Below are 57,671 nucleotides of genomic sequence, written 5' to 3'. Positions count from 1 at the left end.
TTTGAGTTTATCCAACTCAGCATTGGCTGACGCTTTAACACTGTCTTTAACAATATTGTCCAGCGCAGAATTAATCTTCCAACTAGAAGAGGTCGCTTTACCAGATAATAAAATTTCCGCTGGGATCTTCTGTTGCTGATTTAACGCCTCGACAACCTGTTTCATCCAACGAGATGACGACGTAGAGCTAAACATAGGTTTAACCAAATCTAACGCTGTGTTGGCGTCTAACATACCTTGTTGGTAAGAAAGTTCACCCGTTCCCGTCAACTGAGTTTGTTGTAAACTAAATTTAGCTTTCGAACTTTTATCTTTCGCCACTTTTAAATCATTAAACTGCCAGTTTGCTTGGCTTTTAATATTCGAATCTTGATCGACCCAATAATCTAACTGGCCTTTTAAATCACCTTGAGCAAACGCGTTGGAAAATACATCCACTCGGCTTGCGGTTGTTTTTTTCCAATGCTGTACATGAATATCTTTAAGCTCAATCCAAATTGTACCTTTTGGATTAACTAGTTCAATTTTGCCTTGGGCTACCATCCAATCTGGAATTGGATTTTCTTCATCAAAGTGGACAAAACGACCGACGCTTTGCTCTACTTCATCAGCTTGTCCATCATTACCCTTTTTAATAAAAGGTTTTAACAACTTATAGGCTTTTTCTGCGTATTGGTAATAGCTGCGCGCTTCTTCGCCAAACAAGATATGCGCTAAATCTTCCGCTTCAAAGGTCTCAAGTTGGTAAGTTTGTTTAACTTGTTGCCAGTCTTGCTCTGGAGCCTCTTTCAGCTCTTTAGTTGCAAGTTTTAATTTCGCATTGCTGTCGCTTAATTGCTCTTTAGCTTGCTTAAATTTAGCTTTATCTTGTTTGATATCTGCTTTTAATTCATCCAACTGCTCTTTCAACTTAGCCAGATCTTCTAAGCTATCCACTTCGGTATCCGTGAGCTGCTTAATTTTTGCCTCGTATTCTTTTAATTTACTTTTGTCTGGTAGCTCAGCTTTTAGCTGTTTGATTTTCGCTCTTTCTTCTGTAAGCGTCGTTTGTAATGCTTGCGCTTTTTCCACAGTAATTAAGTTACTGTCGTTTAATAATGTTTTTACATCCGGTATTTCAGCTTTAATTTCATCTATTTTTGATGTTTTTTGGCTAGATTCCTCGGCTGCTTCAACAACGTCATACACTTTGCCTGGTTCAGCTCTTTGCTTATCCAATTGCAATTTGGCCACTTGTAGATCCGTGATTAAAGTTTTACCTAACAGATATTGCCACAGATCTATCGCCGCAACAGCTGTATTAAACTCAACCAGGTTGTTGGCTGGATTTTGTTTATCTGTTACTTGAAGGTGAACCAACTCAACACTAACCGGCGACCAATTTACATTAACCTTTTCAACATTGATTTCGGCACCATAAACACGCTCACCAAGCTGCTCAATCGCCAATTTAATTAAACTACCAGCAAATAAATAAACGCTCGCAGCAAGCAGCGCGATAACAGCAACAAAACCCGCAAACCCTTGCCATCTCAAATACTTCTTCATGCGCCACCTCCTTGTACTTTTAAATAAAATTGATAAAAACGCGAACCTTTGAGCATTTGCACTATTTTCATTTTCATCACAAAAGCCATTACATGATCTCTATATTTAACCACTAAATACTGTGCCAACAATACAAACGGCACAAATAGAACTAAAGTGACCACTAACGCGCCGAGCGTTAGCGTATGATGCAAATGAGCCAATTTGAATAATGTGCTTTGATATAAAGCGTGCCAAATAGGTTCAAGCACTGCCGAAGTTAATAAAACATCACCTAAACTAGCAAACACAGGGGCAAACAATAAACCCAACAAAGCAAAGACACTCCAACTGACAAAAAAACTCCCTAGGTGTACACGGATTAAAAAAGCCAATAATAAAATGAGTAGATTATGCAAGCTAAACAGAGGGGTTAACCCTATGACCATACCAAGTGCCATTGCATAAGCTATTTGCCGCGGTGAGTTTTCTGAATTAAGTGCAATAAACACTTTGATGATTTGCGTAAGCATGATTCATTTTTCCCTGAAATGTCAGATTTTACTTAAGAAATATTATAGCTAAATTACTTTCAAACCGAATTGGCCGCAGGATCTGAAAAATTTGGTATATAGGTTTGTGGTGCTAAGCAGACTTGATTACGACCATTTATCTTGGCATCGTACAAAGCTTGGTCGGCAATATCAATCCATTGTGAAAAATCTTTAATTTCTTTAGTTAACAATGCAATACCAGCACTGACGCTGAGCTTAATATTAAGTTGATTGCATGTTTCTAAGCTTTCTTTTTCTAAATAAATTCGAAATGCATTAGCAATATGCTCTGCAGAATGTGGATCTGAATGTGGGATTAATACACCAAACTCTTCACCACCATAACGCCCGAGAGTTGCATTGCTACCTTGGAAAAACTTTTTAAGAGCATCGGCAAAAGCTATCAAGACTTTGTCACCAACCAAGTGGCCATGAGTATCATTAATTTTTTTAAAGTGGTCTATATCTATCATAACCAAAGCTGGTGTTTCGTTATGTGTTTTGGCGTGCTGAAAAATATCTTGTACTCTAGCTTCCCAATAGCCTCTGTTAGGCAGTTGGGATAACGAGTCTGTGCGGCTCAATTCAAGTGCCATTTTGCGTTCTTCAGAAAGCTTTTTTGATAACCTAAAGGTCACAAAACCAACTAATAGCGGATAAAATAGCGCTAAAGGTGCACATATCAGCATAATTAATTCGCTGCTGGCAAAATTGACGTGTGGCGCAACGATTAAAAAATTGGCGAATATACCTGCTAGCACAGCTAACCAGCCGGTAAGGTAAAAACGCACTCCACCAGCTGAAATATTGTTTAAACCGCTAGCTGATAACAATAGGATACTGGGCATAATATTAAAGCCCATAGCCGCGACCCAGAACCCCACTATGCTAGAGTCGAAAAACAGGCTTCTAAATTCAGATTTAAAATGATCTTTGGCACACATGCCAAGAAGAAAAGCGAGGTGAGGCCAAACAAATGCCGAAAGAAACACACCATACCAGTACCAGCCGGGCAAATCATTTTGATACACCACCAAACCAACAGGTAGTGAGCCCAAACCGAAGCCGATAACCCTAGGTAAGTAAACTCGTTTTACAAAACTTTTGCCGCGGCCAGCTTGTTGTATTGCCTTCAAATTACTTCCCTATAGTAGTTAGGAAATATATGCAAATAACTATGAGTTTAGATTAAGCCAAGTTATTTGCAATAGGCCATTATTGCGTTAATGATGCTTTTGTTTGCTTCTGGAAAGGTATATTGATTAAGCGAATTTACGTCGACCCAGCGAATTTCTTGCCCTTCATTGCCATTAGCTTCGCCTGTATGCTGCTCAATCACATATGTGTCTAACACAACCTTTTTGTCGCCATAATCATGTTCAATCTTAATCAATGGTGCACTGCTTATCACTTGAACATTGCATTCTTCAAGCATTTCGCGAGCAAGTGCGTCGGTTACCAGCTCTCCTTGCTCAACTTTACCACCCGGAAATTCCCATTTGCCGCCTTGGTGTTGGTGTTGATTGCGCTTGGCAATCAACACTTCTTTTTGTCCATTATTTTGCTGCATAACCACAGCAACTGCGACATGAACAAGCTTGGCCATTAGTTTAACTTACCATGGCAGTTTTTGTATTTTTCACCTGATCCACAAGGGCAAGGGTCATTACGGCCAACTTTAGCACCTTCGCGAATAAAAGCTTTTGGCTTTTTGCCATCCGCTAATGCTTCATCGTTATCGTGTTGGTATTGTTTTGGCGCGGCCTCAGCTTGACGACGTTTTGCTTCTACCGCTTCAACGTCTGACTCTTCACGCACTTTTACTTTAGACAATACGCCAACCACTTCAACTTTAAGCGCTTCTAACATTTGTGAGAACAACTCAAATGACTCACGCTTGTATTCTTGCTTAGGATTTTTCTGTGCATAACCACGTAAATGAATACCTTGGCGCAAGTGATCCATTGCCGCTAAATGCTCTTTCCAATGCGAATCTAAGCTTTGTAACATAATCGCTTTTTCGAAGTGACGTAAAACAGGCGCACCCACTTGTTTTTCTTTTTCAGCATAAGCTTCGTCTAATGCTGCTGCAATGCGTTCGCGTAACTTCTCTTCATCTAGTTTGTTATCTTCATCCAACCATTGTTGAATTGGCACATCTAGTGTGAAGTCTGCTTTTAAACGTTCAGTTAAACCAGCAACATCCCACATTTCTTCAACGGACTGCGGTGGTATATATGCATCAATAGTAGAACTTAAAACATCAGCACGGATCACACTAATAGTCTCGCTGATATCACTTTCATTCATCAATTCGTTGCGCTGCTGGTAAACCACTTTACGCTGATCGTTTGCAACGTCATCGTATTCAAGCAATTGTTTACGAATATCAAAGTTACGTGCTTCTACTTTGCGTTGGGCATTTTCAATCGCTTTGGTCACCCATGGATGTTCAATAGCTTCGCCGCGTTCCATACCCAGTTTTTTCATTAAACCAGATACTCGGTCGCTGGCGAATATGCGCATTAACGCATCTTCCATTGATAAGTAAAAACGTGAAGAGCCTGGATCACCTTGACGACCAGCACGGCCACGTAACTGGTTATCAATACGGCGAGATTCGTGACGCTCAGTACCAATAATGTGTAAACCACCAGCAGCAACCACTGCATCGTGACGCGACTGCCAATCTGCTTTAATTTTAGCGATTTGCTCTTCAGTTGGATTAGTTAATTGGTCGATTTCAATCTCTGAATTACCGCCCAATACGATATCCGTACCACGACCCGCCATATTAGTTGCGATAGTAACAGCACCTGGACGACCGGCTAATGCGACAATTTCAGCTTCTTTCGCGTGATACTTAGCATTTAACACTTGGTGTTTAATTTTTGCTTTTTTCAGTACACGAGATAATAACTCAGAGTTTTCAATTGAAATGGTACCCACTAGTACAGGACGGCCATCTTCAACACATTGTTTAATATCTTCAACAATGGCTTCGTATTTTTCTTCTGCAGTTAAATAAACCAAATCAGCGTGATCTTTACGGATCATAGGGCGATTGGTTGGCAAGATAATGGTTTCTAAACCATAGATATAGTTAAACTCGAAGGCTTCAGTATCCGCTGTACCTGTCATACCCGCTAACTTGTTGTATAAGCGGAAATAGTTCTGGAAGGTAATAGATGCCAAAGTTTGGTTTTCGTTTTGAATTTGCACACCTTCTTTAGCTTCAATCGCTTGGTGTAAACCTTCAGACCAACGACGGCCTTCCATAGTACGGCCAGTATGTTCGTCAACAATTACAATTTGCTGGTCTTTAACTAGGTAATCAACATCTTTGTGGTAAAGCTTATGCGCACGCAAAGCCGCGTTAACATGCGCTAATAAACCTATGTTGGCTGCGCTATATAACGAATCACCTTCTTGTAAAACTTTATTCTCAATCAGAATCTCTTCAACTGCAATTTGACCTTTTTCAGTCAAGTGCACTTGTTTAGATTTTTCATCAATGGTGAAGTGACCTTCACTCTCTTCCTCTTCAGAATCTTCTTTATCAGCTTGAATTAAATTCGGCACAACTTGATTAATTTGTTGATATAAAACCGAACTGTCTTCTGCTGGACCTGAAATCACTAACGGCGTACGCGCTTCGTCGATTAAAATTGAGTCAACTTCATCCACAACAGCAAATTTTAATTCACTTTGCACACGCTCTTCGGCGCTAAACGCCATGTTGTCACGTAGGTAGTCAAAACCAAATTCGTTGTTTGTACCATAGGTCACATCAGCTTCGTACGCTTGGCGCTTTTCAACTGGGCCCATACCTGGAATGTTACAACCAACTGTCATGCCTAAAAATTCAAATAACGGACGGCTCCAGTTTGAGTCACGATAAGCTAAGTAGTCATTTACCGTAACTACGTGTACATGCCCTGCTAAACCATTTAAATAGGTAGGCAAAGTTGCGGTTAAAGTTTTACCTTCACCTGTGCGCATTTCGGCAATTTTACCTTGGTGTAACACCATGCCACCTAATAACTGCACATCAAAGTGGCGCATGCCTAATACACGTTTTGATGCTTCACGACAAACGGCAAATGCTTCTGGCAATAAGCTATCAACAGTCGCGCCGTCAGCAAGGCGTTTACGAAACTCTTCTGTTTTCGCTTTTAACTCTTCGTCACTCAAGCCTTCTAATTCAGCTTCTAAACCATTTATCTGCGTAACAACTTTATTTAATTTTTTAATAAAACGATCGTTTCTGCTACCAAATATCGATGTCAGTATTTTTGTAATCATTAATCTATCCTGACCAGCTGCTTCCAGCTAAGTGCTCTCTATTTATTAAAAGGTAAGTTCCCATTTTGGGATGTGTGCTTTATTTTAAGCGCTATTTTGCACGACGATAAACGTATTTTAAAGGGTCTATCTGTTTGCCGTTTCTTAAGATTTCATAATGAACATGTGGACCTGTAGAGCGACCTGTTGAGCCCATAACGGCTATTTGAGCGCCCTTGCTCACTACATCTCCAACTGAAACCAGTAATTCTTTATTATGACCATATCGAGTTTTTAAACCTTGTCCATGATCAATCTCAATCAACCTGCCATAACCGTATCTTTCATCCGCCCAAGTTACAACCCCTGCACCTGTAGCAATAACTGAGTTACCTTCTTTTCCAGCAAAATCTATCCCTTTATGCATAGCGGGCAAACCACTAAAAGGATCTTTACGCATGCCATAATACGAAGATAACCAACCAGCTTCAATTGGTCGACCTGAAACATACACTTGGTCACTGATATGGTGATTCATGATGACAGATTCAAGTAGGCTAAGTTGTTGTTCTTGTTGATTGTAAAAATCGAGTAGTTGAGACATTTCTGTAAGTAACTCATGCTCAACCACTACATTTTGCAAAATATCAGCTTGTTCATCTGCTGGGCCACCAGTTGCTGGCATATCAGCAAAATTAAATTCATCCATGTGCAAACTGGCGTTTTCAGCTAAACGAGCGCCGAGTGCATTCATACGCAATGCGTAACTTTGTAATTCAGATAATTTGAGCTTTATCGCTGCAAGTTCAACCTCAGTTCTCGATTTTAGTGAATAAAGTGCTTCTTTTTGTTCTGCAAGTGCGAGACGAGATTGATTAACAGGTGCGATTGGTTGTTCGGTTTGTGCTGATTTTGGGTATATACTACTTAGAATTAAAACGGCTAAACAAATGATAAGCACGCAAAATGCAGCGGCATGGGTAAATCCCAAGTGCCATTCTAATTGGCGACCGTTTTTTGTGTACTGTATTGATAGCGACATAGTGATTAGTTAATGCGACCTAGACCGAAAAATTTATCGCAGATCATGGCTAAAAAATGGCCAGATCGGCAGCAAAAAAATGTTAAGCCCGAGTATACCAGCGAGATTTCAAAGGAGCTAGCGCTTAATTTGCCCAATTCGCTGCGAAAATGCATAAAAGTAGTGCAATTTGAGCGTGGTATTTTAACTTTGAGCCTGCCAAATGCGAGTTATCAAATGCAATTTAACGCTTGTCGTAGTCAGTTATTGAGCCAACTTAGAGTAACTCACCCTGATTTATTCAGTATTAAGTGCCAAGTTGACCCGAACATGTCGACATCTTCCAACTTAGTTAGGGAAACCTCAGCCTCATATGCAACTTCAACTAAGAAAGCAGCAAAAACTTTGTCAGATAAAACTAAGCAAGATTTAACCGCGACTATGCAGGATTTACCGGAGAATATTCAAGCTGCATTGTCACGGCTGATAAATTTGAAGTAGTCCGCTGAGTAGGTGCAATATAGCCATAAAGTAAATGGGGAATTTATTTCGTCTGACTACAAACAACATTAATTGGTGATTCATCCTTGAAGCTCCAGCCCTGTCGCCGTCCATGGCTCTACCTCATTCAGCTGCGAAGCGGAGCTTCGGTCTTCATTCGCCCCACTCTTGTGAAGTTTTGCTCGCAACACGCCCATACACCTCATGCACACTGGAGTCGCTGCTAGTTCATGCAGCAACACAATAGCCTGATATGAGTGTATTCGAACGCTAATTTTATAAAACCTCAAAAGGCATGGATGCCTTTTGGGAGCGGCCTGGGACTGGCGAACAGCGTTTTTATAAAATTATGCTTCGAATGGACTCAAATGCCACAGTTCAGGCAGCGATCTGCCCCCAAGCTAACCGTTGTTCACGGAATAAAATCAAACAGCAATACAACAGCTAGATATGAGTGTATTCGAATGCTAATTTTATAAAACTTCAAAAGGCATGGATGCCTTTTGCGAGCGGCCAGGGACTGGCGTACAGCGTTTTTAGAAAATTATGCTTCGAATGGACTCAAATGCCACAGATCAAGCAGCGCTCTACACAAGCACTAAAAACTCACCTTTCCCCGTAAGTTTTTCACCGAACCTTTTTTCTTCTTCGCATCAACACGCTTTCGCTGCGAACTCTTAGTCGGCTTGGTTGCTTTCCGTACCTTACGCACAACAGTTGCAGCTTTAATTAACTGCAACAAACGCTCCAATGCATCTTGTTTATTTTGCTCTTGAGTCCGAAAAGACTGCGCTTTAATAATAATCACACCATCTTTATTAATGCGGCTGTCAGCAAAACACAACAAACGTTGCTTATAAAAATCAGGTAACGACGATTGATGAATATCAAAACGTAAATGAATGGCACTCGAAACCTTGTTAACGTTTTGCCCACCCGCGCCCATAGCACGAATAGCAGAAAACTCGATTTCAGACTCAAAGATAGTAACTGTATTGGAAATCTTTAACATATATCTTCAAGTGAACTGGATAAGTTAAACAGCCACCTCAAATGGCAGCTGTTTAATATCAAAACTATGCAGGAGACGCCGCCATAAACTGTAATGGCGAGGTTTGAGTTTGATTAAATTCAACTAAAGTCCAACTATCAGTTTGCTTTAGTATTTCACGCAACAAAATATTATTTAACGCATGACCTGTTTTAAATGAACGGAAGTGACCCAACAATGGCAAACCAGCCATGTACAAATCACCAATCGCATCCAAAATTTTATGCATCACAAACTCATCGTCATAACGTAAGCCGTTTGCATTTAAAACTTGGAACTCATCTAATACCACAGCATTGTCAAAATTAGCACCTAACGCCAAGTTGTTCGCACGTAAATATTCAAAGTCTTTCATAAAACCAAAAGTACGTGCGCGTGACACTTCAGTGATAAAAGTTTGGCTTGAAAAATCCATAGTCACATGTTGTTTGGTTGACGAAATGGCCGGGTGTGGAAACTCAATTGCAAAATCAAGTTTAAAACCATTGTGCGGCAAAATTTCTGCCCACTTATCGTCAACTTCAACACGGATAGGTTTATCAATACGGATAAACTTTTTCGCCGCTTTTAACTCTTCAATGCCAGCCTCTTCTATCAACATAATAAAAGGGCTAGCACTGCCATCAACAATAGGCACTTCGTTGGCATCTAATTCAACAATAACATTGTCGATACCAAGGCCAGCTAAAGCTGACATTAAATGCTCTACCGTAGAAACAGTTACACCGTCTGCATTGGTCATACAGGTACACATAGTGGTATCTGTGACGGCTTCTGGAGATATTGGCATATCCACCACAGGATCTAAGTCAACACGGCGAAATACTATCCCTGTATTAGCAGGTGCAGGGCGCAGTGTTATTCTGACTTTTTCTCCTCGGTGCAAACCAACCCCAAGCGTAGTCACACTCGTTTTTAGTGTACGTTGTTTTACCATATGGCTATTTTGTCTCCAAATGTATGTGTTACAGGCAACTTAACTAATTTAAGTTGCAGCACATGTCTGTTTGCAACAGCACAATTAATAAGCTGTTGCGCACATGTAAACTATGCGTCCATTATAACACATTAGACCAGTGCAAACGATAAAGCGTTACTGACAAACTGTATATTTGTTAAACAATACACAGTTTTCCTTAAATAAGGAAATTAGTCTGCTTGCTTACGTAAAAACGCTGGAATATCCAAATAATCTAAGTTTTGCGCTGCATTTGAATCACTTGCAGGTACATGCGCTGGCGCAGCTGTACGCTCTTCAATTGCAACAGCTGCAGAGCCTGCAGCAACTTCTGAGCTGCGGAAGTTACCAACCGGACGCTCATTTAAACTTACTTTATTGTTTGGTACTAAAGAGATATCAGGACGCGTGTCACCAATACCTGTTGCAACAACAGTTACACGTAATTCGTCAGTCATGTCCGCGTCAATTACCGCACCAACAACTACAGTCGCGTTTTCAGATGCAAAACCTTTAACCGCGTTACCAACAGTTTCAAACTCGTCAATGCTGATATCCATACCCGCAGTAATGTTAACTAAGATACCGCGTGCACCTGCTAAATCCACGTCTTCTAATAATGGGCTAGAAATTGCAGCTTCTGCTGCTTCTTCAGCACGGTCTTCACCAGAAGCCACACCTGTCCCCATCATAGCTGTACCCATTTCAGACATAACTGTTTTAACGTCTGCAAAGTCAACGTTAATTAAACCTGGACGGGTAATTAACTCAGCAATACCTTGTACTGCACCTTGTAATACATTGTTAGCTGCTTTAAATGCATCTAACAAACTAGTGCCTTTACCTAGTACTTTTAATAATTTGTCGTTTGGAATTGTGATTAATGAATCAACATGTTTAGCTAATTCTTCAATACCAATATCCGCGTATTGCATACGCTTTTTGCCTTCAAATGGGAATGGTTTAGTCACAACAGCAACAGTTAAAATACCCATTTCACGTGCAATTTCAGCCACAACTGGCGCAGCACCTGTACCTGTACCACCGCCCATACCAGCAGCAATAAACACCATATCCGCACCACGAATGGCTTCTTGGATAACTTGGCGATCTTCTTCTGCCGACTTACGACCAATTTCAGGGTTAGCACCTGCACCTAAACCTTTAGTTACGTCACGACCCAACTGAATGGTAGTTTCCGCAGACGAGTTGCGTAGCGCTTGCGCATCTGTATTTGCGGTAATAAATTCAACACCCTCAATTGTGTGTTTTACCATGTGCTCAACAGCGTTGCCGCCGCCACCACCAACACCAATCACTTTAATGATTGCTTCGTCGTTATGTTCACTCATCAAATCAAACATAGTTATTTTCTCCTACACACCTGCTTTTAAAATTAAAACTCACCCTTAAACCAGCTCTGAATACGCTGCCACCAGTTACTTACACCTTGATTTTCATCATGGTTTGCATACTTCTCTTGTAAGTCTTCTTTGCCATAATGTAATAAACCAATGGCGGTGGCGTAGACAGGATCGTCTACATATTCAGTTAAACCTTTCAATTTGACTGGATAACCCAGTCGGACGGGCATTTGAAAAACTTCTTCGGCTAATTCAACTGCCCCTTCCATCTTGCCTGTGCCACCAGTTAATACAATACCGGCAGCCATTTGTTCTTCCCAACCACTCTTGCGAATGTCTTCCATTACTAAGTCGTAAAGCTCTTGATATCTTGGCTCAACAACTTCCGCTAAAGTGTGGCGCGACATAGAGCGTGCGGGTCTACCACCTACACTAGGCACCTCTATGCTCTCTTCCAAACTCACCATATGCCTTTGTGCACATGCATACTTAATTTTTATTTGTTCTGCATGACTCAACGGCGTTCTAAAAATTTGTGCTATGTCTTTGGTCACTTGATTACCAGCGACAGCAATAACAGAGGTATGACGAATTGCGCTGTTGGCATAGACCACTAAGTCCATAGTGCCAGCACCAACATCAACCACACCGACACCTAATTCTTTTTCATCGTCAGTTAATACTGCGTAGCTAGACGCTAAAGATGATGCAACTAAGGCTTCTACTTTTAAGCCACAGCGTTCAACACATTTAACAATGTTTTTCGCCATATCGTTGGCACAGGTAATTAAATGCACTTGCGCTTCTAAACGCACACCTGACATGCCAACTGGGCTTTTAATGCCTTCTTGCACATCCACACTGAATTCTTGCGGCAACACATGCAGCACCATGCGCTCTGCAGGCAATGGCACTGACTTCGCAGTATGAATAACATTGTCAACATCATCATTGGTGACTTCTTTTTCATGAATTGTCACCATGCCATTTTCGTTTTGGCATTTAATATGACGACCAGAGATCGCCAAATACACAGACGAAATTTGGCAGTCTGACATCATTTCTGCTTCGTGCACCGCACGTTTTATCGACTTGATCACAAGTTCAATATTGTTAACCCCACCTTTGTCCATACCTTCAGACGCGTGCGAGCCAACACCAACAACACTGACTGTATTGTCGGGCAATATTTCACCTACCACAGCAACCACTTTTGCGGTACCTATATCTAAGCCAACGATTAAATTTCTTTCTAATGTTTTTGACATATCTACTCTGCCAATTAACCAGCCGTTTCCGGCTGCTTTATTTGTTCCCCAACCGCAAATCCCGTGTCGTAGCGTAAATCGACATATTCTACTTGATGTTGTTCCACCAAGGCAGGATAAAACTCTAAAAATCTTTTTATCCGTGCAACGCCATTTTCTCGTCCAAGATTTAGTTTTATGCCGTTGTTTAATGCCATATCAACCGCATAGCGTTCTGACATGGTCATTTCAACCGCGCTTATTCCGTGTAATGCAAGTAACTCTGAATAATCAGTAAAAAGCTTTAACGCTTTTAGTTCCTCGCCTTCAGGGCCAAACAAGTTTGGTAAACTTATTTGCAACCTGTTTTGCCTTGCTTGGTAAACCTCACCTTTGTGATTGAGCAAAAAATCGCTATTCCAAATCACCACAGGTTTTTGTTCCACCAAATTTACTTTCAGCGTATCTGGCCACTCTTTTCGTATTGCCGCCCAATACACCCAATCAATTTTTTCTACTGCTTGTTGTGCTTTGTTTACGTCTAATGCGTAAAAACTCTGCTGCAACATAGGCAATAAAGCCTTATAAACATCCTGTTTACTTACATATTGGTTGTTGCCTTCAACCACCAAACGTTTTACCGGTAGCTGACTGCCATCTTCCAACCATTGTTGTGTTTTAAAAGCTAAACGCACACAACTGACCAACACAGCAATAAAAAATATAACGCCAATCCAAAACGGCCACTCTGCGCGTTTAAAAAACTCCACTACAGCCGTTTTCATCTTTACTTAGCCAACGACAATATTTTTAAAACCAAAGACTCAAAGTCTAAACCTGTCGCTCGCGCTGCCATTGGCACCAAACTTTTTTCCGTCATGCCTGGCACAGTATTTACTTCTAATAAATAAAACTGACCATCCGCATCACGCATCATATCCACTCGACCCCAACCGTCAGCTTGCACTGCAGCAAACGCTTGTTGCGCCAATTGTTTCGCATAGGCTTCATCTTCAGCGTTCAAACCACATGGGCAATGATATTGCGTAGTATTAGATAAATACTTAGCTTCGTAATCATAAAATCCGCGATCCGTTTGTGTGCGAATAGCAGGTAAAGCTTTGCCATCAACCACAGCTATTGTGTATTCTGGGCCATTGATAAATTGTTCAATTAATACATCTGAATCAAATTCAAACGCATTGCTAACAGCATCTGTCAGCTCAGTTACTGATTGTGCTCGGCTCATGCCAATACTGCTGCCTTCACGCGCTGGTTTAACAAATACACAACCACCGAGTGACTCGAGTATTTGGGCAAAATCCAACTGCATATTTGGATTGACTCGCAGGTATTTGGCCGTTGGTAAACCACAACTTTGCCATACTTGTTTAGTGCGCACTTTATCCATAGCCAAGGCAGAGCCTAATACTCGACTGCCGGTGTAAGGCAAGTCTAAATATTCAAGTACACCTTGAATCACACCGTCTTCACCACCGCGACCATGCAAAGCAATAAATACGTGTGAAAAGCCCATTTGTTTAAGCAACAAAGGTGAAGTCACTTTGGTGTCAATTAGCTCAGCGTTTATACCTTGCTTAACCAAAGCTTGAAAAACCGCTTTACCTGATTTAAGTGATATTTCACGCTCAGCAGATGTGCCACCATGCAGTACAGCGACCTTTTGATATTGTGTGTTCATATCACTCATTTGCCATCTTCCAGTTGCTGCGCACTGTAGGCTTGCATTTTTTCTTTATCAAAAGCGAGCGTTTCTAATAACTTAGCCACAGCGCCTATATTGCCGGCACCTTGAGTAATGACAATGTCGCCCGCTTGTAAAATGTTCGACAACTCGGCTGGCAACTGCTCTGGCGTTGCTACATATACAGGATCTATCACCCCTCGTTGGCGAATTGAGCGACATAAACTGCGGCTATCTGCGCCCACTATGCTGGCTTCACCTGCGCTATATACTTCTAATAACAGCAATAAATCGACTTGTGATAATACTTGGACAAAGTCATCATATAAATCACGGGTACGCGTATATCTATGTGGCTGATACGCCATGACTAAACGACGTTCAGGATATGCTGCGCGAATTGCTTTAATGGTCGCTAAAACTTCAGTTGGGTGATGACCATAATCGTCAATAAACTCGATTTCACCATCAGCCACTGGGTATTGACCCAGTTGTTCAAAGCGTCGGCCTATGCCTGCAAACGCATCTAATGCAGCTAAAATTTGAGCATCCGCTATACCTTCATCAGTAGCAACAGCGATTGCCGCGGTCGCATTTAACGCATTGTGATAACCAGGTAAATTGAGCTTAACCTGTAAATCCGGCAAGTTTTTGTGCAAATTGCGTTTCACCACAAAGTGAGTTTGTTTGCCAATTTGTTTAAAGTCGCTGATTTGGAAATCAGCACTTTCACTAAAACCATAAGTAATATAGTTACGACCAATTTGTTCGGCTAACTTAGCGACATTTTCATCATCAATGCACAACACAGCCAAACCATAAAATGGTAGGTTGTGGAGAAATTCTTTGTAAGTTGCAAGCATTTTGTCGAAATCACCATCATAGGTATCCATATGATCGGCTTCGATATTGGTCACCACAGAAACCATAGGCTGTAGATGTAAAAAAGATGCATCACTTTCATCTGCTTCAGCAACTAAATAGCGGCTGCGACCTAATCTTGCATTGGTTTGTGCACTGTTTAAGCGCCCACCAATAATAAAAGTGGGATCAAGCTCAGCTTGGCCAAACACACTTGCAATTAGACTGGTGGTGGTGGTTTTACCATGTGTGCCCGCAACCGCAATGCCATGGCGGTAACGCATAATTTCCGCAAGCATTTCTGCACGGCGGATCACTGGAATACGAGCATTAGTTGCAGCAACCACTTCAGGGTTATCTTGTTTAACCGCGCTAGAGATCACCACAACATCAGCGCCAGCGACATTTTGCTCGCGATGACCAATCATAATTTCAGCGCCAAGCTCTGTTAGTCTTTGTGTATTGGCACTTTCGGCGATATCTGAGCCAGATACTCGATAACCATCTGTCAACAATACTTCAGCGATACCACACATACCAGCACCACCAATGCCAACCATATGAATCAGGTTGACGCGGCGCATTTCTGGTATTTTAAATTCGCTATTGTTGGTTAATTTCATTTTTGTCCTACTGCTAATAATTCTATTTCTGTGGCGACAATTTTTTGCGCATCTAGTTTTGCAACCTGAGCGCAAGCTTGTGCCATTTGTTGTAACTTGTTTTGCCCATCGGCAAATATTTCTTCTAACACTGGTTTTAACAAACCTTGCGTTAACTGCGATTGGGCTAATATTTTAGCTGCGCCAACTTTTTCTAATGCCTGTGCATTCTTGGTTTGGTGATCATCTACTGCGTGTGGCAATGGCACAAAAATACTCGCAACGCCAATGGCGGCTATTTCCGATACAGTTAACGCACCCGCTCGGCATATGACTAAATCAGCTTCGGCATATGCACTAGCCATGTCACCAATAAATTCAACTACCTGAGCTGAAATTTGCTTATTACCAGCAAGTTGTTGATAAGCTTGCTCTGTACCCTGCAAGTTGCCTTTGCCGCACTGATGGACAATGTTAATTTGCACCTTTGCATCTAACTGTGCGATAGCCTGCGGCACATAAGTATTTAACGCTTGTGCACCTAAACTACCACCCACCACTAAAATTTTAACCGCCGCTTGTTCACCTACAGCTACATCTTGGTTTTGCTGACGTTTAGCTAAAATATCTGCACGAATTGGGTTACCGACGACAGCATAATTGCTTAAACCCGCCACCGGTTCAAACGCACAAAATACTTTGTTTGCCCACTTGGCTAATATTTTATTAGTCATACCAGCAACTGCATTTTGCTCATGTATCACTAAAGGCGTGCCAGTAAGCTTAGCTGCAATTCCACCAGGTAAAGCGACATATCCACCAAAACCTGCAATAACATTTGGTTTAAATGTTTTGATAACTTTACGCGCCGCAACTACAGCTGCTAACAACTTAAATGGTGTCAGCAACTTAGTGATAAAACCTTTGCCACGCACACCTTTTATTTTGATAAATTCAATATCGTAACCAGACTGTGGTACGAGGTCTGCTTCCATGCGGTCAGCTGTGCCTAACCACAATATTTGCCAACCTTTTGCAGCCAATTCATCTGCAACCGCTAACCCAGGAAAAATATGCCCGCCTGTACCACCAGCCATAATCAAAAGACGTTTATTCATTTAATAACGCCTCCTGAGTTGTGATAACAGGTGCTGTCGGCTCGTCTGATTTAGCTTTTTTATTCGATTTATTTTTCGCTTTAACCAAAGTATTCACAGACTTTCGTGTGGCTTGGGTTTTCATTAACCTTAATTCGTGATCGATGCGGACAATTAATGCAATCGCAATACTCATAACAATTAAGCTACTACCACCATAACTAACCAAAGGTAGAGTCAAACCTTTAGTTGGCAATAAACCTGCACTTGCGCCAATATTGACAGCAGATTGAAAACTCATCCAAATTGCAATTGCATACGCAACATAACCAGCAAATGGACGTTCAGCCGCCATTGCTCGATTACCTAAAGTCAAAGTTTTGCCAACCAAACAAAATAGCGCGATAACCACAACAGCCACACCAAAATAACCAAATTCTTCTGCCAAAATGGCAAAAACAAAATCTGTATGTGCTTCGGGTAAATAATCTAGTTTTTGAATACTGTTACCTAACCCCATGCCAAACCAATCACCACGTCCATAGGCCATTAAACTTTGAGTCAGCTGATAGCCATTGCCAAAAGGATCTGCCCATGGATCCATAAACGACAAGATGCGGCGCATACGATACGGCTCAACCACTATTAGCAACACAATGGCAAAAATACCGGTTAAAAATAGCGAGAAAAACTGAATTAACTTGGAGCCTGCCAAAAACAATAAACCAACTGTAGTGGCAAACATCACAATCACAGTGCCCAAATCTGGCTGCATTAATAACAAAAGTGCCAATACAAAAAACACAGCTAGCGGCTTTAAAAAGCCTTTTAAATTCTGCTTAATCTCTTGCTCACGTCTAACTAAATAACCAGCCAAATAAGCAAAGAAAAATAACTTTGCAGGTTCTGCTGCTTGAATATTAATTGGGCCAATCGCCAACCAACGAGTTGCACCATTAACAGTGCGGCCAACTATGAGCACAGCAACCAACAACAACAGAGCTGCCATCAATAAATATGGGTTATATTTTTCCCACCAACTAAGTGGTAGTTGCACAACAAATAAAGCGATGCCAGCAGCTAACACCAAATATATGCCATGGCGAATAACAAAATGTAGCGGATTATCAAACTCTCGCATTGCATAAGGCAATGATGCAGAAGCAACCATAATCAAACCTAACATAGCCAAAGCTAACGCCAGCAATACAATGCTGCGATCGTATAAATCATGCGCGTCAGAAACACCAAAAGCGCTTTGCCAAAAGCGCTTCAAATGTTCATTCAATGTTGGTTTTGCTTGCTCTGTTTGCATTTTATCTTAACTTGAGTGTTGCTAATCCAATCAAAACTAATACCAAACTAATAATCCAAAAACGGACTATTACCCTAGGCTCAGGCCAGCCTTTTAATTCGTAATGGTGATGTATAGGTGCCATTCTAAATATGCGTTGACCGCGTAACTTATAGCTGCCGACTTGTAAAATCACCGACACAGTTTCCATTACAAACACACCGCCCATAATCACTAAAACAATTTCTTGTCGTACCAATACAGCTATTACACCTAAAGTTGCGCCTAGTGCTAACGAGCCAACATCACCCATAAATACTTGTGCTGGATAGGTGTTGAACCATAAAAAGCCTAAACCGGCACCAAATATGGCGGTACAAACAATCACTAATTCACTGGTTTCTGGAATGTACGGAATATTTAGATAGGATGAGAAATTCACATTGCCGGTTACGTAAGCAATAATGGCAAATGCACAAGCAACCATAATGGTTGGTACTATAGCTAAACCATCTAAACCATCGGTTAAATTAACAGCGTTACTGGTGCCAACAATCACGAAATAAGTCGTAACAATAAAAAACAGTCCAAGTTGCGGCATCACTTCTTTAAAAAATGGAATCAGCAACTGAGTTTCAGCTGCTTGCTGTTGTGTCATATACAAAACAACCGCAACTATAGTCGCTGTGACTGACTGCCAAAAATACTTCCAACGCGCGATTAATCCTTTGCTGTCTTTGCGGATCACTTTGCGATAGTCATCAACAAAACCAATGGCTCCAAATGCCAACACCACAAATAAAGTAACTAATACATATCTATTGGTTAAATCAGCCCACAATAAAACCGAAGTTGCTATTGCGCCTAAAATCAACAAACCGCCCATAGTTGGCGTGCCAGATTTGGATAAATGTGATTCTGGGCCATCATCACGCACAGTTTGACCAATCTGCATACGTTGCAAATAACGGATGAGCTTAGGCCCTAGATAAAGAGACAAACCTAAACCAGTTAAAATGCTTAATATCGAACGGAAAGTTAGATAAGAAAAAACATTAAAACCGGGATCAACATTTTCAGTTAACCATTGTGCTAACCAAACTAACATGCGCTATCCTCCACAGCATTAGTGGACTGATAGTGTACAACTAACATATTCACTAGCTTGTCCATGCCAGAACTACGAGACCCTTTAATCAAAACAACTACCTTCTGACTCTGTTGTGGATCAGCAATAAACTGATCTATTTGTTGTATCAGTGTTTGATTTAACTTATCAAATGAATCAAATTGGCAATTAGTATCAGGTTGTGCAAACTTGACCCAATCGCCTTTAACATAAAAACCGTCTAACCCTGCGTTAAGTGCGTATTCACCCACTTGTTGATGAATATCTTGCGCATATTTGCCCATTTCCCCCATATCACCCATTACAAACAGGCGTTTTGCATTGGCGTGTTTGAGCAAATCAATCGCAGCTTGCATCGAACCTTGATTCGCGTTGTAACTGTCATCAATAACGGTAAGCTGACCTAATTGAATAGGTTTAACTCGGCCTGCAACAGTTTGCGCTTGACTCAACCCAGTGCAAATATGCTCAGGTTTAATACCTATAGCTAACGCACAACTGATTGCAGCAAGTGCATTGTTAGCATTGTGAATACCTGGAATATTTAGAGTGACTGGATATTCAGTACCACGATAAACCCAGCTAAACTCAGCACACAAACTTTCATTTAGCTGCAAATCAACTAAATAAACATCAGCAAAAGGTTCAGTGGAAAAACGGATTTGTGGACGAGCTCCGATAACAGGCAACCAATCATCCGCACAAGCTAAATCAGCATTAACAATCGCAATACCTTGCTCAGTTAAACCACTGTATATTTCACCTTTGGCTTGCACTACACCAGCAATTGAACCAAAACCTTCTAAATGTGCAGCACTTACGTTATTCACTAAAGCAACATCAGGTTTGACCAAATTCACTGTGTAGGCAATTTCGCCTATGTGGTTTGCGCCTAACTCTATAACTGCGTATTCATCTGACTCAGATAATTCCAACAAGGTCAGTGGCGCACCAATATCATTATTAAAATTGCCTTTAGTCGCTAAAGTTTTACCTGCTTGGCTACAAATCGCCGACAACATTTCTTTGACTGTGGTTTTACCCGCACTGCCCGTTGCTGCAATGGTTTTAACCTTAGCCTGTTGTTTGTTGTACGCAGCAATGACACCAAGTGCGATACGTGTATCTGCTACTACTAGCTGAGGCACATCAATATTTTGTTGCTGGCTAACCAATAAAAATTCAGCACCTGCATCAACAGCTTGTTGGCAAAAATCATGACCGTCAAAACGCTCACCTTTAAGCGCTAAATAACAGTCACCTTTGGTTATTTTTCTTGTGTCGGTTGAAATATGAGTCACGGCCAACAACTGCGTTTGCTCTAGCGAATATTGGCTAGATGCAATCAGTTGGCCTTGGGTTACTTGTTGTAATACAGCTAATGTTTGGCTGATCATGCTTGCGCCTCCATTAACTGTTTAACAAATGCGCGCTCATCGTATTCAACAGCACCATCGGCTAAAATTTGTTTCGTTTCATGGCCTTTACCAGCGACTAAAATTAAGTCGTCGCTTGCAGCATTTTCAAGTGTTTGGATAATGGCTTTTTTTCTGTCTTGTTCAACAGAAACTTTATGTTTCGCCGAAATGCCAGCTAAGATATCAGCAACAATTTTTTCTGGCGATTCACTACGCGGATTATCATTGGTGATGACCAGATAGTCCGCCAAGTCTGCGGCAATTTTGCCCATTAACGGACGTTTTTGTGCGTCTCTGTCACCACCACAACCAAACACAACCCAAAGTTTTCCTTGGCAATGTTGTCGACTTGCGTGCAAAGCTTGTGCAAGCGCATCAGGCGTGTGGGCAAAATCAACAACGATCTTGGCTTTGTTGCTTGAGCTAAATACTTCCATACGACCCGCACAGGCAGTTAATTTAGCAAGCGGCTGATGATTATCGGTTATACAGCTCGCTAATACACTTGGGTCTAAATGCTGCAACATTGCCAAAGCAGTTAATGCATTATTGATATTAAATTCACCAATCAAAGGCAGATGCCAGTCAACTTGCTGTGGATTTGGCTTATCAGCGGAAGTCAGTGCAACCTTGATATCAAAACCCTGTTCGGTAGCTTGTACTGAATCAACTTGCCAAGCGTTTGTATGCAATTTAGCTGCATTGCGGCCAATAGCTAAAACATTGTGATCCGCATCTTCGCCACGCTGTTTGATAACCGACTGCAACAAACTTTGTCCGTACTCATTGTCGGTACAGATAACTGCAAAAGTATTTGGATTTTGTAAAAACAAACTTTGTTTACATGCAAAATAACTCTGCATGTCTTGGTGATAGTCTAAATGGTCGTGGGTTAAATTGGTGAAAGCAACGGCTGCGAATTCACAACCAGATACTCTATTTTGCGCCAACGCGTGTGAAGATACTTCTATCGCGACTTGTGTTACATCGGCTTTTACCATTTGCGCTAATAACTGCTGTAAAGTAAAAGCATCAGGCGTCGTTAAACCCTGTTTGGCTGTATGTTTATTCTTGTCAGCATCCCACCAATAACAGCCTAAAGTGCCGATATAGCCTGAGCTTGCTTGGTTGTTCATACTTAACTGCGCAAACATATCAGAAACTGTGGTTTTGCCGTTGGTACCTGTTGTGCCAACCAATGCAAGCTTGTGGCTTGGATGGCCAAACTGTACAGATGCCAATATACCGCTTAAACGAGAGAGCTGGTAAACAGATAAACAAGGGGTGTCTGCGACAATAGTTAAGTTGCCGTGTTCGGCATCATCTAAAGTTTCGGCCAAAATGAATGTCGCGCCACGCACTATCGCTTGTTCAGCATAAGCTAAACCATGTTGTTGATGACCTTGTAAAGCAACAAAGCAGTAACCCGTTTTAATTTGACGGCTATCTATCGCTAAACCAGCCACAGTTTGTGCCGGTAGCGTTAATTGAATAATTTGTTCGATACTATGTTTCAAGTCTAAATCAGGCATCGTTTTGTGCCTCCTTGACTTGAGCTAGCTGCAAATCATCATTTTTGTCGGTTGGCACATTAAGTATTTGTAATGCGCCGCCCATCACTTTACTAAAGACAGGTGCGGCAACTTCACCACCGTGATATTTATCACCTTTTGGATTATTAATCAGTACAACCAAAGCAAGCTTAGGATTAGAGATAGGTGCTAGGCCGGCAAACAAACCAACATAATCATTGCCATAACCACCTGCAACAGCTTTACGGCTGGTGCCTGTTTTACCAGCAACTCGGTAACCTTCCACTGCAGCTCTATGACCTGAACCATCTTCGTCTAATACAGCTTCCATCATCTTCAATAGTTGACGGCTCGAACTATGCGAAAAAACCCGTTCGCCGGGTAATGGTTGTTCTAATTTTAAAATGCTTAAGGGGCGGCGTATACCGCCATTACCAATCGTTGCGTACGCTTGTGCAAGCTGTGTGGCGGTAACAGATAAACCATATCCAAAAGATAAAGTTGCCCGTTCAAAATCCGACCATCTTCGACGGTCATAAAAAATGCCGGAGCTTTCACCTAATAAACCCGTGCCCGTATCTGAACCAAAACCCGCATTATAAAAAACATCTAAAAACTGTTCGGTTGGCAATTCAAGCGCAAGTTTAGTTGTGCCAACATTACTTGATTTTTTCAGTACACCGTCCAAAGTTAACTTTCCGTGGTTTTGACCACTATCACTCACTCGACGACCACCAATCTGCAACCAACCAGGTGCAGTGTTGACTATAGTATTGGCATTAACGCTGCCAAATTCTAACGCGGCTAACACTGTTAGCGGTTTAACTGATGACCCTGGCTCAAAAGTATCGGTAATTGCACGATTGCGCATAGCTGCGGCAGTAATGGTTTTACGATTATTTGGGTTGTATGAAGGGCTATTGACCATAGCGAGTAATTCGCCCGACTCAATATCAACAGCAACCACTGAGCCAGAGTCAGCTTCGTAATACTGCACAGCTTTTTTCAATTCTTGGTAGGCTAAAGTTTGAATGCGTTGGTCAATAGACAAAACCACGTCTTTTGCTTGCTGTGATTCTTCTTCAGCTAACACTTCAATAATGCGACCTTTCGCATCACGTAAAATGCTCTTTTTGCCTTCTTCACCAGTCAAGGCGTCGTTATAAAGTTTTTCAATACCGTCTATACCAATATCATCAATATTGGTAATACCAACTAGGTGGGCGTTGACCTCAGCAGCTGGATAATAACGTTTAGATTCAGGACGCAAATGCACACCTGGCAATTTTAAATGGCGGACATAATCAGCCATTGCAGGCGATACTTGGCGAGCTAAATAGACAAAACGGCCATTTGGATTACTGGCGACTCGTTCAGTTAATTCGTTCAAATCAACACGTAAAATATCTGCCAATGCACGCCACTCTCGTGTTTTTTCGAGTGATTTACTTTGAGCAATTTGTTTAGGATCAGCCCAAACTGTATTCACCGGCACACTAATGGCTAGCTCTAAACCATTACGATCCGTGATCATGCCACGCAACACAGTATCAGATAAGGTTCTGTGGGTGCGCATGTCGCCTTGTTCACGCAACATGTCAGGCGAAATAACTTGGATATAAGCCGCACGAGCCAGCAAAGCACAAAATACCAGCGAGATCACGCCAAAAACGGTATAAAACCGCCAGCGTGCTGTACCTGCTTGTAGTTGAACTTTACGTTTATTCATGGTTGTTTAATAACTTTCTCTTGTTGACCTTGCGGTCTGACCATATTGAGTTTTTCTCGTGCTATTTGTTCAATGCGGCTATGCTCGGATAACGCATTGTGCTCAAGCAACATATGTCGCCAATCTATATCTAATTTGTCTTTGTCTTCTAACAACTGCTGAACTTCAGCATTAAGCTGTCGATTGCCCCATGCGTAATAAATCACTGCGTAAGCAGAAATCAACACAGCAACAATTAAAATAATCATCCAAATATGCGCAAACCAGTCGGTTAACAACACCTTTGCCAAATTTGGCTGGCGCGCCTTAACGTCCGACACGCTCTGCTATCCTCAATACCGAGCTGCGTGCTCTCGGGTTGAGTTCCAACTCAGCTTTAGTTGGTTTTATCGCTTTGCCAATTGGCTTTAAGCTAATGTCTTTATTCAATTCAGCATCAGTTACAGGTAAACCTCTAGGTACAGGTTTAGCTTTACTTTGCTGACTGATAAAACGTTTTACTATGCGATCTTCTAGCGAATGAAAGCTAATAACCGACAAACGTCCGCCGTTAGCCAAAATATTGGTTGCCGCTGTCAAAGCCACTTTGATCGCGTCTAATTCGCCATTCACTTGAATTCTTAATGCTTGAAACGTACGAGTTGCAGGGTGTTTACCCGGTTCCCGCTTCTTTATTATTCGTTCCAATAAACTAGATAAATCACTAGTTCGCTTAAAAGGTTTTTCGTCTCTGTCGTGAACAATCACCCGCGCTATGTGGCGCGCAAACCTTTCTTCACCATATTCTTTTAATACAAACGCAATATCATCTTCGTCGGCATGCTGTAACCACTCAGCAGCACTGACACCAAATGTTGGATTCATGCGCATATCTAACGGCCCATCACGCATAAAACTGAATCCGCGCTCTGCTTCATCAAGTTGTGGTGAACTAACACCTAAATCGGCTAATACACCATCCACTTTGCCAACTAAACCACGTTGGTTCATTTCATGCTCTAATTGACTGAAATTAGCATGAATAATTTCAAATCTTGGGTCGTCAAAATGTTCTTTTGCCCATGCGATTGCGGTTGGGTCTTGATCAAACGAGTACAATCGACCGTTTTCACCTAACTGCTCTAATACAGCTCGGCTGTGACCACCACGACCAAAAGTGCAATCTACATAAACACCGTCTGGTTTAATGGCTAATCCATCAATTGATTCGGCTAACAGCACACTTATATGTCCAGACGCTTGCATAATCTTTCTTAGTTATTTGTTGTTATAAATTAAAGTCTTGTAAGTTATCGGTTAATTCAAAATCACCGGACTCAATAATTGCCATGTCTTCAGCTTGGCGAGCTTCCCACGCGGCTAAATCCCATATTTCGAATTTGTTTAATTGGCCGACTAACATCAACTGCTTTTCTAATCCTGCATGAGCACGCAAATTTGCGCTGATATTAAAACGACCATTTTTATCAATTTCGTTATCAACCGCATTACCCAGCATTAAACGTTTATATCTGCGCTCGCTGGGGTTGTTATCGCGTAATCCGCGCAAGCGTTTTTCAACTTGCTCCCACTCAGCCATGGGATACAAGAGCAAACAAGGTGAATATATGTCAATTGTGCATACGATTTGGCCGTTGCTATCTTCTAGCAACTCATCACGATAACGAGCCGGAATTGCGATCCGACCTTTGTCATCCATTGTGATGGGATTGGCCCCTCTAAACACTTGAATTCACCTGTTTCAATTAACTGTTGTTGTTTGCTCTATGGGTGAGTTTATTCAAATTAATAAAATTTGATCCACTTTACCCCACTTTACACCACGTTTGCACAGTTTGGGTTTGAGATAAAGTTTTGTCAAGGCAAAATTTGGGCGATTGATCCCATTAAATACCCTGTATTTAAAGGTAAAAACGACAAGTGGCTGAAAAGTGGTGAAAAATGGATCGAGGTGGAAGATTGGTGGTAAAAGCTCACATTTAGAACAAAAAATTACTGCATAATTACCTTTTGTTCTAAATTTATTTGCTATTGATAATTATTTTCATTTGCATTCATAAAAATAATCAGTAATATCGTCCACAGAGTTAATGATTAACCCACAGTTATTAACTCTTCTCCGTGGCTTGAAAGCGGTAAACGGTTTGTTAGCTCATTGCACGCCGTCTACCGCTTCTTTTTTATCTCCAACTTTTACGCTAACTCAATATGTGCAGTTGCACTGGCGATACATGTCGCTGGGTGAGCCTGTGCCAAAGTGTAATCTTTAGATATTAAAATTCGCTTTGGTACACCAGCACTTTCTGCCGCTTGCATGTCTGAAATTCGGTCACCTATCATAATCGAACGCGATAAATCTAACTGCAGTTCACGCGCTGCACGTTTTAACATGCCAGGTTGAGGTTTGCGGCACAAACAGTTGTGCTGATATTGGATGTCACCATAATCCGCATGGTGTGGGCAATAATAGAAGTTATCTATTGTAACTCCATGTTCGGCAAATTGATTCTGCATCCAAGCATGCAATGTTTTTACATCTTCTTCTGTATATAAACCGCGCGCGACCCCAGCTTGATTAGTCACGACAACAATTGCGTATCCCAATGCCTTAGCTTGTTGGCACAATTCAAATATGCCAGCGCAAAATTCTATTTCGCTAATCTGATGAGCGTAGCCAGTATCAACATTGATTACACCATCTCTATCTAAAAATAACGCAGGTTTTAGCGACAATTTGAAAGTTCCTGTAAAAAATTGCACATATTTTGTTATCGCTTTTTATCCGTGTATACTGACAAAAACAATAATAAGAGCAGTGAATTTTGCCATATTTAGCGACTATCTCAAATTTTAGCGACAATTCCGGCTATTTAATAGCGCCACCCGATAGCCAACTGACAATAACGTCAGAGTGGTTTGATGTTGAATATTGGAATCAACAAGACGCGATCATTGGTCAATCTACCGGCCGTAACATCACCTATTTTTTTGAAACCGGTCAGCAGAAGTATGTGTTGCGTCATTATTACCGTGGTGGATTGGTTGGCAAATTTGCGAAAGATGGTTATTTCTATTTTGGAGTGAAAAAGTCTCGTGTTTTTTTAGAGTTCGAAATGCTGTTGCAAATGCAGCAACTAGGTTTACCAATTCCTACCCCTATTGCTGCCAAGTTATCTCGCCGTTTACTGCATTATCGTGCAGACATCATTATGCAGTTAATTGACAACGCCACAGATCTAATAGGCATTTTGCTTAAACGCCCTCTAAAAGCAGATGAATGGCAAAATATTGGTAAAACTATCGCCAAATTCCATCAAAACGGTGTTTACCACGCTGATTTGAATATTCACAATATTATGTTGGATGCTGATGGCAAAGTTTGGTTAATTGACTTTGATCGTGGTGAGTTTAAGCCTAAAGATAAAAAATGGCAGCAAGCTAATTTAAAACGTTTATTGCGTTCGTTTGAAAAAGAAAAAGGGAAATTCCCGCACTTAAATTGGCATATGCATAATTGGCACACAGTAGTGCATGCTTATCAATCACAAATGAGTAAAGGTAAGTAGGCTTTCCGCTCTGCTTTAATCTTAAGCATTCGTGTAAATCGCTGCTAGTTTGGTTGTGGCAAAGCCCATTGGAGACATAATTTTCTAAAAACGCTGTTCGCCAATCCATGGCCGCTCACAAAAGGCATCCATGCCTTTTGAAGTTTTAGAAAATTAGCGTTCCAACAGGCTTTTATCTAACAAGTCTATCGCTATATTTGCCAGGCACTTTCAACAAAGAACTAGCAGCAACTCTGGTGTGCATGAGGTGTATGGGCGTGTTGCGAGCAAAACTTCACAAGAGAGGGATATCTTGTGTGAGCGACTCAGGGACGAGTTAAAAGCGATTTTGCTCGGAATACCCCATATGCCTTATGCGAGGGATACTCCAAGCATTTGGCCAGCTGTTTGGAATTTCCATCCTACGTTGCTCTAAACCAATAGCTGTCTTGTTAGAGTTCCCCTTTTACAGCGAAAATTTGCCCTCTATCACATGCATGGTTTTTTGCACCGCGCCTTGATTACACATCACCACATCGGTTGCCGCCAACGCAGCTTGATGCAATTCAGTATCAGATGCTAACCAAGCCAAAAGCTGCTGCGCAATTTCTTCAGCATTATTCACCACCCGCAAAGCGCCTTTATCAATAAGTTGAGCACAAATATCTGCACAATTAGTTTGATTCGGTCCCATTAAAATAGGTTTTGCCAATGCAGCAGGTTCAAGCGGGTTATGCCCACCAACATCAACTAAACTACCACCAACATAAGCAATATGCGCCAAAGCGTAAAAAGCAATTAACTCGCCCATAGAATCAACCAACCAAACATGAGTTGATTCAGTCACAGGCTGCAAACTACTGCGGCTAACAAATTCCATATTAGTTTGTTGTTTAAGATATTGAGCCACTTCGGCAAAACGTTCTGGGTGGCGTGGAACCAATATCAATAAAGTATTTGGATGTTGCAGCAATATTTGTTGGTGAGCGGCTATTACCTGCTGATACTCATCAGGATGCACACTCGCGGCAATCCACACTTTACGTTTTAAATTATGTTGCTGATAAAACTCAGCGGTTTTTTCCGGTAAATAACCCGGCAACTTAACATCAAATTTTAAATTGCCACTGGTGACAACTTTCGGGGTAAATCTTTGGTAACGCTTTTCTATGGTTTTGTTTTGTGCACAAATTTTGTCGAAACAGCGAAATACAGGTAAAAACAAACTTCGAAACTGCCAATAACGAGCACATGAGCCTTTTGATAAACGAGCATTCACCAAAAACAACTTAGTATGCTGGTTTTTCAGTGCCAGTATCCAATTAGGCCATAATTCTACTTCGGTAAAAATAGAAGTTTGTGGCTTAAAATAATGGGCAAAACGCCAGCTTGAAAAAAAGCCGTCTAACGGTGCGAGTACATGAATAACATCGTCAGCAAATAACCGATTAACTTGCTCAGCACCTGTGGGCGTTGAAGTAGTAACAACAAAAATGCGGTGTGGATGGGCTTGTTTTAACGCTTTGATCAAAGGTGCGGCTGCGTTTACTTCACCCATTGACGCACAATGAATATGAATACAGCCCTGTACTTTATCTTTTAATCCAGCTGGGTAAAAGGCAAAACGCTGCATTAATCCACTGCGGTAACGGCTGTCGCCAATAGCGCGCCAGCCAAAATACACCAAGATAATCGGCAGTAACAACCACCAAATTAATGAGTAAATAATCCGCATTGGTTATTGTTTTATATCCTAAAAACTAACCTGAACTCTGGTTAACTATTTAACCACTTTCTTTTGTACTTTGCGCGTCGCAATTCGAATATCTGACATAGCACTGTTTTCAGCGTAGCGACCTTTTTTAATATGACGAATTTGAAAAACACCGTCGATATCAATCGCAATACCATCAGAGCCGACCAACCAACGAAAAGCCGTATCTTCATAAGTTTTGCGCCAACGATCAGACTCAGTTTGAAAAATTCGAATGTTATCGCAGTAACCAATTTTACGCGCAACATCACCATGGACAATCTGGTAAGGGCCAATTGCCTTACTGCGTGCGTGCGATTTAAACGAGCTAGTATCAATTTCAACCACTTTAGGCTCAGCATCCGCTTGCAACATAGGATCGTTTTCTTCAAGCATATCGGTAACTTGAATCGCTTTCGGAAAATATAAAGTATCAGTTTTGCCTTGCAGTTGTTTAGCTAGCGAGTCTAAACAATTTTCATGAAAAATAATGTCACAATCCGTAAACCACACCCAATCCGCTTTGGTTGATAACGCAGCTTGATTACGGCCAATACCACGGCGGAATAACTGATGTTTATCACAGGCAACCCAATTCCAACTGACATTAGGCACACTAATGGTCGAGAACAAATCTAAAGTTTTTTTGGTTGCTGTATCTTCTTCTGAATAAAACACAGTTACAGTTAAATCGAGTTCTTTTGGTGGATGATTAACAAACGAACTTAGCTGATAAATCAGCATATTCGAATATTGCCAACAATGGCTAACCATTTCTAACGAAAGTTTGCCAGTTTTCGCTTGGCGCTCTGCTTTCTTAGGTAGTGATTTTCGAAAAAATGATACCGGCACTATATGTTTGATGACTAAACGAAATAGCTGAGTGAAAAATTTATTATATTTAGAATGCGGATAAGTTTTAGTTTCAATCATAAAGAAAAGTTAGCTTGCCGAAATTGAAAATAGTCTAACATAGAATATTGATTGGCAAGCTAATTGATTCTATGAGTTAGTTAGCTTTTTTAAAAGTTAATACAGTTAATTGCCCTTTGTGCGCTATTTCAAACATAGGGAACTGCTCTGCAATCTTGATATGCGCATAGCGATTATCTTCTATAATGTACACAGCATCGTCGGCTAAATGGGGCAATACACTATGCAAAGTCTGCAATATTGCTTCATCTGTGTGGCAACCGTCATCAATACAAATATTAATTTTCTGCCCGTCTAACAAACTGGCCAAATAGGCTTGATTGTCAGCATACTGGTCAAACTCATTTAACTCTGGCTGCTTACTTTTAAACGCGCCTAACGCTTTCAAGTTATCCATATTGTTTAGCGTGTGGCTCAAATCAATATCAAATCCCATTATACGCGCTGATTTAAACAAATCGCACCACATGGCCAAGCCATTCCCTTTTAAGATACCAATTTCTACTAGCAGCAAATTGTCGCGGCCAAGATAATTTTTCAGATACTTGGCATACATAGAAGCGTAGCCATGATGCAGCATACGATCGCCACCTATCATGCCGCCTTTTTGCAGCTGAACTTTGCTTCTTTTATCGTGTGGAGACACTTTAATGCGTGGTACACCAGTTTGAATACCACCATACTTTAATTCACTGCCAATTAACCAAGCTTTGCCACCTAATTCAGCATTAGGTAGTTGATGCTGATAATACTTAGATTGGGCAAAACGCAGTGGCTGTTTAACAAGCTGTTGAATTTTCATAAAAGTCCTTTTGTTATTTGTTAGAGTAAATTTTGATAAAGCTCACAGAGTTTGAGCGCTTCGGTTTCAACACTATATTGATTAATAATGGTTTGATGTGCACGGCAACCTAATGCCATACGTTGTTCTGGCCGAGCGGCGAGCATGAGTAATGCATTAGAGATAGCCGTTTGGTCGTTAATTTCCACCAATAAACCATTTTCGCCTGAATGAATAATATCCGGCCAAGCACCTGCGTTAGTTGCGATAACGGCCGCGCCACAACTCATAGCTTCCAATACAGTTAACCCAAACCCTTCGTTTTCACTTAAAGCACATACAATGTCGCAAGCTTGCATCCACTTAACCACATCAGTAAATGCTTGCTCACCTAGAAACTTAATGCGATGCGACAATTTTGCCGACGAGATTTTTTGCTGCAACTGACTAACATATTCTTGGTCGTCAATTGCCCCACAAATAATGGCTTGAAAGTCAGGCACTTTTTCGCAGGTTTGAATGCAAGATTCAACAAATAAATGCACTCCTTTTTGCCGACGCACTCGGCCAAAAATACCGGCCATGTGCAACCTTGGGCGGCCGAGTTGCTCGCGTAACTCAGCCCTATCAATAACCGGCGTGAACTTTTTACAATCAACCCCATGTGGAATAATTTCATCAACTTCAAATGGCAAATAACTGGCGGCAGCTGAGTTGGTAGAAATAACACAGTCCATTTTAGCCATTAGCCAACGGGTAAATTTAGAATGTTGCCGCTGCGCAGTTGAGGTGAAAAGTATTTTTAGCGTGATGCCAAACAGGTATTTGAGCAGTAAAGCTTGGATCATTTCATCATTACGCCTGGCATGAAAAACACGCACTGCAGAATTTGAGGGGTCTTGTCTAAACCATTTCACAGCCTGCCAAAAACTGATAGTCAATAAAGAACTCGGCACATGACTTTTGCCCAATACACATAAAGCTATTTGGCCGTTTTGCACGCGGGCTGTTTCGAGCATGGTTGAGGTTACGCCAGAAAAGCGTTTATTTGAATTACCTAAAATAAGCTGACAGGCTTGCACCTGCTGCTTGATACTTGCAGCCTGCATATATGGTGTATGACTAGTGACCGACATAACAAACTAAACCTAAACACTATTTATTAAACTGTACGCAAGCAAAATGACACTTTTATGATTTAATTTTTTGTTCATTTAAGCGTGCAAATATAAAGCCTGAATGCCAAACAGGAAGAGTTATGAAGGGTCAGCAACATCTAACCATAATGCATGTGCTATTTTCGCGCGGATTTGCCGGTTCAGAGCGTTCAACCGCCGAGTCGTGCAATCAACAATGCCAACAACATAAGGTGATATTGGTCATACGCAAAGGCCACAGAAAAAATGGCATTAGCATAATAGACAAACTAGATAACAGAGTTGAAGTGGTAGAAATAGACCACTTTTGGTTTACCCGCTGGCACTTAAACAAACTGATAAACCACTACCAAGCAGATGTTATTCATTGTCACCTTAGACGCGCCACCCGCATTGTTGGCAAGATATCCCCGAAAGCCGCGACTATCTCTACCTTACATATACGCGCCAATGGTCAGTATTTTAATAAAATGGATGGATTAATTTGTAACGCACGTTGGCAAATCGCAGAATTGAAAGACAATTATGCAGGCAAAATTCACAAAGCGCATAATTCGTTAACACCACATAAAACACTCAGTACCGATAAAATAACTGAGCTGCGCGAGCAACTTGCCCCCCAACCACAAACTTACCTAATTGGCGCCGTTGGTCGTTTTCATGCAAGCAAAGCTTGGGACACATTAATAGCTGCGTTTAAACAACTCACTAACGAGCAAAAACAACAATGTAAATTGGTCTTTTTTGGTAGTGGCCGCTTAGAACAAGAGTTGAAAAAGCTCGCTGAAAATGAAGCTCAAATTGAGTTTGTTGGTTTTAAAAACAACATAAAAGACTATTATCAATGTTTAGACCTACTGGTTTGCCCTAGCCGCTTTGAACCTTTGCCTAGAGTTATTTTAGAAGCTATGGATGCCGGCACACCTGTTATTGCATCAGACCAAGGTGGTTGCAAAGAACTAATAGAGGATTATGGTGGTTTGTTATTTCCGGTTGATAATGTGCCAGCGTTAACTGAGCAACTCAGTTGTTGTATAAGCCGCAAACCAGCAAGACACAAACCAGATCTAACCGCACATTATATTGAAAATGCCAATCAGGCTATCGTCAATTTTTACTTAAACTGCATTCAAGCGAGTTAAAAACTCGCTGAAAGCTCCCATAAATCACCCCACTCTCTATCATATTTTTGTGGGGTAAATTTGCGAAAACCTGAACCATGGGCAAAAGTTAACTCACCAAAATAGATATGGCCGTCTAAGTTATATAAATCTACTCGTACATAATCAAACGGCTCAGCCAGCTTTAATGCAAGCTCCACCATTTTTGTATAGTTTTTTATCTGCGGCAGCGGCTGTTGGTTGCTCGGTTTATTCAGGCTAATTTCGGTTACTTGGCCAAATTCATCGTAAATACATCTACTATGCTTAGTTTGTCTATCATAATCGACTTGTAAAAAGAACTTTTGCCCACCTAAAGAATTAAACACATGAAATTTATAGTCTTCAGGCAGTTTGCCATCTTGCGCGACTAATAACTGCTCAACCAAAATTTTCGGCTGAATTTGGCTATACCATGGTTCGTTACGTTTTTTACCACTATTTTCAGCAAGCTTTTTCGCCAAACGTTTTGTGATGTAATTTTGATCAAACTGACCATCACGACACAAAAATACACTGCCAGAATCATGATTAGCTTTAATCACAAAATTGTCGCCATAGTGAGCAAATTCAAGATCATCTGGTGTATCAACCACAGCAATTAACGGCACTAAAAATTCGTCACCAACAAGTTTTGTCACATACTCTCTAACGGCATATTTATCTGAGCAGGTTTGAAATAAAGCATGCTTTTGAAAAAATTTACGATACTGAATTTTTTCATTAAAAGTTTTTGGCTGCCGAATATTCGGCCAATACCCATGTTTTTTATAAAAACGCATAGATGTACAAAACATTCGCCACTCAAGATTACTGATAAACATGCCTACAATCCGCTCAGTGAAACAGGCGTCAAAAATACGTAATCATTGTTTCACTGGAATGACACCATACAGAGTTAACTTGCACTAATTACAAATTGTCAGTGCTCACCAGAGCCTTAATATGTTGCATTTTATCTACAATCAACTAATGCGTGTTTTATTGCCATTAATGCTCATTCGGTTAAAAAGAAAGTCACGCAAACTGCCTGAATATGGCATTAGGTGGGACGAGCGTTTAGGTAAAAAAAATATAGATGTTGCACCGGGCGGCATATTATTCCACGTAGCCTCATTAGGCGAAGCGATTTCAGCAACACCTGTTATTGAAGCTATATTAGCCAAATATCCCAAATTACCTGTTACCATAACCAGCACCACACCAACCGGCTCTGCACAAATAAAACAGACGTTTGCTGACAGAGTTGTCCACTGCTATTTGCCATTCGACTTACCAATAATTCAACGCAAGTTTATTAACCAAATTCAACCTAATGTATTGGTATTAATGGAAACCGAACTTTGGCCAAACTTAATATTTCACGCTAAACGTATTAATTGCCGCGTTATGGTAATGAATGCACGTTTGTCGAATAAATCGGCTAAAGGTTATAAAAAGTTGGCTAAACTGACCGAACAAATGATGCAGCGGCTTGATTTAGTAGCCACACAATTTGCAGATGACGCACAAAGATTTGCCCAACTAGGTTGTAGACCCGAACGAATAAAAATAACAGGCAATATTAAATTTGATACCCGACTATCAGAAAAAATGCAGCTACAAATTAATCAGTTTAGCCAAAACTGGCGACATACACGCCCTGTTTGGTTGGCCGCAAGCACACATGACAAAGAAGAAGAGCAAATACTCGCAGCTCACAAAACTTTGTTGGCTGAACATGCAGATTTGCTGCTGGTATTATTACCGCGCCACCCTGACCGCTTTGAAAGCGTATATGAACTCGCCTCAGAACAATTTAATTGTGAATTAAAATCAGAATGTAATGGGCGGTTAGCGCAACAAACCCAAGTGCTAGTAGGTGATACGCTAGGCGAAATGGCAATTTATGTTTCGGTTGCAGACATAGTATTTGTAGGTGGCAGTCTAGTGGCGCGAGGCGGACACAACCCATTTGAAGCAGCTTGCCAACAAAAGCCAATTGTTTATGGCCCACACGTATTTAATTTTGAAAAAAGTTACCAAGTACTAGCGCAACAACAAGCCTGCGCTCAGGTGAAAGACCCAGCTGAACTAGCCAACAAAATACATGAACTACTAATCAACCCAGCGCAGCGTGAACAATTGGCCAACAATGCCCACAACTGCCAGCAGAAATTTCAAGGTGCAACCGAACAAACGGTCAATTTAATTGAAAACCAACTCGAAATAGCGATAAAAACCACAAAACGAGGTCAGCCGTATACCAGCTATAAAGCCAGTGCTTATAATTGATTGACAGATTACCTCTCACTCGTTTACATAAAATCAGCTCCCGCGCATTAATCGTTCAAAATATAGACAAAATAACCACATAAACTTAATTATGATTAAATTCGCCTTTGTTTTGCTGATGAAAAACGCTAGGCTGAGCCGAATAATAATTCTAAAATTCCGGTTTATATATGAATAAAGCTTATAAATGTTTCGGCTTGCTGCTTGGACTTCTGCCTTTTGCGGTATTTGCTCAAGATCCATTTGCAGAAATGGGGTTAAGCCTAGAAGATCTATATGGTGATGAAGAGTTTGTCAGCATCGCAACCGGCACTAAAAAAGCCATTCATAAAGCGCCTTCAGTCGCCATGGTTATAACGGCCGACGACATTAATAAAATGGCAGCAAATAACGTTCATGAAATTATAGAAACCGTTGCAGGCATTCATGCCTACCCTTCCAAATTAAACCGGATGAATCCCTCCTACTCGATTCGAGGTTTGCATACAGACCAAAACCCACAAGTTTTAGTTTTAGTCAACGGTGTGCGCACCACTTACGAATTTACCGGTGCTAAATGGAATGTATTTGATGTAGGAGTAAATTTAATTGAACGCATTGAAATTATCAAAGGCCCAGGTTCTGCCGTTTATGGTGCAGATGCATACTCGGGTGTAATAAACATCATCACAAAAACCAGCGACAATGGCTTTGAAAATAATTTCGGTGCTAAAGTTGGTTCTTTTAAAACCAAGTCAGCTTGGCTAAATTATGGCCATAAAGATGAAGGTTATTCATATACCGTCAACTCTCAATGGCAAACTACAGACGGCGACCTCGGTAGAGTAGTCGACCAAGATTTGCTCAGTATTATGGGGTTAACCGATTTATCACTTGCGCCTGGCCCATTAGACACTAAACACGAATATATCGACTTACATTTTGATGGGCGTTATAAAAACTTTTATACCAACCTTTGGTATTTGGATATTGAAGGTGGCACTGGAGCTGGTGCAGCACAAGCGCTCACAGATAAAGACTACACCAAAAGCACACAATATTTTGTACAAGTCAGCTATAAAAAAGAATTGAGTGATAAATTTAGAATTGATGTTAAAGGTTTTGCGCAAAAATATGACTCAGAAACCTATTTTCAAATATTCCCCCCGGATATAAAGATGGCAACGGTACCTTGTTTACCAAAGGATATATAGGTTTAACCACTTTAGAAGACACTAATTATGGTAGCTCACTCACGGGTTTTTATACCCCCAATAACGAACATAACCTCAGATTAGAGCTTGGTTTTAAATATAGTGAAGAAAATTCTGACGAATTAAAAAACTTTGGATCGGGTGTACTGACCGGAGATGAAGTTGAACAAGACGATACGCTCGTTAGTGTTAAAGGCACCCCTGGTATATTTATTGGCGACAATGATAGGCAGTTAAGTTATTTGTCAATCCAAGATGAATGGGCCTTTGCCAATGATTGGGAATTAACCGCAGGTATTCGCTACGACAACTATTCTGATTTTGGCTCAACTATAAATCCTAGATTAGCTTTGGTTTGGCAAACACACTACAACCTGACCACTAAGTTTTTATATGGTAGCGCGTTTAGAGCACCTTCATTTGGTGAATTATACGCAAAAAACAATCCTGTATTGTTAGGCAATCCAGAATTAAACCCTGAAAAAATCAAAACATATGAAGTAGCACTTGATTATCGTCCAAATTTTGATTGGCAGATAAATGTAAATATCTTCAAATACTTCGCTACTGATTTATTTAAATATGAACCACAAACAGATGGTACGGTACAGCTACAAAATTCACAAAAGCAAAATGGTTTAGGCTTAGAAGTTGATGCTGCGTGGGAAGTAACCCCCTCAATTAAAAGTAAGTTAGGCCTGGCCTTACAGTCTTCAGAATACGCGCAGGGAGTAAAAGTTGCTGATGCACCTCAAAAATCAGTTAACTGGCAACTTAGCTGGGCTATTGGCAACGATTGGCATCTTAATTTACACAATCGTTGGATTTTGGATAGAAGTCGCGAAGTCGGTGATAATCGCAAGACAATAAGTGACTATAGCATTAGCGATTTAACAGCTTTGTATACTCTGAATGATAAAGTTGAAATGAGTTTTACCTGCAAGAACTTATTTGACAAAAAAGCATTTGAACCTTCCGGTCCGAGAATTCCCGGTGATTATCCGCTAGAAACTCGTGGCTTTTGGCTCAGTTTGAACTATTCAATAGATTAAATCAGCAAGCACTATGCCGCTTGCAACTATTTTATTCCGCCAATTTAAAGTGATGCTGCAAACTTACTAGGCTCATAATTTCCATTAAAATAGCTTCGGTTGTTGCCCACTTTTCTTGTGGCAAGTTATCTAATTTATTTAAAAAGTTAATAACCTTAGTGTGTTCAAAAAACGGAACATCTTTCAGCGCCTGGCCTCTGAGTGTGTCTTGCACCAATTGATAAAATTTCGCTTTGGGATTTAACACCGAAGGGGGTGCAAAAAATGGATGTTTCTGTCGTTTATAAACCTCTTCGGTGATATAAGGTTTAACCGCCTCACGCAATATGTATTTTTCCTGCATATTTTTTATTTTGTATTCAATTGGCAGTTGAGTGACAAATTCAACGACCTTGTGATCTAAAAATGGTATTCGCCCTTCTAGGGAGTGCGCCATTTCCATTCGGTCACCTAATGTCATCAATACATAATTAGGAAGCAAAGATTTAGATAAGGTGTACATAGATTTATGCACAGGATTAATTTGATTCAGTTCATCTACGTTTAAGCTATTTAAAAAGATTTCTAAACCAACTAAAACATCAAAATTATTATCTCTTTCAACAAACAATTCAGACAACTCTTGATTGATATTAGCTAATGGAGGCACCCAAGCGGGAATGTGTCCCAAAATACCCTTAATAGGTAAATATTCTTCAATATTGTTTGCAAAATGTATCCCAGAAGAAATTTTGTTTGCAGCATCTAAATCACTTGCCAGTACTTGAGTGTAATTAGCATAATCTTGTTTAAATGAAGCATAACCGGCAAAAACCTCGTCTGCACCTTCACCGGTTAGCACCACTCTAAAACCTAAGTCGCGGACATATTTACTTAATAAATATTTAGCTACTCCATGGGGGTTCATACAAACATTTTCACTGAAATAGATAGAATCAACAAAATTATCAGCTATTTCGGTCTGAGTGATCTTGATTTCATGATGATTAGAGCCAACAAAATTTGCAGTATTTCTCGCAATATTTCCTTCATCGTATTCATCCACATCAAACGACAAAGTAAAACTATCGACACGATTATTGGTTAACTGAGACGCCATACCTAAAACTGCACACGAATCGACCCCTCCGCTTAAATACACACCGACAGGTACGTCGGCGCGCAAACGAGTTTGCACTGAATCTAATAACTTTTCGCGTAATTGTTCTATCGCTTCGCTTTCTGTCAATGCTAACTCACTACCCTCAGCAGGGTAGTTAAAATCCCAATACTTGCTAATAGTGAAACCACTGCTGTTTGCAATTAAATAGTGCCCAGGAGGCACTTGTTTAATACCAGCAAATAATGACTCACTTCGATACAAAAAACCTCTACTCAGATATGAATTTTTATCCCATTTTGCTGGTATTCCCGCAGCTAACAATGCCTTTATTTCAGAGGCTATGTAGAGTTTTCCTTGGTATTCCGCATAATACAGCGGATTTATGCCAAATCTGTCACGTGCAGCAAATAACTGCTGATTCACTTCATCCCAAATACAAAAAGCAAATTCGCCACGTAATTGCTTTAAACCATTAACCCCGTATTGTTTATACAAGTGTAAAGCGATTTCTGAATCGGATGCGGTTTTAAAAAAATGTCCTTGCTTTTGTAGCTGGCTACGTATGTGTTCATAATCATAAAACTCACCATTAGCTATTAAATGGCAATTTTCCGCTTGATTTGAAATAGGTTGCTGGCCAGTATGTAAATCAATAATGCTTAAGCGGGCGTGAGCCAAACCTACCGTTTGATGCTCATTCAACCAAATATTTTGATTATCTGGCCCACGGTGCCATAAACTTTTAATCCCTTTAATCAGAGCATTTTCATCTGTTTGTCCATCAAATGAATAGATAGCTAAAATTCCGCACATAATAAATTGTCTCTTAGGGGATTTTTCTTGGTGGTAAACCTTTGTACTCAATGTCAGAACATTTCATTGGCAAAAAGGAGTTTGTAGGTAAAGGACGAGCGTTTCTGTAACTAGCAATAGCGCCACTGATTACACAGAAGGCTTTAATATTGTAACCATCGTCTGGTGAAAAACCTTGGTCGAGTAGAAAAGCAGATGCAAAACCACCACTGTTAATAGATAGGTTAAATTTGTTATCTAGATAATCGCTTAGTAAGTAAGCAAATTCTAAAAATTCACCTTGAGTTAATTGCAAATTTTTAAGATTTTCTTTGTAAGGAGCTAAACGCTCATCCTCTCTATCTATAGGCCGAGCAAAACCAACAATCATAGGTTTACCATTTTTGTATTTTGCTTTTTCGACTATAGTTTCGACGCATTTGTGCTTTTTAAATTCTTGATAAGCTAGCTGCAAATAACTCATACAAGAGAATGTTGTTTGGCTGCCACCATAAGCGCGAGAATCCGCGGATAATATAGCAGCCGCAGATGCTGCTACAGAGCTGCTATGAGTGTCTCCTGCATGAGCGGCAATTTGGTTGCACCAAATTCGACTATCCGGATAACTCAACCCCATTAAGTTGATTTCGATCCAGTCGGCTACATTTCTTGCGACTAATTTACCAGTAGCATTTAATATATGCAGTTGCATATAAGATATTTTGCCCATTAACTCGGTTGTTAACGAATAACCTTCAATCGTTACATCAACACCACCTTGCCAATGCCCAATTGAATTAACAATACTTTGGTTGCGTTTATCCCAAAAACTGCTGTCCGACATAATTAGGCTCGCTGATTACCTGAGTAAATATGCTGCTCGTCTGCCAGCATAGGCATTGCTGTAATAGGTTTATGTGTTTGCTCCACACCATGAGCAAAAATACCGGGGGCGCAGATTATTTGAAATAGGCCGATGGATTCTCTTGCTGGAATGCCCAACTGACAAAAAACAGCTGCCGCTAAACCTGTTTTTAATAGGCCTAAATTGTGTTGGTTTAAACACTGGCAGAACTCTAAAACCCAAGTTAAAACTGCCGCCTGTTTAGTATTGTTTTCAATATAAGGTTGAAACACTCGGTTGGCTAAACTCTGGCACAGTTCATCAATGCTGCCATATTGATTGCCAAAACCTGCAACTAGGTGGACTTCACCTTGCACTGCCTCGGCTTGGTAATTAGCCACTAAGTTATTAGTCAACTGTTGTGGGTTTTGTGGCAAATGTTGCTGAATAAAACTGACTGCATTAGCAACTTCTAATGCACCATTTTGTTCTCCACCTAATACATTTAATCCAATTGGTAATAAGTGTTCTGTATTGGTTTTGCTTACGCCAGCAACCATACTGGCTTTAACTGCAGGATGACGGGGCCCAAGGTTAATTAAAGCCACCATTAACCTTTCGAATAATTTTTTATCAGCGAGGCTAGGCAACTCGCCAGTAAACAATAAAAGAAGGGTATCAACAAAAGATTTTTGGCTAACTAATTCAGCTAAATCGTAACCATGAATATAGTTTTTCTGGCTAATGTAGGGATTTGTTTTTGCAGGTATCTCCAACAAAATATTAGTTTGCGTTTTACCAGCGTAAAGAAAATCCCGCTTATCATTTGATTTATTGTTCATTAAAACTGATATCTAACTTCACCTAAAAATGAGCGCCCTAATTGTGGGAGATCATTAATTAAACTAACGCTTGCACCATTAATAAACGATGGCTCTCGAACATCTTCATCAAACAGGTTTTTCACTATTAGCCTAGCTTCGAAGTTGCTGCTCTTGGGCATCCATCTAAGTGTTAAATCGCTTAACCAATAATCATCAATTTGATCACGGCTGTCACCACTTTCTCTTAAGCGTTCTTGTACTAAATGATTTTTAAAGTTCACCTTTAACGCATCAAACATCTGCCAATCGACTTGCGCAAACCATTGTTGTTGAGGCACTAAAGCAACATCAGTGTTGTTGGTTTTATTCTCAGCCTTTGACCAAGCATAATTAACCGACAATTTTACATTGTGACTAGGCGCCCAATTAAACTCAAACTCAGCACCATATGCCGATTGTTTACCTAAATTTTGTGCAACTAAACCTGTTACCCCTGCAGTAGGAGCAAATTGAATAATATCTTGCCAGCTGTAATGATAAAAGTTAGTCACCATACCAAAACCATTAAGCGAATGATAATCAAACACCAACTCACTAGTTTCGATTGTTTCCGGTTGAATATTTGGATTACCAATAGTCGACGGATTGTTGATATTGCCTCTATCTACAAACGAAGGTGCACGAAATGCTTTTCCATACAATAACTTAGTAGTTAAGTTTAAACTTGTTGCCCAAACCAACGCTAGCCTAGGGTTGGTCGTGGAACCAAAATCTGAGTAGTCATCATGTCGTATACCTGCGGTTAACTCCCAGTCGTTTGCAAAACTCCAAACATCTTGCAGATAAATATAGTGGTTGTCTCTGTCAGTTTCTTTGAGAAAAACAAGTTCAGTGTCACTTACATCGACCACTTCAGGATAAGCGAGCAAGGTGCCATCTTGTTGAATTTCAAAGTTCTTTGTTTCTCTAACACGATATAAGTCGCCATTGTGATAACCCACACCGACACGCACAGTGTGCGAACTAAACCCTGTATAGGTTGCAGCTAAATTAAAGCGTTTATGCTTTTCCCAAACCTCAGGGTTGCCAATAAAGCCGTTGGGGAAATGTACACCGCCACCACTCATATCGCCCGTGACTAAATTGTTGGGTAAAGTTATACCAGCTGGATATAGAATATATTGATTTTTTACCGTTTGCGACGTTTGAAAATAGGCTAGCTGAGCATTTAACTCTAAGTTGTCGGTAACGTTTTTTGTATAATTTAAATCAAAATTTACCCGCTGGCTTTTTTGTCTACTTTCTAAATCAGGCACTTCGACAATTCCAGCACCATTACCGTTATCATCTCTAAGTTGATAGCCAAGCCTGAATATCCAATCTGTATAACTAACTTCACCTCTAAAGTCTGTGTTTGTTGTCATCAAACTAAATGGTTGAGTTGGGTACTTTTCATCACGCTCTAAACCATCGGTTTTATGGTGTTCTAATACTGCGGAGTATTTTAGCTCGCCTGCGCTACCTGCTAGTGAGAGCCATGCATCTTTGGTATTGTAACTACCCGCTCTGAAACCTACTTCATTATTTAGAATATCATCGGCATTTTTAGTAATAATATTGATAACACCGGCAAAAGCATCAGCACCATAAATTGCGGAGCCAGGGCCACGCATCACCTCAATACGAGAAATAGCTTCGACCGGCATGCCGCCCCAAATTTGATTTCTATTGCCGGAGAAATTGTTTGTTATTGGAACACCATTAATTAACATGAGTACTTGTGAATTATACCGGCTTCGAATCCCCCTAAATGAATAAACAGGTAAATAACCATTGCTGTCGCGCGAAACATGTAGGCCAGGAATTGTCTCTAACACATCATCAATGTCAGTTGCTCCCATCTGTCTGATTTGGTCTGCGTTGAATACACTGGCTACAGCTGGGGCTTTATGTATTTGTGTTTTTATTCCCGTAGCAATTTCGATCATTTCTTCGCCGCCATAAAAGTCGCCGAGAAAATCCTCAGCTACAATCACTTCTTCAACTAACTCGGCTTGAGCCGTAGGTAACCATGCAAGCATAGTTGCTACAGATAATAATTTTAGTTTCATAGTTTCCTCAATACTGTTAGTTTAACCGCTGTATCTGCTCATATTCACAAAACACTACCGACTATCAACACGATTTTGTTATTAATTTGGGACGTAATTTGGCATCAAATTAACTCACCACCACACCAACTCATAGACTTATTCGCCTTAGAGCAAACTTTCTAATCATACTACTACCAACAGTCACTCGCTTTATTTTTGATCTGGCGCTGCGGTTAAAAATACTGTCTCCACCCCTGCATTTAAACTTTTAACTCTGTCCATCATAGGTGGTACTTCTTCTGGATCAATTCGAACATCTAAAACCATGGGTTTATTACCCGAAAAAATCGAATATAAATCCAGTTTCTCTAATTGCTCTGGCGTTTCAATCACTAAACCTTTTGCACCTTGCGCCCTTGCTAACACGGCGAAATTAACCATATTTAACTCCCAGCCTATTGATTCGGCTTGGCTCATACGCTGACCAAATTTAACCATGCCATAAGCTGAGTCGTTTAAAATAATAAATAAAATGGGTAATTTGTATTGAACGGCAACACCTATTTCGTGCGAGCTCATTTGCATAGCCCCATCACCAATTACACATACATGAGGCTCTTCAGGGCGGGCTATTGCCGACCCAATAATCGCACCAACTGACCATGCCATGCTGCCAAATCCCATAGCGATTCTGTAGGTACCAGAGTTACTGCATGTTGTTAAATAATGCGTTGCCCATGCCCATGCGTTACCTGCATCAATGCAATAACGTGCACTTTTTGGCATTTTGGTGGATAAATATGCCATTAACCTTTGTGGCTTAATTGGGGTGGCATTCGATAAACAAACATCTTCTTCGGTTATTTCACTAAAACCACCCAATGCATTTTTGTTTATTTCAACTTCTAAACCTTGCCAAGTGCGACGCCAACTTTGTTGAGAAATTTTGTTGAGTAACCTATTGGCAATCCCATTTAAATGGCCACAAACATGCAACCTTGCCATGGGTGAGCGGCTAAAACTTTCGACTGATGAGTCAATATGAATCAGTTTGTTATTCAAGATATCTTTTGATAATCCACCAATACCGGTTTCGGTAATGGAGGTACCAAAGGCTAAAATAAGTTCTATATCTGGATTTTTAAACAGCTCTTTGGCAGATTTATGTCCTGCATAACCGTATACGCCACGGTAAAGTGGGTGCTTTTCATTGACCCAACGTTTACCCATTGGCCCAGATACAAACGGCGCATTCAGTGCTTCGGCAAGGCTTTCAATTTGGTTATAGGCTCGGCCACAGCCGTGCCCGACAAACAATACAATATTGTCAGAGGTGAGCACAGCTTCGATTAATTGCTCAACCGCATAGGTATCTTCATTGGAGGCTTGATTCATTAAATAATTAATGTGCACATTAGGCAGTTCATTGCCATAAGATGCTCTTAAAATATCTGAAGGAATACTAATATGGACTGGGCCTTTAGGCGACTGAAGCGCATTCATTAAAGCTGAAATCAATTTGCTCTCTAGCTGTAATTCATGTGAGACCAAAGTATTGTATTTAGTACAGTTTCTGAATATGCCGACAGTATCTATGGCTGTTTCACTTGAGTCTTGTAAGGCGCGTTTGCCGAATTTGGGCAGGGCTGTTTGTGCTGTAATAACCAGCATAGGGGTTTTATCAACCGAAGCGGATGCCACACCTGTAATAAGATTAGTTGCACCGGGTCCTGTAGTTGAACAGACAACTCCTAGCCTGCCCGTTTCCCTAGAATAGCCATCCGCCATAAATGCAGCAGCACACTCGTGTCGAGCAATAATGACCTTTGGTCCGCCGCGTCGCTCAGAGCGGGCAAGTGCGTTAAACAAAGGTTCAATTGCACCACCCGGTACACCAAAAACGTATTCCACTTTTAGCTGACGCAAATATTCTAGAATTAAATCGGCATAGTCATGAATCGGCGTAAGTTTAACATCTAATGCTTGGGTCATTTTAACTTCTTCCGCTAACCATTATTATTTATTATTTCTTCAATGCTATTGCCGATTCAGTGTAGTTTCATTTGCTTAAATTAATCAACTATTTGGATAAAAATAACTAAAAAATTTAATTACAAAGGCAAAGTTACAGTAAAACAAGTACCTTCACCCACTATACTCTCAACTGTTATTTCACCGCCTAATAAACGCGCAAATTTTTGGCTGATAGCCAAGCCTAACCCAGTACCCTCAAACTCGCGAGAGCTTGAACCGCGGTCAGGTCGACTACCTTGGCCTACTTGCCTAAATTCATCAAATATCTCAGCTAATTTTGCTTTAGGTATGCCTTTACCTGTGTCTGAGACTTTTATCGCAAAAGTTTCTTCTCCACACTCAAAATCTAAACTTATAGTACCCTGCTTGGTAAATTTACACGCATTGCTCAATAAATTGATAACTATTTGTTCTAATTTCTCTTTGTCGGTTTCAACCATTAGCTCAGTTGGGTTTTGTGGGCCAACAAATAAGTTTTGGTGTTTATCCAGCAAAGGAGAGATGGCATCAACAGCCACTTCAAGCGAGGGCTTGAGCAGAATGGTTTCTTTTTTAATTTCCATTCTGCCCGCTTCTACTTTAGACAAATCCAAAATACTATTAATTAGTACAAGTAACCGCTCAGCATTGCGCTGAACTTTGGCCAGATCATTTGTGTAATCTTCCATGCCGTCCATTTCGAGCTCTTCTTTAACTAAGTCGATATAGCCAATAATCGCTTGTATAGGCGTTCTTAGCTCATGGGTTACGTTTGCCAAAAATACCGATTTATGTCTAGAAGCGGTTAACGCAGAGTCTCTCGCCTGTACCAACTCTGCCGTTCTTACTTTAACTTCTTGCTCAAGCTGATCTCTATGGTTTCTGAGCTGCTCGTCCTGATCATCTAAGGTTTTCATTAAAGTGTTAAAAGCATGGGACATTTGGCTGATTTCTTTTGCCCCTTCAATATCTGACTGCAAATGCTGTCCTGTGCGTTCAGCTTCTTCCATAATATCTGCAAGTTCATTAATCGGCCGAGTTAGCCGATTAACCGTAATATCCACCACCATCACCAACATCACTGCAACAATGGTGCTGATTAAAAAAGTAGCAATAAAAATGTCTCGAGAGGTATTGGTTAAGGTTATTTTGCTCAATTTGACATATACAACACCCAAGACACTTTGTTTATGCTGATCAAACTCACCTAGTCCGATATCACCCTGATTAATATGAACAATTTTCCAAAACCAGAAGAAGTTTTCGTTTTCTTCAAATCCCATATCTTTGCCAACACTTTGTGGAATAATCAGTTTGTCGATATCAATGTTTTGATTAGCAATTATTTTTCTATCCGCATCTATAACCGCGGCGCCCACTACTGATTTAACCCCTAGAACCTGTTTAATGGCATCTTCGGCATTATCATTGCTGCCCGTTAATAATGCCAACATGCCTTGTTCCGCAAGGCCGCTGGTAGCTTGCATAGCATCGTCGACAATCAACTCTTTAATTTTAATACTGCTAACCCAAGCAGTTAAAGCACTCCCCGCTAAACTTAATATCACAATGCCGCCCACAACGTAGCTCATTAATTGGCGACGAAAACTTAGATCGGGTGAAATATATCGATTAAATAATTGTTTTATCATCGCTCTGGCAACACTATATTAAACTGCTCTTTTTCCTGGCTCGTATAACTAATACCAAGGTGTTTGGCCGTCCTTAGGTTAACCGCCAACAGTATATGCTTCATCGGCAACACTTGCGGATTCACCGTTGGCGTTTGCAACATTTCAGCTAGCTGTTTACCTAGTTGAAAATGATCTGGGTAAAAAGAAAATAACGCACCTCGTTTCGCGTGTGTTGGTACGCTTGATAAAACGATAAATCGCTTATCCCAACTCGCTTTCAACACCAAAGGCAGTACCACTTTTTCATGCATAGCAACCGTATCTATCGGCAACCAAATAGCATCACGCTGATTAAGTTTTTCGTCTACCAACTTGGCGTAGGTTTGTACGGCTTGTTTTAACGTATCAACAACTTGTACATTTGCAGCTATACCCGCTTGTTTTAATGCCTGTTCGGTCAGTTTGGCAATCCAAGCGTTTTGCTCACTAACGATTAGGTGCAACTTTTGCACTGAGGGGGCAACCAATTTTAGCTTAGCAACAACTGTTGTAGGGTCTGTCATCATGCTTACACCGGAATGAACACCAGGCATCGTAGGATAAGCACCAATTACTATTGAATATTTGGCATCCAATTTATCCGCCAATTTGTAACCGCGTGAGCCTAACAAAACCAATTGGGTGATTGCATCTTCACTTAGCTGTTTGTCGATATTGTCGATACTAAGATCTTCACCAATAGCATAACCTTGAATCTCCGCATTGGTTTGTTCTTTTACACCAGCTCTTATTTGTTCAAAAATAGACAGGTAAGGTTCACGTACATCAGGAAACAATACAGCCACTGGCGCGGCATATGTACTACTACAACAAATGAATATTAGGCTAATCAATGACAGCGCATTGTAGACATGCCGCCTTAATTTCATTCCTTGCAACCTTATGAATATGAAGTGCTTTCTCGTAAAACAATTGTAACCTATTGTTGCTATATACCCAAGCTACTTGAAGATGCATCTTCAAGTAGCTTGGGTATACCGCTAATTTTGTTGTTTGTTTTGCCCAATGCAGTGGAAAAGCATACAATGCTCGCCCAATATTTTTTACCTGCTGCAATTATGAAGTTAAACCCCGCTCAGGCTGAAGCCGTAAGTTATGTAACTGGACCTTGCCTTGTGCTTGCTGGCGCAGGCAGTGGTAAAACACGTGTAATTACCAATAAAATTGCGCATATGGTGACAAATTGTGGTTACAAAGCGAATCAAATTGCTGCCGTTACCTTCACCAATAAAGCAGCTAAAGAAATGAAAGAAAGGGTTGCAGCTACTCTGCCCAAAGGCGCGGGTAAAGGGTTAATGGTGTCAACCTTTCACACGCTAGGTTTAACCATAATAAAAAAAGAATACAAAACCTTAGGGATTAAACCCGGTTTTAGCTTGTTTGATGATCAAGACACAATCGCCTTACTCAAAGCTCTGACAGAAAAAGAATTAGATGGTGATAAAGACGAGTTACGCGCAATTCAATCGGCCATTTCGAATTGGAAAAATGACTTAATTTTGCCACAGCGAGCTTTGCAATTGGCCAAAGACGAAAAAGCTCAGTATCACGCTCGCTGTTATCAAAACTACCAAACGCAAATGACCGCCTATAATGCGTTTGATTTTGATGATTTAATTTTAGTGCCAACACTCTTGCTTAAACAAAATGAAGAAGCGCGTAATCGTTGGCAGCGAAAAATCCGCTATTTGTTAGTAGATGAATATCAAGATACCAATACCAGCCAATATGAACTGGTTAAACAAATTGTTGGCTCACGCGGTTTATTTACAGTGGTTGGTGATGACGATCAGTCAATTTATAGCTGGCGTGGTGCTAAACCACAAAACCTAGTATTGTTAGGCACAGATTTTCCCAAATTGCGTTTAATTAAACTAGAACAAAATTATCGTTCGGTGCAACGCATCTTGAATGCTGCCAATATTTTGATTGCCAACAATCCACATGTTTACGATAAATCATTATTCAGTGAAATGGCCTATGGTGAGCCAATTCGCGTGCTGTTTGCCAAAGATGAAGAAAACGAAGCTGAACGTGTAGTTGCTGAGCTTATTGCTCATAGGTACATGCGCAAAAGTAAATATAAAGACTATTCAATTTTGTATCGCGGTAATTTTCAGTCACGCGTATTTGAAAAAGCATTAATGACCAACCGTATTCCCTACAAAATTAGTGGTGGTACATCGTTTTTCGCACGCAGCGAAATTAAAGATATTATGGCCTATTTACGTTTGTTGGTTAACCCTGACGATGACAATGCGTTTTTGCGTATTATCAATGTGCCTAAGCGTGAAATTGGTCCAGCAACATTAGAAAAAGTCGGTCAATTAGCCAATCAATTGCACATTAGTTTATTTGCTGCCTCTTTTGAAGGTCAGTTAGAGCAAGTGCTTTCCGGCAAACGTTTAGATAACTTGCAGCAATTTTGCCGCTGGATGGTCGAATTAGATGACAGAGCACAGCGCGGTGATACTTTATCTGCGGTACGCGACCTGATAAAAGGCATACGCTACGAAGAGTTTTTGTACGAAACGTCCCCAAGTGGTAAAGCCGCTGAAATGCGCATGAAAAACGTTAGCCAACTGTTTAGTTGGATTAGCGACATGCTCGAAGGGAACGAAGATGAAGAACCATTAACCTTGAAAGAAGCGGTGAATAAGTTAACCCTACGTGACATGATGGAACGCGGCTCTGAAGAAGAAGAAGCAGATCAAGTTCAATTAATGACTTTACATGCATCTAAAGGTTTGGAATTTCCGTATGTATTTCTAGTTGGAGCCGAAGAAGGTTTGTTACCGCATCAGTCGAGTATTGATGAAGACAATATTGAAGAAGAACGACGTTTAGCCTACGTTGGTGTAACTCGCGCGCAAAAAGAGCTGATATTTACCATAGCGAAAGAGCGCCGCCAGTTTGGTGAAGTTATAAAAACAGAACCAAGCAGGTTTTTATATGAAATGCCGCAAGATGATTTGGTTTGGGAGTATCAAAAACCCAAAGCAAGCCAAGAAGAGCGCCAACAAAAGGCACAAGCACACATTGCTAACTTGCGCGATTTGTTAAAGTAACTTGCTCGGCGGCCATATCAGTTAATAAATGGCGGTAAAACTCATCTGAGCTAACCGCCTCCGCTAATAATCGACCTTGTGCAAATAAGCAGCCCATATTCTCGGCAGTTTCTTTCATTAAATCTGTTTCAATACCTTCGGCTATTACGATAAACCCTTGCTCATGACCTATTGCCACAATAGAAGCGGCAAAGCGCCTTTGTGCTAAATCATCTTCGGCTAAATGAATGAGCTTGGCATCCACTTTTACAAAATCGAGTTCCCCACTATAGAGTAGAGCTAAACTCGCAACACCAGCCCCAAAGTCATCAAGTGCAATACGAACACCTAAATTGCGCAAGGTTTCAAAACAATCGACACACTGCTCAATGTCGTTTATACCTCGTTCGGTAAATTCGAGTATTAACCCTTGTACGGCATCACCTATCCCCGAAAGCGTCTCTAGCAATTGACTGAAAGCACTTTCATCACACAAACTTCGACTACTAACATTAACCGAAATTAACGCTTTATCTTTACTAATATTTCTGTGGGTCAAGTACTCACATGCATGAGCCACGGCTTGTTGGTCTATTTGTAAAATGAGTCCAGTGTCGTAGGCCATTCCTAGAAAATCTGCCGGTTTCAGCATGCCTTGAGTAGGGTGTTGCCAACGAACTAAAGCTTCGACCGCTGCCACTTCATTGGTACTTAAATTAACCACAGGTTGGAAAACAAACTCAAGTGCACCTTCTTTTAACGCTCTGCGTAATTCGCTTTCTTGGTTTAATTGGTTGATAAGTTTTGTATGTAAACTTTGATCAAACAACACATATCGGCCTCTGCCTTTATGTTTAGCCTGATACATAGCTGTATCTGCATCTCTGAGCACATCGGCAGGCTTATTATAGTTTTGTTCGCTACCGGTAATACCAATACTGCAGCCAGCGTAGATTTCGTTTCCATCTATATCGAAACTATTATTTAAGCTGCTAATAATATTATTGGCTAGATGCTGTGCACGTTTAAGTGAAGCGTCCTGCAGCATTAATATAACAAATTCGTCGCCACCTAAACGTGCAAGCACTTCTCCGTCGGTTAAACAAGCTGATATTCTGTCACTCACTTCAACCAAAAAGCGATCACCAGTCAAATGACCAAAAGTATCGTTAATCAGTTTAAATCTATCTAAATCAATAAATAACACTTTGTATTCATGACTTTTGTCCATAGTTGCACAAGCAACCGCGTGCATCAGTTTACGATTAAACAATTGACGGTTTGGCAAACCTGTTAGCAGGTCATGATTCGCGTCATAATAGAGTTTTTCTTGAACTTTGATTCGTTCTTCAATTTGTTGTTGGAGGTCATGATTAGCTTCATTTAACGCTTGAGTGCGCTGATTAACCGTATCCTCTAATTGATCTTGCGCTTGCAACATAGATTGTTGCGACTGCCACCTGTGTGCAATCAAGTTAAAGTGCATAGCTAAAAAGTTGGCAAGATCTGTATCTTTTTCACTAAATTCTTGTTCATGCTCGGATTTAAATATCACCAGCAGTAAACACTTGTCCGTTTCTGCTTGTAATGGAGTAACCAACCAAATATTGCTGTTTAGCGACAATTTTTGCTGTTCATCAGCAACTATGGCACCAAACGCAACTAAGTGTTTGATCTCCTTGTGTGTTAACACCATCGGCTGTGCATCTAGCGCTATATATTCATTTAGACATTGGTAGGTTTGTAGTTCGGAGATATCTTCAATTGCTGAGACCCCCAAATAACTCCATTTTTTTGTGTGTGAATCATATTCAGCAATATAATTGGGCAGTTCGAAAACTTGATTTGCAATTAAACTAAAGCTTTGAAACAAAGAACTTTTTTCATTGGAAAAATTAAATTCTTCGGACAACTCCAACAAGTTTTTCTGCGCAGTTTGAAATCTTTGTTGTTGAGCAATTTCAAGTTTTAATTTTTGGTTAACTTGATGCAAAGCACGCGTTCTACTGTTAATTTCACGTTCCATTAGAGCTTGGCGCTGCATATGTTCAATAGAATGGCTAATATGCTCTGCCAATAATTCGAGAACCGCTTTGTCTTCCTGAGTAAAAGTTAAACTTTGTTGGTAACTGACAACAACTAAAGCACCAATATCGCCGTTTGTTAAGCTTAAAGGGACACCTAACCAACTAACGGCAGGCTCACCCAACTCAATAATTTCGCCATCGTCAATCAACTTTGTATAGTCGGCACTATTACATAATAAAGATTGACGGCTACGTAGCATATAACCCGTTAAACCAACATCAATCACATTGTCTGGTAAATCGGGTTTATCACACGTGCCTTCTTGAGTCGCATAATAATGAATATCATAGTTTTTAGTAATAGAACTTTTGAACAGAATAAATAGATTAGGCGCTTTGACCACTGAAGCTATCACTTCATGCAACTGTAAGTAATAATGCTCTTTGTCAAAACAATGACTCGCTAGTTCTGATATTTCGAGCAAAGCAGACTGGACTTTTTGGGCTTGCTTTTTTAATCCAAGTAGCTTTTTCAGTTGCCTTGCTTTGTAGGACTCATTTGTACGTTTGGGGTTATCAGTCACGCTCACATCCAAATTATTGCTTACTAGCCACCACCACTCATAGGCAGACTCCAAATTAAATATAGCAGAGGCTTCTGAAAATACTTAACCAGGCTAGTTGATTGTTTGTTATTTTTTTAAGTAATGACTAGCGTTTCGCTAGCTGCAATAAATAGTTGACTGATTTATGTTGTTTGTGTGTCTATTAGTTCAAAAATCAATCAAAAAAGGAATTTTAGCAGGAATGAAAACTATTTCCATAATAAACCTGAACTCCAGGCGAATAAACTAGTTCAAAATTAATACAGGTTAGTAAGCGCGGGCGAAAAATTGAGAAGAGGTCATAAAGGTGGGACAGGCGCCCCACCTTTTTAAGCTTAAAACGTTTTTACAGATCTTTTATCATATGCTCGATTGCGGCTTTGATTTCGTCGTCGCTACAATCCATACAAGTACCTTTAGGTGGCATTGAGTTAAAGCCGTTAATTGCATGAGATACTAATGTATCCATACCTTGTGCAATACGTGCTTCCCAGTCACCTGCATTATTTGGTTTTGGCGCACCTAACACACCAGCACTGTGACAAGCTGTACAGCTTGCATTATACACATCAGCTCCAGAACGAGCCCCACCAGCACCTGCTGATTGTGCTGCAGCACCAGCAATATGAACCGAGCCTATTGGTTTGATGCGCTCTTTGATTGCAGCGTCGCGCATATCCGCAGCAAATACATTTGGCACGGCCATCATGGCACCTAAAAGTGCCAAACTGCGTAAATTAAATTTCATAGTTGAACCCACTAAATTGTCTCCGCTAATTACACGTTTCCCTCAAGTCAAATGAGTTTAACTGTAATTAACTACTAAAAATTTTTTTACGATTATAACGGATAATTACGTTTGTTGAAGCGAGAATTGTCTATCAACGAGTGTTGCCTTTGATTTAGCACAACACTCGTTATTTTTACTTGTTACATTGCCAACAAACGAATAGTACTTGGGCTACCCTGTACTGGCGTGTCAGTGTCTTGCGTTGGTTCAGCAATTAACACCCAATCGCCTGTGTTACCATCTGTACCAAATTTAACACCTAATTGCTGTGACACAACTTTTGGGGCACCTTTACCATCATCAATCGCAACATAAATATCGTAAGTGTTTGACGGTATTGCCATGCGCGCAACATCACCAAGTTCACGCTGTGTTAAACGATAGGCTGTTGTTTCGAAATTTGCATTTGGTGAAACAAAATATAAGTCTACTTCGTCATCACCTTGGTTGTTTAACAAATTAACAAAAGTAATTTGATGGTTAGTTGTGTCAGGGCGACTGGTATTGGTGAACGCAACATCGTCTAACACGCCATCTTCATCACGATAAAAAACAACTGTTCTGTCAACGCCGCTCGCAAAAGAATACAAGGCTTTAATGATGTTTGAACCTTCTAAACTAACACTATAAGAGCCAGGTTCAATTTCATTCGATGTCGCGGCCAATGCGTCAGCAGCAACATTAGTGTACTCAATTTTTTGACCGTCTAATGCCCCGCCTTCTAAAGTTAGCGTGTTACCGTCAAAGGTTTCAGCACTGTTATACACTCTAAAATAAGATTTTAGATCCGGATTTTTATATTCTGTTACCGCATTAGATGAATCTGGTAAATAGACCAAGGTCAAGTTGTCTTGATTATTTAACTGAGTATCCACTAGCGCAAAATAAAACTGCGAACTACCGAATGTAACACCAGCAGAAGTATATAAAAGGTTTTCAGCGCTATCTTCTACAGTAAAATAGTAGTTATCTGTGTCTAGCATTTCGGTGACACTATTACCAAACTCAAGCGTCAAGGTTTTAGCTATATCACCATTGTCTTTATCTATCACATCTACAGTCAAAGTTTGCGAGAACTTTTGTGCTAAATGCATTAAATTGAACTCAAACTTCTCATCATCTAAGTCGTTGGAGTTAATAATATTGTAAGTAAACAACAACGGCGTATCACCATTATCACCATCTAAAGTGCCAACAGAAACTAGGTAGTTGCGTTTATCTTTAGCTAGGTTTAAATCTGCTGAGTACAAGGTTGTAGTTACATCGTCAGACTCGTCTACTTTAAGTTCAATTGTATTTGTACCTGACTCAACCGAAAGTCTTGATGATTTCCCTTGATATGCAACTGAGGCTTGAAGGCTCTCGTCATGATATAACTTAGTAACAGCAGTATTGGCTGATAAGTTGTAGTAAGTTAGGTAACTAGTTGTGTTGGAGTTATTTGAATCACTGCTACCACATCCTGCTAGCAACACAGCGCTACCCAATAGCGCAGACCATCCAACGTTTTTAATATTCATGAGCACCCCTTTAGTCACTCTTATAAATTCTTTTAAATCCTGTCTGAAAAATCAAACTAACGCACAACAAATACAACAGGCCGTTGCAATTAGCCCGCTATGATAGACGGATTCAACGCAACTTTAAATAACATTCTAAGTTCAGGCGTTAATTATTGAGCATTTGCTGTGTTGTTTGTTTCGGTATGAGACTCAATGGTGTTTAATTAGTTCACTCGTTTAACCAAGTAACCACATCTTTTGCAAAGTAAGTCAGTATGCCATCAGCACCTGCACGTTTAAATGCAAGTAACGATTCTAAAACACATTTTTTTTCATCTAACCAAGCTTGTGCAAAAGCAGCTTTATGCATAGCGTATTCGCCAGAGACTTGATAGGCAAATGTCGGTACTTTAAATTCATCTTTAACTCGGCGCACTATATCTAAATATGGCATACCAGGTTTGACCATCACCATGTCTGCACCTTCCTGTAGATCTAGCGCAACTTCGTGTAAAGCTTCATCACTGTTTGCCGGATCCATTTGATAATTCTTTTTATCCGCACCTTTTAAATTACCCGCCGAGCCCACGGCATCTCTAAACGGTCCATAATAGGCTGATGCATATTTTGCAGCGTACGACATAATACGCGTATTGGCATACCCTTGGCTTTCTAATGCTTGTCGGATCGCTAAAATGCGCCCATCCATCATATCAGACGGGGCGACGACATCAGCCCCTGCTTCTGCGTGCGATAAAGCTTGTTTAACCAAGATATCCGTAGTGATGTCATTTAATACGTAACCAGAATCGTCAATAATGCCGTCTTGGCCGTGAATGGTAAATGGGTCAAGCGCAACATCCGTGATCACTCCTAATTCAGGAAATTCACTTTTGATCGCTCGGACAGTTTTTTGCGCCAAACCATCCTCTGCATAAGCTTCTTCAGCCATTAACGACTTTTTTTCAACCGGAGTGACCGGGAATAAAGCGACCGCAGGCAAACCGAACGTTACCAAAGGCGCCAATTCTTTCAAAAGTAGGTCTATTGATTTACGTTCCACCCCAGGCATGGAAGGCACAGCTTCGGTTCTGTCTTTGCCTTCAACAACAAATACCGGATAAATGAGATCATTAACCGTTAGCTGGTTTTCAGCCATTAAGCGTCGACTAAAATCGTCGGCTCGCATGCGGCGTTTGCGGTTCAATGGAAAGTTTCCAGTTAACATTAAGGGCTCCATTCGACTCTGAAATTAATTTAATAAGGGCTTAACACTGCTGTTAGTGGCTAGTATTTGACTAAGCTCGTTCGATTGACACACTTGATTTCGGCCTGATTGTTTAGCTTGATAAAGTGCTTTATCGGCTAACGCAATTAAATCGGTTGATTGTGTTTCGTGTAAAATTTGTTGCGAATGCACACCAAGGCTAGCGGTTACTTGAATATCCTGACCTTCAGCGGCACAAACAGATAGTTCGATTTGTTCCCGCAAATGGTTCGCGACTTGTAATACGCCTGGCAAAGGCGTATTCGGCAGTATAATGGCAAATTCCTCACCACCATATCGACACAACGCATCGGTCGAGCGCGGCAATAATTTTTTACATAGCGATGCGATATGTTGAATAACTTGGTCGCCAACTAAATGGCCATGCTTATCGTTAATCGACTTAAAATGGTCGATATCCAACATGATCAGCCCAAGCTCAGTTTGCTCTCTACGACCTCGCCTAATTTCAGCTTGAATCCGCTGGTCAAAATAACGCCTGTTACGAACTCCGGTTAGTGCATCTAAAGTGTTTAATTGCTCAAGCTCTCTATTTTTATCTTGTAGCTCTCTGAGCGTGACTTCAAGTTCAAAATTGCGTTCGCGCACATCTGACTCCAACATTTCGTATGCGTCTTGTTGGTTTGCTAATTCTGTTTGCAATTTAAATGACTTATCTCGGTAATCGTCGGCCAAACTCTGTAATTGAACTAAACATTGTTGTTGGTTGTTTACATACCTAAAGATAACTAGATATTGGCCAACAAACATGGTAGCTGCAACCATTAATAAAGCCATAAATTGGCTATAAACACTTACCAAGGCTGCACACAACCAAACACTCGGCACCAAACAGAGTAAAAATTTTACCCTGTTGGTGATAGCAGCTTTAATACTTAACCACAGATTGAAAACTAAAGTTGATAGTGCAATTACAGCTAAAGGAATAAGGTGAAGCCAATTTGCGATTAAATCAACAGTACATAAAACAGCTGTTAACAGCGAAAGTCCGAAACATATAATCGTCAAGTAGATGACGCTTGTTTTTGGGTTCAATAGCCACTTGCTCAACCAAAGTTGCGTACAGGCAAAACTAAACAAGCCAAGCACCAGTGCAAAATAAATCAGGTAATGTAATATTTTAGATTGCAATGGCGCCGAATTGATAACAATAAGCGCAAACAAACTAAGGCAAAAACCTGCGCCTTGCGCCATAGTAAGTGCAGATACTCGATTGCGAATTGCTGAGTGCTGAATACTAGCCATTATTGTAATAGCTAATGCCACACCAACTAACCACAGTATCTGAGAACCTGAAATGACCATTATTCTCTCTATTTATAGTTATT

Annotated in this window: 48 protein-coding genes (2 of these 48 cut by a window edge); 7 read left to right on the top strand and 41 right to left on the bottom strand. The window is 40.6% G+C overall.

Annotated features, from left to right (window positions below; translation table 11 throughout):
* From WSC_RS0116865 to WSC_RS0116840, 6 genes are all read right to left on the bottom strand, one after another.
* Positions 1-1,548, bottom strand: the 5' portion of a protein-coding gene (locus tag WSC_RS0116865; RefSeq protein ID WP_016957126.1) for a TIGR03545 family protein. 213 nt of this gene lie to the left of the window's left edge; 1,548 of the gene's 1,761 nt are visible here — the first part of the coding sequence; its start codon is at positions 1,546-1,548; its stop codon lies off the left edge, out of view.
* The gene (locus tag WSC_RS0116860) at positions 1,545-2,060 is read right to left on the bottom strand and encodes a TIGR03546 family protein (protein ID WP_016957125.1); all 516 of its coding nucleotides are present in this window, start codon (positions 2,058-2,060) and stop codon (positions 1,545-1,547) included. Before WSC_RS0116860 ends, WSC_RS0116865 begins: the two co-directional genes overlap by 4 nt.
* A 59-nt stretch (positions 2,061-2,119) precedes the next feature.
* Positions 2,120-3,217 (bottom strand): diguanylate cyclase, encoded by a 1,098-nt coding sequence (locus tag WSC_RS0116855; protein WP_016957124.1) that lies wholly within the window; start codon positions 3,215-3,217, stop codon positions 2,120-2,122.
* A 62-nt stretch (positions 3,218-3,279) separates the two neighbouring features.
* Complete coding sequence (gene mutT, locus WSC_RS0116850; protein WP_016957123.1) at positions 3,280-3,687, bottom strand: 8-oxo-dGTP diphosphatase MutT; 408 nt, start codon at positions 3,685-3,687, stop codon at positions 3,280-3,282.
* Positions 3,687-6,386, bottom strand: a complete 2,700-nt coding sequence (gene secA / locus WSC_RS0116845; protein WP_016957122.1) for a preprotein translocase subunit SecA — start codon at positions 6,384-6,386, stop codon at positions 3,687-3,689. Before secA ends, mutT begins: the two co-directional genes overlap by 1 nt.
* A gap of 91 nt (positions 6,387-6,477) precedes the next feature.
* Positions 6,478-7,407: a M23 family metallopeptidase gene (locus WSC_RS0116840; RefSeq protein ID WP_016957121.1), complete on the bottom strand. Its 930-nt coding sequence runs from the start codon at positions 7,405-7,407 to the stop codon at positions 6,478-6,480.
* A 45-nt stretch (positions 7,408-7,452) separates the two neighbouring features.
* On the opposite strand from WSC_RS0116840, the gene WSC_RS0116835 reads away from it, so the two are divergent.
* Positions 7,453-7,887, top strand: a complete 435-nt coding sequence (locus tag WSC_RS0116835; RefSeq protein WP_016957120.1) for a hypothetical protein — start codon at positions 7,453-7,455, stop codon at positions 7,885-7,887.
* 598 nt (positions 7,888-8,485) lie between these two features.
* On the opposite strand, the gene arfB is transcribed toward WSC_RS0116835, so the two are convergent.
* The 17 genes from arfB to gmhB all read right to left on the bottom strand — a co-directional run bounded on the left by arfB (position 8,486) and on the right by gmhB (position 26,607).
* Positions 8,486-8,899, bottom strand: coding sequence for an alternative ribosome rescue aminoacyl-tRNA hydrolase ArfB (gene arfB / locus WSC_RS0116825; protein WP_016957118.1), 414 nt, complete (start codon positions 8,897-8,899; stop codon positions 8,486-8,488).
* Between the two features lie 64 nt (positions 8,900-8,963).
* Positions 8,964-9,875, bottom strand: a complete 912-nt coding sequence (lpxC, locus tag WSC_RS0116820) for a UDP-3-O-acyl-N-acetylglucosamine deacetylase (RefSeq protein ID WP_016957117.1) — start codon at positions 9,873-9,875, stop codon at positions 8,964-8,966.
* A gap of 212 nt (positions 9,876-10,087) precedes the next feature.
* The gene (gene ftsZ, locus WSC_RS0116815; RefSeq protein WP_016957116.1) at positions 10,088-11,260 is read right to left on the bottom strand and encodes a cell division protein FtsZ; all 1,173 of its coding nucleotides are present in this window, start codon (positions 11,258-11,260) and stop codon (positions 10,088-10,090) included.
* Positions 11,261-11,292: 32 nt separating this feature from the next.
* Entirely contained in the window at positions 11,293-12,528 is a 1,236-nt protein-coding gene (gene ftsA, locus WSC_RS0116810; protein WP_016957115.1) for a cell division protein FtsA, read from the bottom strand.
* A gap of 14 nt (positions 12,529-12,542) precedes the next feature.
* Positions 12,543-13,292 carry a cell division protein FtsQ/DivIB gene (locus tag WSC_RS0116805; RefSeq protein ID WP_016957114.1) on the bottom strand — a complete coding sequence of 250 codons (750 nt, stop codon included), beginning with the start codon at positions 13,290-13,292 and terminating at the stop codon, positions 12,543-12,545.
* A 2-nt stretch (positions 13,293-13,294) separates the two neighbouring features.
* Positions 13,295-14,218 carry a D-alanine--D-alanine ligase gene (locus tag WSC_RS0116800; protein WP_016957113.1) on the bottom strand — a complete coding sequence of 308 codons (924 nt, stop codon included), beginning with the start codon at positions 14,216-14,218 and terminating at the stop codon, positions 13,295-13,297.
* Positions 14,215-15,696: a UDP-N-acetylmuramate--L-alanine ligase gene (gene murC, locus WSC_RS0116795; RefSeq protein WP_016957112.1), complete on the bottom strand. Its 1,482-nt coding sequence runs from the start codon at positions 15,694-15,696 to the stop codon at positions 14,215-14,217. The genes WSC_RS0116800 and murC overlap by 4 nt, the downstream gene beginning before the upstream one ends.
* The gene (murG, locus tag WSC_RS0116790) at positions 15,693-16,793 is read right to left on the bottom strand and encodes an undecaprenyldiphospho-muramoylpentapeptide beta-N-acetylglucosaminyltransferase (RefSeq protein ID WP_016957111.1); all 1,101 of its coding nucleotides are present in this window, start codon (positions 16,791-16,793) and stop codon (positions 15,693-15,695) included. Before murG ends, murC begins: the two co-directional genes overlap by 4 nt.
* Positions 16,786-18,087, bottom strand: coding sequence for a cell division protein FtsW (gene ftsW / locus WSC_RS0116785; RefSeq protein WP_016957110.1), 1,302 nt, complete (start codon positions 18,085-18,087; stop codon positions 16,786-16,788). The genes murG and ftsW overlap by 8 nt, the downstream gene beginning before the upstream one ends.
* A 1-nt stretch (position 18,088) precedes the next feature.
* On the bottom strand, positions 18,089-19,174 hold the full coding sequence (mraY, locus tag WSC_RS0116780; RefSeq protein WP_016957109.1) for a phospho-N-acetylmuramoyl-pentapeptide-transferase: 1,086 nt from the start codon (positions 19,172-19,174) through the stop codon (positions 18,089-18,091).
* Positions 19,168-20,592: a UDP-N-acetylmuramoyl-tripeptide--D-alanyl-D-alanine ligase gene (locus WSC_RS0116775; protein WP_016957108.1), complete on the bottom strand. Its 1,425-nt coding sequence runs from the start codon at positions 20,590-20,592 to the stop codon at positions 19,168-19,170. The genes mraY and WSC_RS0116775 overlap by 7 nt, the downstream gene beginning before the upstream one ends.
* Positions 20,589-22,145: a UDP-N-acetylmuramoyl-L-alanyl-D-glutamate--2,6-diaminopimelate ligase gene (locus tag WSC_RS0116770; RefSeq protein WP_016957107.1), complete on the bottom strand. Its 1,557-nt coding sequence runs from the start codon at positions 22,143-22,145 to the stop codon at positions 20,589-20,591. Before WSC_RS0116770 ends, WSC_RS0116775 begins: the two co-directional genes overlap by 4 nt.
* Entirely contained in the window at positions 22,138-23,874 is a 1,737-nt protein-coding gene (locus WSC_RS0116765; protein WP_016957106.1) for a peptidoglycan glycosyltransferase FtsI, read from the bottom strand. Before WSC_RS0116765 ends, WSC_RS0116770 begins: the two co-directional genes overlap by 8 nt.
* Positions 23,871-24,194 (bottom strand): cell division protein FtsL, encoded by a 324-nt coding sequence (ftsL, locus tag WSC_RS0116760; RefSeq protein ID WP_016957105.1) that lies wholly within the window; start codon positions 24,192-24,194, stop codon positions 23,871-23,873. The genes WSC_RS0116765 and ftsL overlap by 4 nt, the downstream gene beginning before the upstream one ends.
* Positions 24,181-25,122, bottom strand: a complete 942-nt coding sequence (rsmH, locus tag WSC_RS0116755) for a 16S rRNA (cytosine(1402)-N(4))-methyltransferase RsmH (protein ID WP_026016915.1) — start codon at positions 25,120-25,122, stop codon at positions 24,181-24,183. Before rsmH ends, ftsL begins: the two co-directional genes overlap by 14 nt.
* A 19-nt stretch (positions 25,123-25,141) precedes the next feature.
* A complete protein-coding gene (gene mraZ, locus WSC_RS0116750) occupies positions 25,142-25,600 on the bottom strand; it encodes a division/cell wall cluster transcriptional repressor MraZ (RefSeq protein WP_026016914.1) in 459 nt (152 codons plus the stop codon).
* 467 nt (positions 25,601-26,067) lie between these two features.
* Complete coding sequence (gene gmhB / locus WSC_RS0116740; protein WP_016957101.1) at positions 26,068-26,607, bottom strand: D-glycero-beta-D-manno-heptose 1,7-bisphosphate 7-phosphatase; 540 nt, start codon at positions 26,605-26,607, stop codon at positions 26,068-26,070.
* 89 nt (positions 26,608-26,696) lie between these two features.
* Here gmhB and WSC_RS0116735 point away from each other — a divergent pair, with 89 nt between their 5' ends.
* Positions 26,697-27,440 (top strand): 3-deoxy-D-manno-octulosonic acid kinase, encoded by a 744-nt coding sequence (locus tag WSC_RS0116735; protein WP_016957100.1) that lies wholly within the window; start codon positions 26,697-26,699, stop codon positions 27,438-27,440.
* 445 nt (positions 27,441-27,885) lie between these two features.
* Here WSC_RS0116735 and WSC_RS0116730 read toward each other — a convergent pair whose 3' ends face one another.
* The 4 genes from WSC_RS0116730 to WSC_RS0116715 all read right to left on the bottom strand — a co-directional run bounded on the left by WSC_RS0116730 (position 27,886) and on the right by WSC_RS0116715 (position 32,022).
* A complete protein-coding gene (locus WSC_RS0116730) occupies positions 27,886-29,154 on the bottom strand; it encodes a 3-deoxy-D-manno-octulosonic acid transferase (protein ID WP_016957099.1) in 1,269 nt (422 codons plus the stop codon).
* A gap of 45 nt (positions 29,155-29,199) precedes the next feature.
* Positions 29,200-30,105 (bottom strand): glycosyltransferase family 2 protein, encoded by a 906-nt coding sequence (locus WSC_RS0116725; RefSeq protein ID WP_016957098.1) that lies wholly within the window; start codon positions 30,103-30,105, stop codon positions 29,200-29,202.
* 76 nt (positions 30,106-30,181) lie between these two features.
* On the bottom strand, positions 30,182-30,907 hold the full coding sequence (locus WSC_RS0116720) for a class I SAM-dependent methyltransferase (RefSeq protein WP_016957097.1): 726 nt from the start codon (positions 30,905-30,907) through the stop codon (positions 30,182-30,184).
* Between the two features lie 20 nt (positions 30,908-30,927).
* The gene (locus WSC_RS0116715) at positions 30,928-32,022 is read right to left on the bottom strand and encodes a glycosyltransferase family 4 protein (protein ID WP_016957096.1); all 1,095 of its coding nucleotides are present in this window, start codon (positions 32,020-32,022) and stop codon (positions 30,928-30,930) included.
* Between the two features lie 122 nt (positions 32,023-32,144).
* Here WSC_RS0116715 and WSC_RS0116710 point away from each other — a divergent pair, with 122 nt between their 5' ends.
* A complete protein-coding gene (locus tag WSC_RS0116710; RefSeq protein ID WP_016957095.1) occupies positions 32,145-33,185 on the top strand; it encodes a glycosyltransferase in 1,041 nt (346 codons plus the stop codon).
* Here the strand turns inward: WSC_RS0116710 and WSC_RS0116705 are convergent.
* Positions 33,182-34,027, bottom strand: coding sequence for an ATP-grasp fold amidoligase family protein (locus WSC_RS0116705; RefSeq protein WP_157447327.1), 846 nt, complete (start codon positions 34,025-34,027; stop codon positions 33,182-33,184). The two genes, WSC_RS0116710 and WSC_RS0116705, sit on opposite strands and share 4 nt — an antisense overlap.
* 121 nt (positions 34,028-34,148) lie before the next feature.
* Between WSC_RS0116705 and waaA the strand changes: the two genes are divergently transcribed.
* The 3 genes from waaA to WSC_RS0116690 all read left to right on the top strand — a co-directional run bounded on the left by waaA (position 34,149) and on the right by WSC_RS0116690 (position 37,722).
* Positions 34,149-35,477, top strand: coding sequence for a lipid IV(A) 3-deoxy-D-manno-octulosonic acid transferase (gene waaA, locus WSC_RS0116700; RefSeq protein ID WP_016957093.1), 1,329 nt, complete (start codon positions 34,149-34,151; stop codon positions 35,475-35,477).
* 170 nt (positions 35,478-35,647) lie between these two features.
* Positions 35,648-36,670: a TonB-dependent receptor gene (locus WSC_RS25515; RefSeq protein ID WP_026016911.1), complete on the top strand. Its 1,023-nt coding sequence runs from the start codon at positions 35,648-35,650 to the stop codon at positions 36,668-36,670.
* A complete protein-coding gene (locus WSC_RS0116690; RefSeq protein WP_026016910.1) occupies positions 36,649-37,722 on the top strand; it encodes a TonB-dependent receptor plug domain-containing protein in 1,074 nt (357 codons plus the stop codon). Before WSC_RS25515 ends, WSC_RS0116690 begins: the two co-directional genes overlap by 22 nt.
* Positions 37,723-37,753: 31 nt before the next feature.
* On the opposite strand, the gene asnB is transcribed toward WSC_RS0116690, so the two are convergent.
* The 7 genes from asnB to WSC_RS0116655 form a co-directional block, all read right to left on the bottom strand.
* Complete coding sequence (gene asnB, locus WSC_RS0116685) at positions 37,754-39,637, bottom strand: asparagine synthase (glutamine-hydrolyzing) (protein WP_016957092.1); 1,884 nt, start codon at positions 39,635-39,637, stop codon at positions 37,754-37,756.
* Positions 39,638-39,650: 13 nt separating this feature from the next.
* Positions 39,651-40,460 carry a hypothetical protein gene (locus tag WSC_RS0116680; RefSeq protein WP_016957091.1) on the bottom strand — a complete coding sequence of 270 codons (810 nt, stop codon included), beginning with the start codon at positions 40,458-40,460 and terminating at the stop codon, positions 39,651-39,653.
* A 2-nt stretch (positions 40,461-40,462) separates the two neighbouring features.
* On the bottom strand, positions 40,463-41,302 hold the full coding sequence (locus WSC_RS0116675; protein ID WP_016957090.1) for a citrate synthase family protein: 840 nt from the start codon (positions 41,300-41,302) through the stop codon (positions 40,463-40,465).
* Positions 41,302-43,395, bottom strand: coding sequence for a TonB-dependent receptor plug domain-containing protein (locus tag WSC_RS23180; protein ID WP_016957089.1), 2,094 nt, complete (start codon positions 43,393-43,395; stop codon positions 41,302-41,304). The genes WSC_RS0116675 and WSC_RS23180 overlap by 1 nt, the downstream gene beginning before the upstream one ends.
* 192 nt (positions 43,396-43,587) lie before the next feature.
* On the bottom strand, positions 43,588-45,369 hold the full coding sequence (locus tag WSC_RS23175) for a thiamine pyrophosphate-binding protein (RefSeq protein WP_016957088.1): 1,782 nt from the start codon (positions 45,367-45,369) through the stop codon (positions 43,588-43,590).
* Positions 45,370-45,488: 119 nt separating this feature from the next.
* Positions 45,489-46,982: a sensor histidine kinase gene (locus tag WSC_RS0116660; RefSeq protein ID WP_169315485.1), complete on the bottom strand. Its 1,494-nt coding sequence runs from the start codon at positions 46,980-46,982 to the stop codon at positions 45,489-45,491.
* 56 nt (positions 46,983-47,038) lie between these two features.
* Positions 47,039-47,953: an ABC transporter substrate binding protein gene (locus WSC_RS0116655; protein WP_157447326.1), complete on the bottom strand. Its 915-nt coding sequence runs from the start codon at positions 47,951-47,953 to the stop codon at positions 47,039-47,041.
* Positions 47,954-48,142: 189 nt separating this feature from the next.
* Here WSC_RS0116655 and rep point away from each other — a divergent pair, with 189 nt between their 5' ends.
* Complete coding sequence (gene rep, locus WSC_RS0116645; protein ID WP_026016908.1) at positions 48,143-50,152, top strand: DNA helicase Rep; 2,010 nt, start codon at positions 48,143-48,145, stop codon at positions 50,150-50,152.
* Here rep and WSC_RS0116640 read toward each other — a convergent pair.
* From WSC_RS0116640 to WSC_RS0116615, 6 genes are all read right to left on the bottom strand, one after another.
* On the bottom strand, positions 50,127-52,742 hold the full coding sequence (locus WSC_RS0116640; protein WP_016957083.1) for a sensor domain-containing phosphodiesterase: 2,616 nt from the start codon (positions 52,740-52,742) through the stop codon (positions 50,127-50,129). The genes rep and WSC_RS0116640 overlap by 26 nt on opposite strands.
* Before the next feature lie 367 nt (positions 52,743-53,109).
* A complete protein-coding gene (locus WSC_RS0116635; protein ID WP_016957082.1) occupies positions 53,110-53,511 on the bottom strand; it encodes a c-type cytochrome in 402 nt (133 codons plus the stop codon).
* A gap of 182 nt (positions 53,512-53,693) precedes the next feature.
* Complete coding sequence (locus tag WSC_RS0116630) at positions 53,694-55,073, bottom strand: hypothetical protein (RefSeq protein WP_016957081.1); 1,380 nt, start codon at positions 55,071-55,073, stop codon at positions 53,694-53,696.
* A gap of 211 nt (positions 55,074-55,284) precedes the next feature.
* Positions 55,285-56,283 carry a porphobilinogen synthase gene (gene hemB, locus WSC_RS0116625; RefSeq protein WP_016957080.1) on the bottom strand — a complete coding sequence of 333 codons (999 nt, stop codon included), beginning with the start codon at positions 56,281-56,283 and terminating at the stop codon, positions 55,285-55,287.
* Positions 56,284-56,307: 24 nt separating this feature from the next.
* On the bottom strand, positions 56,308-57,120 hold the full coding sequence (locus tag WSC_RS24930; RefSeq protein WP_157447325.1) for a GGDEF domain-containing protein: 813 nt from the start codon (positions 57,118-57,120) through the stop codon (positions 56,308-56,310).
* Between the two features lie 536 nt (positions 57,121-57,656).
* Positions 57,657-57,671: the final stretch of a TatD family hydrolase gene (locus tag WSC_RS0116615; protein WP_016957078.1), read on the bottom strand. Its footprint extends 801 nt past the window's final position; the window shows 15 of its 816 coding nt (coding positions 802-816); the start codon falls outside the window, past its right edge — the gene reads right to left on this strand; it ends in the stop codon at positions 57,657-57,659.

Source organism: Catenovulum agarivorans YM01, assembly GCF_000281085.1.
Taxonomy (GTDB): domain Bacteria; phylum Pseudomonadota; class Gammaproteobacteria; order Enterobacterales; family Alteromonadaceae; genus Catenovulum; species Catenovulum agarivorans.
Note: the sequence above shows the minus strand (reverse complement) of the source record. Positions and strands in the feature narration are given on the sequence as shown.

Bases quoted from the DNA above. Each gene is read 5' to 3' on its own strand.
- WSC_RS0116860 (WP_016957125.1), bottom strand. From the start codon at position 2,060: ATGCTTACGCAAATCATCAAAGTGTTTATTGCACTTAATTCAGAAAAC.
- mutT (WP_016957123.1), bottom strand. From the start codon at position 3,687: ATGGCCAAGCTTGTTCATGTCGCAGTTGCTGTGGTTATGCAGCAAAAT.
- secA (WP_016957122.1), bottom strand. From the start codon at position 6,386: ATGATTACAAAAATACTGACATCGATATTTGGTAGCAGAAACGATCGT.
- WSC_RS0116840 (WP_016957121.1), bottom strand. From the start codon at position 7,407: ATGTCGCTATCAATACAGTACACAAAAAACGGTCGCCAATTAGAATGG.
- WSC_RS0116835 (WP_016957120.1), top strand. From the start codon at position 7,453: ATGGCTAAAAAATGGCCAGATCGGCAGCAAAAAAATGTTAAGCCCGAG.
- arfB (WP_016957118.1), bottom strand. From the start codon at position 8,899: ATGTTAAAGATTTCCAATACAGTTACTATCTTTGAGTCTGAAATCGAG.
- lpxC (WP_016957117.1), bottom strand. From the start codon at position 9,875: ATGGTAAAACAACGTACACTAAAAACGAGTGTGACTACGCTTGGGGTT.
- ftsZ (WP_016957116.1), bottom strand. From the start codon at position 11,260: ATGTTTGATTTGATGAGTGAACATAACGACGAAGCAATCATTAAAGTG.
- ftsA (WP_016957115.1), bottom strand. From the start codon at position 12,528: ATGTCAAAAACATTAGAAAGAAATTTAATCGTTGGCTTAGATATAGGT.
- WSC_RS0116805 (WP_016957114.1), bottom strand. From the start codon at position 13,292: ATGAAAACGGCTGTAGTGGAGTTTTTTAAACGCGCAGAGTGGCCGTTT.
- WSC_RS0116800 (WP_016957113.1), bottom strand. From the start codon at position 14,218: ATGAGTGATATGAACACACAATATCAAAAGGTCGCTGTACTGCATGGT.
- murC (WP_016957112.1), bottom strand. From the start codon at position 15,696: ATGAAATTAACCAACAATAGCGAATTTAAAATACCAGAAATGCGCCGC.
- murG (WP_016957111.1), bottom strand. From the start codon at position 16,793: ATGAATAAACGTCTTTTGATTATGGCTGGTGGTACAGGCGGGCATATT.
- ftsW (WP_016957110.1), bottom strand. From the start codon at position 18,087: ATGCAAACAGAGCAAGCAAAACCAACATTGAATGAACATTTGAAGCGC.
- mraY (WP_016957109.1), bottom strand. From the start codon at position 19,174: ATGTTAGTTTGGTTAGCACAATGGTTAACTGAAAATGTTGATCCCGGT.
- WSC_RS0116775 (WP_016957108.1), bottom strand. From the start codon at position 20,592: ATGATCAGCCAAACATTAGCTGTATTACAACAAGTAACCCAAGGCCAA.
- WSC_RS0116770 (WP_016957107.1), bottom strand. From the start codon at position 22,145: ATGCCTGATTTAGACTTGAAACATAGTATCGAACAAATTATTCAATTA.
- WSC_RS0116765 (WP_016957106.1), bottom strand. From the start codon at position 23,874: ATGAATAAACGTAAAGTTCAACTACAAGCAGGTACAGCACGCTGGCGG.
- WSC_RS0116730 (WP_016957099.1), bottom strand. From the start codon at position 29,154: ATGCGGATTATTTACTCATTAATTTGGTGGTTGTTACTGCCGATTATC.
- WSC_RS0116725 (WP_016957098.1), bottom strand. From the start codon at position 30,105: ATGATTGAAACTAAAACTTATCCGCATTCTAAATATAATAAATTTTTC.
- WSC_RS0116720 (WP_016957097.1), bottom strand. From the start codon at position 30,907: ATGAAAATTCAACAGCTTGTTAAACAGCCACTGCGTTTTGCCCAATCT.
- WSC_RS0116715 (WP_016957096.1), bottom strand. From the start codon at position 32,022: ATGTCGGTCACTAGTCATACACCATATATGCAGGCTGCAAGTATCAAG.
- WSC_RS0116710 (WP_016957095.1), top strand. From the start codon at position 32,145: ATGAAGGGTCAGCAACATCTAACCATAATGCATGTGCTATTTTCGCGC.
- WSC_RS0116705 (WP_157447327.1), bottom strand. From the start codon at position 34,027: ATGTTTATCAGTAATCTTGAGTGGCGAATGTTTTGTACATCTATGCGT.
- waaA (WP_016957093.1), top strand. From the start codon at position 34,149: ATGTTGCATTTTATCTACAATCAACTAATGCGTGTTTTATTGCCATTA.
- WSC_RS25515 (WP_026016911.1), top strand. From the start codon at position 35,648: ATGAATAAAGCTTATAAATGTTTCGGCTTGCTGCTTGGACTTCTGCCT.
- asnB (WP_016957092.1), bottom strand. From the start codon at position 39,637: ATGTGCGGAATTTTAGCTATCTATTCATTTGATGGACAAACAGATGAA.
- WSC_RS0116680 (WP_016957091.1), bottom strand. From the start codon at position 40,460: ATGTCGGACAGCAGTTTTTGGGATAAACGCAACCAAAGTATTGTTAAT.
- WSC_RS0116675 (WP_016957090.1), bottom strand. From the start codon at position 41,302: ATGAACAATAAATCAAATGATAAGCGGGATTTTCTTTACGCTGGTAAA.
- WSC_RS23180 (WP_016957089.1), bottom strand. From the start codon at position 43,395: ATGAAACTAAAATTATTATCTGTAGCAACTATGCTTGCATGGTTACCT.
- WSC_RS23175 (WP_016957088.1), bottom strand. From the start codon at position 45,369: ATGACCCAAGCATTAGATGTTAAACTTACGCCGATTCATGACTATGCC.
- WSC_RS0116660 (WP_169315485.1), bottom strand. From the start codon at position 46,982: ATGAGCTACGTTGTGGGCGGCATTGTGATATTAAGTTTAGCGGGGAGT.
- WSC_RS0116655 (WP_157447326.1), bottom strand. From the start codon at position 47,953: ATGAAATTAAGGCGGCATGTCTACAATGCGCTGTCATTGATTAGCCTA.
- rep (WP_026016908.1), top strand. From the start codon at position 48,143: ATGAAGTTAAACCCCGCTCAGGCTGAAGCCGTAAGTTATGTAACTGGA.
- WSC_RS0116635 (WP_016957082.1), bottom strand. From the start codon at position 53,511: ATGAAATTTAATTTACGCAGTTTGGCACTTTTAGGTGCCATGATGGCC.
- WSC_RS0116630 (WP_016957081.1), bottom strand. From the start codon at position 55,073: ATGAATATTAAAAACGTTGGATGGTCTGCGCTATTGGGTAGCGCTGTG.
- hemB (WP_016957080.1), bottom strand. From the start codon at position 56,283: ATGTTAACTGGAAACTTTCCATTGAACCGCAAACGCCGCATGCGAGCC.
- WSC_RS24930 (WP_157447325.1), bottom strand. From the start codon at position 57,120: ATGGCTTTATTAATGGTTGCAGCTACCATGTTTGTTGGCCAATATCTA.